Source organism: Burkholderia paludis, from assembly GCF_000732615.1.
GTDB classification, from domain to species: Bacteria; Pseudomonadota; Gammaproteobacteria; order Burkholderiales; family Burkholderiaceae; genus Burkholderia; species Burkholderia paludis.
The window spans coordinates 1-45,110 of record NZ_JPGL01000077.1 but is presented as its reverse complement, the minus strand read 5'-3'; the positions used below and the strand labels follow the sequence as shown (position 1 = coordinate 45,110).

Below are 45,110 nucleotides of genomic sequence, written 5' to 3'. Positions count from 1 at the left end.
GCCCGGCCCCCAGCCCGACACGCCGCCCCCCGCACCGGCCGCTGACGACGCCGAAGCGAAGAAACGCGCGATCATCGCCGCCGCGCTCGAACGGGCGCGCAAGAAGAAGGAAGAACTGGCCGGGCAAGACGCCGGGCCGAAGAACACCGAAGGCGTGAGCGCCGCCGTCCAGGCACAGATCGATGCGGCCGAGGCCCGCCGCAAGCGGCTCGCCGAACAGCAGGCGCTGCGCGACGCCGAAGCCGCGACGCCAGGCGACGAGCACGACGCCGGCAACGACGACCCCGGCGGCCGGTCCGCGCCGCCCGACCAGAACGCTCCATGAACGCCAGCAAACGACGCGCGATCTACGAAACGCTGCAGAGCCTCAATCCGCATCCGACCACCGAGCTCGAATACACGACGCCGTTCGAGCTGCTGATCGCCGTGATGCTGTCCGCGCAAGCAACCGACGTATCGGTCAACAAGGCGATGCGGAAGATGTTTCCGGTCGCGAACACCCCGCGACAAATCGTCGCGCTCGGCGAGGAAGGCGTCGCCGGGTACATCAAGACCATCGGCCTCTACCGGACCAAGGCGAAGAACGTGGTCGCGACGTGCCACATCCTGCTCGATCGCTACGACGGCGAGGTGCCGTCCGATCGCGAGGCGCTCGAAAGCCTGCCGGGCGTCGGCCGCAAGACGGCGAACGTCGTGCTGAACACCGCGTTCGGCCAGCCGACGATCGCGGTCGACACGCATATCTTTCGTGTCGCGAACCGCACGGGGCTCGCGCCGGGCAAGGACGTGCGCGCCGTCGAGGCGGCGCTCGAGAAGTTCACGCCGAAGGAATTCCTGCAGGATGCGCATCACTGGCTGATCCTGCACGGACGCTACGTGTGCAAGGCCCGCAAGCCCGAATGCTGGCACTGCGCGATCGAGCCGCTGTGCGAGTTCAGGCCGAAGACGCCGCCGCCCAACGAGTAAACGCCGGGCACGACAGCGGCGCACCGTGCCGGCCGCTCGATTCGTTCCGGCGCAACCGGCCCCGCGGGCGCCATCGCGACGCCCGCTCCCCCTTCCCCTTCCCGGCTACGCGCTGGATGTCGCGGTCGCATCGTCGGCGGCCGCACCGCCCGCCCGGACCAGCGCCAGCACGGCCGCGAGGATCGCGACGCCGCCCGCCCACTGCAGCGGCGACAGTGCTTCGCCGAACAATAGCGCCGCGAGCGCCACCGTCACGACCGGCTCGAGCGTCGACAGCATCGACGTACGCGCAGCCCCCAGCCGCTCGAGCCCGGCGAAGAACGCGAGCATCGCCGCGACCGTCGAGACGAGCGCGATCGCCAGCATCGACGCCCAGCCGTCGGCCGTCGCGGGCCAGCGCGGCGGTGCGCCGAACGCCACGGTCCGCACGACGGCGATCGCCGCGAGCGTCACGGTCGACGACAGGCAGATGATCGCGGTGGTCGCGAGCGGATCGACGCCGCGCGTCGCCTTCGTGCCGCCGACGATGTACAGCGAATAGATCACCGCGGAGGCCAGCGCGAGCGCGATCCCGAGCGGTTCGCCATGCCCGCCGCCGACCATCAGCGCCGAACCCGCGACGCACAGCACGAGCGCGAAGGCTTTCGCGCGCGTGAGGCGCTCGCCGAGCCACCATGCGGCCAGCAGCGTGACGAAGGCCGGATACAGGTACAGCAGCAGCGCGACGAGACTCGCCTGCGCATGCTGCAGCGCGCTGAAGTAACAGAACGACTGGCCGACGTAGCCGAGCGCGCCCATCGCCACGATGGGCGCGAGCGCACGCCCGCGCGGCCACGCAACGCGGCGGTGCCGCGCGATCGCGGCGAGCACCGCGCCGCCGATCGCGAAGCGCACGATCAGCAGTCCGAGCACGTCGACGCCGGCCGCATACGCATAGCGCCCGAAAATCGCCATCGCGCCGAATGCGGCGGCGGACAGCGCGACGTAGAACGTGCCCTGCAGGGCGGCGGACGAAGGACGGGCGGCGGCGGTCATGACGGGACGGGTGCGATCGACTTGGCGGCGGGAAAATCGATCGAGTGTAACGGCGCGGCGGTGGCGAGCCAAGCGCGCCGCCCCGGCGGCGAGCCGGCGCCGCGCACCGGCACCGCGCGGGCGACCTCTGCGACCTCTGCGACCTCTGCGACCTCTGCGACCTCCGCGACCTCCGCGACCTCTGCCACAGCTGCCACAGCTGCCACCGCCACCGCCACCGCCGCCGCGCGGCCGCTCCCGCCGGCCGCCAGCGCCGTCCGCCGACCCGGCGTACAATGCCCGACGCGGCACGACGCCGTCCGAATCACGACGTTTCCCCACCATGTTCAATCCAAGCCGCGACGAAGTGCGTCGCTTTTTCACCGAGACCTGGCGCAAGCAGCGCGCCGGCGAGATCCTGACGCCGCTGGAAGCGATGGCGGCCGACTGGATCGTCGAGCATCCCGAATACCACGACGAACTCGCCGACGCCGGCGGGGCCGCCGCGCGCGAGTACACGCCCGAGGAAGGTCGCACGAACCCGTTCCTGCACCTGTCGATGCACCTCGCGATCAGCGAGCAACTGTCGATCGACCAGCCGCCCGGCATCCGCGCCGCGCACGACAAGCTCGCGGCGAAGCTCGACTCGACCCACGACGCGCAGCACGCGATCATGGAATGCCTCGGCGAGACGATCTGGGAAGCCCAGCGCACGAACACGCCGCCCGATACCGACGCGTACCTGCAGCGCATCCTGCGCCGCGCGTCGCGCGACTGAGCAGCGCGGCCCGGGCGCCGGGCCGCGGACAAAAAAATACCCCGACGAGGCGGGGTACGCTTTCCTGCCGCGCGAGCCGTTCGGGCCCGCCGCGCTTACTTCTTGAATACGAGATCGGTTTCTTTCAGCGACTCGATGTAGGCCGCGATGTCCTTCATGTCGCTGACCGACAGGCTCTGCACCTGCGCCTGCATGATCGCGTTGTTGCGGCCGAGCAGCGGATTCGTCAGGCCCATCTGGTACTGGCGCATCGCCCACACCAGATAGTCGGCGTGCTGGCCGGCGAGGCGCGGGTATTCCGCGTTGATCGGCTTGTTCATCTGCGCGCCGTGGCAGGCCGCGCAGTTGTGCGACTCGACCAGTTCCTTGCCCTTCACGGTATCTGCCGCATGCGCGGACCCGATCGCGAGGCCGGCCACCAGTGCAGCCGCCGCCGTCTTGAATGCGTTGTTCATGAATGCTCCTGTCCCGCCGGAGAGATCGGCGGCGCGCGCTTACTTGTAGGGGTTGTCCTTCGAGTCGGCCTTCTGGGCGGCGTAGTAGGCCGCCAGATCCGCGATGTCCTGATCCGTCAGCGAGCCGGCGATCGCATTCATCGACGGGAAGTGACGATCCTTCTTGCGGTAGGCCTTCAGCGCGTTCTCGAGGTATTGCTGGTTCTGGCCGCCGAGGACAGGCACCCGGTAGACCTCCGGGTACGCCGCGCGGTAGTCCTGGATGCCGTGGCAACCGATGCACATGGCGGCCTTGCTCGCCCCGTCCTTCGGGTTGCCGACCACACCGGCCGCCTGCGCGCTGCCCGCGAGCGCCACGAGCGCTGCGACAACGACGTGTTTGCCGACGAATTTGTTCATAGCTCTTGTAACCTAGCTTGAGGGGAAACTGGCGCCATAGCGGCAACGGCCCGCGCCGTTTTGCTTGTCAGGTCGCCACGCAGGCCAAAAAAAACGGCCAGATTGTACCGCGCCGACGGGGAACGCGTCCATAAGGCACCCCCGCTCGCCCCGCCACAGCCCTGCAACGATACGCGGGCGCGGCCCAACCGGACAGCCCTTCTGACTTATACTGGGTTTTTTTCCCCGATTGAGAAGAGCGCCGCCATGCGTTTCGAAGGGTCCTCGCACTACGTCGCCACCGACGATCTGAAGCTCGCGGTCAATGCCGCGCTGACGCTGCAACGCCCGCTGCTGATCAAGGGCGAGCCCGGCACCGGCAAGACCATGCTCGCCGAGGAAGTCGCCGCCGCGCTCGACATGCCGCTGCTGCAGTGGCACATCAAGTCGACGACGAAGGCGCAGCAGGGCCTGTACGAATACGACGCCGTCTCGCGGCTGCGCGATTCGCAGCTCGGCGACGAACGCGTGAAGGATATCTCGAACTACATCGTGAAGGGCGTGCTGTGGCAGGCGTTCGACGCCGAGCACCCGAGCGTGCTGCTGATCGACGAGATCGACAAGGCCGACATCGAATTCCCGAACGACCTGCTGCGCGAGCTCGACCGGATGGAATTCCACGTGTACGAGACGCGCGAAACGGTTCGCGCGAAGCACCGCCCGCTCGTCATCATCACGTCGAACAACGAGAAGGAGCTGCCCGACGCATTCCTGCGCCGCTGCTTCTTCCACTACATCCAGTTTCCCGATCCGTCGACGATGCAGAAGATCGTCGCGGTTCACTTCCCGGACATCCGCGAGGAACTGCTGCGCGCGGCGCTCGAGAGTTTCTTCGAATTGCGCGGCGTGTCGGGCCTGAAGAAGAAGCCGTCGACGTCCGAACTGCTCGACTGGCTGAAGCTGCTGCTCGCCGAGAACATCCCGGCCGACGCGCTGCGCGGCGCGGACGCGAAGCAGATCGTGCCGCCGCTCGCGGGCGCGCTGCTGAAGAACGAGCAGGACCTGAGCCTGCTCGAGCGCCTCGTCTACATGAACCGGCACAACCGGTAACCCCCTCAACCCGCGAAGGCCCGGCCATGCTGCTCAATTTCTTCTACGCGCTGCGCGCAGCCAAGCTGCCCGTCTCGGTGAAGGAATACCTGACGCTGCTCGAATCGCTGAAGGCCGGGCTGATTTCGCCGTCGATCGATGCGTTCTACTTCCTCGCCCGGATGACGCTCGTCAAGGACGAGCAGTACTTCGACAAGTTCGACCAGGCGTTCGGCGCGTATTTCCACGGCGTATCCACGCTGCCCTCCGAGGCGTTCGACATCCCGCTCGACTGGCTCGAGAAGCGCCTCGAACGCGAACTGTCGCCGGAGGAAAAGGCGCAGATCGAAGCGATGGGCGGCCTCGACAAGCTGATGGAGCGCCTGAAGCAACTGCTCGACGAGCAGAAGGAACGCCACGAGGGCGGCAACAAGTGGATCGGCACCGGCGGCACGTCGCCGTTCGGGCACGGCGGCTTCAACCCGGAAGGCGTGCGCATCGGCGGCCCGTCGAACGGCAACCGCACCGCGGTGAAGGTGTGGGAAGCGCGCGCGTACCGCGACTACGACGATTCCGTCGAGATCGGCACGCGCAACATCAAGGTCGCGCTGCGGCGGCTGCGCCGCTTCGCGCGCGAAGGCGCGGCCGAGGAACTCGACCTGCCCGGCACGATCCGCAGCACGGCCGCGAACGCGGGCTGGCTCGATCTCCGGATGGTGCCCGAGCGCCACAACAACGTGAAGGTGCTGATGCTGCTCGACGTGGGCGGCTCGATGGACGACCACATCAAGCGCACCGAGGAGCTGTTCTCGGCCGCGAAGGCCGAATTCAAGCACCTGGAATTCTTCTACTTCCACAACTGCGTGTACGACCACCTGTGGAAGAACAACCGCCGCCGCCACTCGGAGCGCACCGCGACGTGGGACGTGCTGCACAAGTTCACGCCCGACTACAAGCTGATCTTCGTCGGCGACGCGACGATGAGCCCGTACGAGGTGCTGCAGCCCGGCGGCTCGGTCGAATACAACAACCCCGAAGCCGGCGCGGTGTGGCTGCGCCGGCTCGCCGACCAGTTCCCGCATCATGCATGGCTGAATCCCGAGCCCGAGCGGCTATGGGAATACCGGCAGTCGGTCGCGGTGATCCGCGACCTGCTCGGCCATCGCATGTACCCGCTCACGCTCGCGGGCCTCGAAACCGCGATGCGCGCCCTCAGCAAGTAACGCCCCACCACCAAGACACGAAGGCCGCGTCCGAGCGGCCTCCCCCGGAGACAGCATGAACCCCTCGCCCACCGCGAGCGCCAGCCGTGCCGGCGGCCGCCGCTTTTTCGCCGACACCTCCGTCTCGGCACTCGTCGCCGGCTTCGTCGCGATGATGACGGGCTACACGAGCTCGCTCGTGCTGATGTTCCAGGCCGGCCGCGCCGCCCACCTCACCGATGCGCAGATCTCGTCATGGATCTGGGCGCTGTCGATCGGCATGGCGCTGACGACGATCGGCCTGTCGCTGCGCTTTCGCGCGCCCGTCGTCGTTGCGTGGTCGACGCCCGGCGCCGCGCTCCTGATCGCATCGCTGCCCGGCGTGCCCTACCCCGAGGCGATCGGTGCGTTCGTCGTCTGTGCGGTGCTGCTGACGGCCATCGGTGTGAGCGGGCTGTTCGACACGCTGATGCGCAAGATTCCGGCCGGCATCGCCGCCGCGCTGCTCGCGGGCATCCTGTTCGAGATCGGCATCGAGATCTTCCGCGCCGCGCAGTTCCAGACCGCGCTCGTGCTCGCGATGTTCTTCACGTACCTGATCGTCAAGCGGCTCGCGCCGCGCTATGCGATCGTGACGACGCTGGTCGTCGGCACGGCGGTGGCCGGCGGCCTCGGCCTGCTCGACTTCAGCGGCTTTCGCATCGCGCTCGCGAAGCCCGTGTTCACGATGCCCGCGTTCTCGTTCGCGTCGATCGTCAGCATCGGGATTCCGCTGTTCGTCGTCGCGATGGCGTCGCAGAACGTGCCGGGCATCGCCGTGCTGCGCGCGGACGGCTATCAGACGCCGTCGTCGCCGCTGATCGCGACCACCGGCCTCGCGTCGCTGCTGCTCGCGCCGTTCGGCTCGCACGGCGTGAACCTCGCGGCGATCACGGCCGCGATCTGCACCGGCCCGGAAGCGCACGAGGATCGCGCGAAGCGCTATACGGCCGCCGTGTGGTGCGGCACGTTCTACCTGATCGCGGGGATCTTCGGCGCGACGATCGCCGCGCTGTTCGCCGCGTTGCCGAAGGCGCTCGTCGTCTCCGTCGCCGCGCTCGCGCTGTTCGGCTCGATCATGAGCGGGCTCGCGAACGCGATGCAGGACGTGAAGCAGCGCGAAGCCGCGCTCGTCACGTTCATGGTCACCGCGTCGGGCCTCACGCTGCTGTCGATCGGCTCGGCATTCTGGGGACTCGTCGCGGGGATCGTCACGCAGGTGATCCTGAACGCGCGCCGCCCCGCGTGACGCGGCGCGGCGCCCGGCGCCGCGGCCAACGGACACGCCAGAACGTGTCCGACACGAATCGGGCCTAGAATAGCGGATCGGAGGCGGCGCCCGGCGCCGCTTCGCTTCGCCGCCGCGCTCGCGCGGCCCGTGAGAACCCGGCGCCTTGCGCCCTTCTTCCGAATCGCCATGACTACCGCACTCGACCAGCTGAAGCAGTACACGACCGTCGTCGCCGACACGGGCGATTTCCAGCAGCTCGCGCAATACCAGCCGCGGGACGCGACCACGAACCCGTCGCTGATCCTCAAGGCCGTCCAGAAGGATGCGTACAAGCCGATCCTCGAGAAGACCGTCCGCGATCACCGCACCGAAAGCACCGATTTCATCATCGACCGCCTGCTGATCGCATTCGGCACCGAGATCCTGAAGCTGATCCCGGGCCGCGTGTCGACCGAGGTCGATGCGCGCCTGTCGTTCGACACGCAACGCTCGATCGACAAGGGCCGCGAGCTCATCAAGCTGTACGAAGCAGCCGGCATCGGCCGCGAACGCATCCTGATCAAGCTCGCGTCGACCTGGGAAGGCATCCGCGCGGCCGAAGTGCTGCAGAAGGACGGGATCAAGTGCAACATGACCCTGCTTTTCTCGCTCGTGCAGGCCGCCGCGTGCGCGGAAGCCGGCGCGCAACTGATCTCGCCGTTCGTCGGCCGCATCTACGACTGGTACAAGAAGCAGGCCGGCGCAGCGTGGAATGAAGAGAAGGACGGCGGCGCGAACGATCCGGGCGTGCAATCGGTGCGCCGTATCTACACGTACTACAAGACGTTCGGCTACAACACCGAAGTGATGGGCGCGAGCTTCCGCACGACCAGCCAGATCACCGAGCTGGCCGGCTGCGACCTGCTGACGATCAGTCCCGACTTGCTGCAGAAGCTGCAGGACAGCAACGAGACCGTCACGCGCAAGCTGTCGCCGGAAGCGCTGCAGGACCAGCCCGCCGCGCGCGTCGCGATCGACGAGGCAGCGTTCCGCTTCCAGTTGAACGACGACGCGATGGCAACCGAAAAGCTCGCGGAAGGCATCCGCGTATTCGCCGCCGATGCGGTGAAGCTCGAGAAGCTGATCGACTCGCTGCGCTGAGCCGCGATAAGCGTCGCCGGCTGTCGGCAACGCTGACAACAGCCGTCGGCAAGCACGGCGCACACGGCCGCGAACGTCAGGTTCGCGGCCGTTTTTATTTTTCATTCCATCGTCAAGCACGCGCACTACAATCCACGTCACGGGTGCGACGGCCGCTTCCCGATGCGCCCTTCCCCAGTCAGTCTTGCACGATGCCGCACCCGCGCGGATGCGCGGGCCGGCCCATCACAGGAGACAACGATGCAAGTTCAACCGTACCTGACGTTCTACGGTCGTGCCGACGAAGCCCTTCAGTTCTACGAAAAGGCGCTCGGTGCGAAGACGATGTTCAAGATGCACTTCAAGGACGCGCCGCCGAACCCCGACTACCCGATGACGCCGGAGATGGCCGACAAGGTGATGCACGCGAGCTTCACGATCGGCGACTCGATGATCATGTGCTCGGACGGTGATTGCAGCCAGCCCGGCGGCGGCATGCACGCCGGCTATTCGCTGTCGCTGAACCCGGCGACGGTCGAGGAAGCCCGGAAGCTGTTCAACGCGCTCGCCGACGGCGGCGAAGTGACGATGCCGTTCTGCAAGACGTTCTGGGCGCTCGGCTTCGGGATGGCAAAGGATCGTTTCGGCGTGCACTGGATGGTCAACGTCGAGGATCTGTCGCAGCGCGACGACCTCGCGAAACGCGCGGGCCAGTAACGCACGCGTCGGCCGCCCGGACCGCGCGCAACCGCGGCGTCCGGGCGAGCTCGTCACTTGCGCAACACCTCCGCCAGCGCCTGCTCGAGCGTGCCGTTCGAGCGGCACGCGACACGCGCGCCCTTCTGCTTGCCGGCCGCTACCACGCCGGCCATGCCCGCGACGTCGATCGACACGGTTACGCCTTGCGTCGCTTCGTCGATGCGCGTGACGACCTTCAGCGTGTGCGTCACGTTCGACGTCTGCTTCAGCCCGGAACAATCCAGAAAGTTGTCCGCGTTCGGATAATCTGCATACGCGGCGGCGACGAGCCCCGCATCGCGATCGCTGACGCGCACCGCCAGCTTGTGGTCCGCGTAGAACTGCGCAACCGTCGCCCACACTTCGTCATACTTGCGATTGCCGATCACGATGCGCGATGCGGCGTCACTGCCGGACGAGTCGGCCGCACCGTCGGCCTCGCCGTGTTTTTCAGCCGGCGCATCGCGCGCCGCGTAGCGCTGCCCGGGGCCGTACACCGAAATGCAGCCGGCAAGCGCCGCACACAGCATGGCGGCCGACAATATCGTTTTCATCGCGGCCCGCCGTCAACGGTAGTACATGTTCGCGCAACCGGCGAGCAGGATCGGCGCGACGAGCGCCCACATCAGCAGGACTCTCATGGCGCGCCTCACCGGTAGTACGCGTTGACGCAGCCGGCCAGCGCCACGCAGCACATGCCCAATACCAGAACCCAAATCTTCGTCATTGCGTCCCTCATATAGTCGGATCGTGTGGAGATCGAATCACCCGGTTCAGCCGGGCGGGACGCATTATTGGCAAGCGGGCCACGCGCCTCCCAATCGGTCTTGCACCGATTTTCGCCACGGCTCGGACGCCCTAGAATCGCTTGGAGATCGGCGCAAAAGGATGCACGGCCACACGGGGCATTCGCAGCGCCCCATGCAAAACGCCCGCGACTTGCGTCGCGGGCGTCGTGTCGAAACTGCAACAGCAGGTGGGGGAATCAGCCCTCGACGACGTCGAGATAATCCTCCGGCCGCGTGCGATCCTCCGCATGCGCCATGCCCATCGCACGCACCAGCACGCTCACCACCACCGACACCACCAGGTTCACGATCAGCGACCACACGGCCGCATAGCCGGGAATCGCGAGGCCGAACAGGTGGATCGTGAAGATCGAGCTCGCGAGCTTCAGCGAGACCGCCATCCACGTTCCGCACACGATGCCTGCCGCCCAGCCGGCCAGCAGGCCGCGGTGATCAAGCATGCGCGTATACAGGCCGAGCACGATCGCCGGCAGCGTCTGGATGATCCAGATGCCGCCGAGCAGCTGCAGCTGGATCGCGTAGGTCAGCGGCAGCCCGAGGATGAACGCGACCGCGCCGACCTTCACGATCAGCGACACGAGCTTCGCGACGTGCGTTTCCTGTTCGTGCGACATGTCGCGGTTCACGAACTCGCGGTGGATGTTGCGCGTGTACAGGTTCGCGGCCGCGATCGACATGATGGCCGCCGGCACCAGCGCGCCGATGCCGATCGCCGCGAACGCGACGCCGACGAACCATGACGGGAAATACTCGAGGAACAGCGCGGGCACCGCGAAGTTCGGGCCGAACGCCTTGAAGTACGGCGCGTACTGCGGCATGTCCTTCACGCCCGATGCGAGCGCCATGTAGCCGAGCAGCGCGAGCAGGCCGAGCACGAACGAGTACGCGGGCAGCATCGCCATGTTGCGGCGGATCGAGTTGCCCGACGACGACGACAGGATCGCCGTGACCGAGTGCGGATACAGGAACAGCGCGAGCGCCGAACCGATCGCGAGCGTCGCGTACGCGCTGTAGCCGTTCAGGCTCGCCGCATCCGGCGCCTTCAGCAGCAGCTTCGCGGGCGGCACGCTCGCGAAGATGTGTCCGAAACCGCCGAGCTTCGCGGGAATCACGATGACTGCCGCGGCGATCGTGACGTAGATCAGGATGTCCTTCACGATCGCGATCATCGCGGGCGCGCGCAGCCCCGACGTATACGTGTAGGCGGCGAGGATCGCGAACGCGATGATCAGCGGCAGATCGCCGACGAAGCCGGTCGTGTCGAAGCCGAGCGCGCCGATCACCACTTCGATGCCGACCAGTTGCAGCGCGATGTACGGCATCGTCGCGACGATGCCCGTCACCGCGATCGCCAGCGCGAGCATCCGGCTGCCGTAGCGTGCATTGACGAAATCGGCGGCCGTCACGTAGCGGTGCCGCTTCGCGATGCTCCACAGTTTCGGGAACACGACGAACGCGAACGGATAGATCAGGATCGTGTACGGCAGCGCGAAGAAGCCCATCGCGCCGGCGCCGAACACGAGCGCGGGCACCGCGACGAACGTGTATGCCGTATAGAGATCGCCGCCGAGCAGGAACCACGTGACGATCGTGCCGAAGCGGCGTCCGCCGAGGCCCCATTCGTCGAGGTGGGCGAGATCGCCGCGCCGCCAGTTCGCGGCCAGGAAACCGATGATGGTGACGCCGATGAAAAGCAGGACGAAGACGAAGGTTGCGCCGAGATTCATCGCGCACCTCCCTGCGGGCCGCTCGCCTTCCACGCATTTCTCGTCTTGAAATAGACGAACGCGGTGATCACCGCGCTAATGAAGACCCAAAGCAGCTGGTACCAGTAGAAAAACGGAAAACCGAACAACTGCGGTTCGATCCTGCTGTACGACGGCACCCAGACCATCGCAATCAGCGGCAGGACCAGCAGCCAGAGCCAGCGCTTCGCGGCCCGGTTGGCGTCGGCATCGTGAGCCATGACGTCTCCTCATCTTTCCCGGTTATCGATCTTGTTGAGCGGGTACGGCGCCGAGAGGAGCGCAAAACGGGTAGGCTGCGGCTCCCCTGGCTTCGCGCCAGTATAGGAGCCGCGAGCACGCGGTCAAGCGGGGGCGAACCCGAGGTGATCCGCCCCTTGTCGCGTGGTTGCACCGGCATGCCGCCGGCGCATGAAGCGTCAGATCGCGAACGAGGCGTCGCGCGCGCCGGTCGTTTCTTTCAAGGCTTTCACCCACTTGCGGGCGGGCAGCTTCAGCGTGTCCTCGATCAGCTTCGCACGCGCATCGAGCTGCGCGAACGGCACGTCGAGCGCGGGGCCCGAGAAGGCGACCGCGATCCGGTTGCCGTCGTGCACTTCCGGCAGCGCGATCACGCGGTGATCGAATGCCGCGTTCAGGTGCTTCATGTTGCGTACGAAGCTCGGGTGATCGCCGAACAGGTTGATCGTCGCGATGCCCGCGTCGGCGAGGCAGCCGCGCACCGCGCGGTAGAACGCGACGCTGTCGAGCACGGGGCCGCGTGCGGTCGCGTCGTACAGGTCGATCTGGATCGCGCCCGTCGTGCCGCGGTTGGCCGGATCGTTGACGAAATCCCATGCGTCGGCTTCGTGCACGGCGAGACGCGCGTCGTCAGGCGGCAGCGCGAACATCGTGCGCGCGGCGACGATCACGGCCGGATTCAGCTCGACGGCCTCGACCTTCGCATTCGGCAGGAAGCGATGCGAGAACTTGGTCAGCGCGCCGGTGCCGAGCCCGAGCTGGACGATCCGCTCGGGCGTTTCGAGGAACAGCAGCCACGCCATCATCTGCTGCGCGTATTCGAGCTCGATATGCAGCGGCTTCGAAATCCGCATCGCGCCCTGCACCCATTCGGTGCCGAAGTGCAGGAAGCGCACGCCGCCCTCTTCCGAGAACGTGACGGGCGCGAAGCGCGGCTTGCGCGGCGCTTCGAGCACCGGCACGTCGTCGTGTTCGTCGATGTCCGGGCGGCGCTTCACGCGCGGCGGCTGGAGTTTTTCGGAGCCGTTGTAGGAGGACGGCTTGCCTTGCTTGAACGCGCGCGCCTCGGCGGACGCGCGCTTGATCAGTCGGGTCATGTGTGAATCTCGCTGGGTGATGCTGGATAAGCGGACGAGAGGATAGCATTGGTGGGGCGTGCGGAACGCCAGGGACAGATCCACCGTCATACGCTGTCGCTCGGTCAGTGCACGAAAACGGTTAGCTCGGTCGACAATGCGTCTCAACCGTGTCGGGGGAAGTTACCTGAAAGCCGTCACCGCTCCATCGATCGACGTCGAGCAAGAACTGCTTCTGCCACCGAGCGTGTCTTGCACGACGGCGAAACGCTCGGGATCGGGATGAGGCTTGCCGATCGCATGGCAGGGCTGGATCGCACCACCGACTACGGTGCGCCGGATCAAGGGCGAGCCGCCCAGATGAAGATGGCGCAAGGACGATCGAGCGTCGGGCGCGATGCCCACCGTTCACGGCACTTTTGCCGACGTCAGCCGCCAATCCCCCGCCACTGCGCGAGCTTCTGCTCGAACGACAGCATCGCATTCGCCGGGCTCGACGAAGGCAGCACGAGCGTGTCGTACCCGGCTCGGCCGATCACGTCGGCGAACCGCCCGGCCGTCTTGCCGTTGAAGCACACGCGCTTCAGCAACGGCGCATGTTCCCTCAACGAATCGAAATCGTTCGGCGCCGCGTTGCGAATCGCCGAATCGAGGCTGCCCTCGCGATGGCACGCGGCGAGCACGTCCCAGATGCCGATGCCGTGCGCGAGCACGCGTGCGAGCCGCGCGTCGTATGCCAGCTCGTGCAACCCGTGCTCGCCGAGCACCGCCCCGAGCAGCCGCCAGAACTGGTTGCGCGGATGCGCGTAATACTGCGCGGCGTCGAGCGACGCCTCGCCCGGAAAACTGCCGAGTATCATCGTGTGCGTATCCGGCCCGACGACCGGCGGAAACCCCTGCAGCATCATGCGTCTCCACGCGGCCCGACGGATCGGGGCCCGTCGCCGTGCGCGTCGAGATGACGCCACAGCGCCGGCAGCATGCATTCGGTCACCATCAGCGGCTTGCCGTGACGCTGGAACACCGAGCGCCGCGCGGCGAATGCATGCGGCGCGCGCACGCCCGCGCCGAGCGCATGGCTCGCCAGCGCATACAGCGGATGCCCGGCAATCACGCGCCGGCTGACGAGCGCCGAGCGCTCGACCTGCGGATCGCTGTACAGCAGCTCCGCGAGCGGCCGCGTGCGCAGCCGCCGCATCGCCTGCCACACGCCCTTGCTGGCGGCAAGCGGCGCGATGCTGTGCGCGGCCACGTACGGCGTGCCGTCAACCGACAGGATCACCTCGCGCACCCACATCGGCGCGCGCGGCGCACAGGCAAGCGCGTCCGGCTCGTCGAACCACGGGCAGTCGACGGCCTCGCGCGTCACCCGCACGTTCACGCGGCCAAGCCGCGCGAGATGCGCGGTCAGCGATCCGCCGCGCGTCAGCCAGTCGCGCTGGTCGAGCGTGCAGCCCGGCCGCGGCGTCTCGCGCCAGCCGGCCTGCCCGCCGTCGAAGCGCATGCGCGCGTTCACGCGGCCCGCGACAGCAGCAGCGCGTTGGTCCGCTTCACGAAGCTCGCCGGATCGTCGAGCGTGCCGCCTTCCGCCAGCAGCGCCTGGTCGAACAGCAGGTGGCACCAGTCGCCGAAATCGGCGCTGTCGGCGTTCAACTGCTTCACGAGCGCGTGTTCCGGATTGATCTCGAGGATCGGCTGCATCGCCGGCGCGTTCTGGCCGGCCGCCTTCAGCATCCGCTGCAGGTAGCCGCTCATGTCGTTGTCGTCCGCGACGAGGCACGACGGCGAATCGGTCAGGCGGAACGTCACGCGCACCTCCTTCACCTTGTCGCCGAGCGCTTCCTTCATCTTCTCGACGACGGGCTTGATCGCCTCGCCCGCCTGTTCCTGCGCCTTCTTTTCCTCGTCATTCAGCTCGCCGAGGTCGAGGTCGCCGCGCGCCACGCTCGCGAGCGGCTTGCCGTCGAATTCCTGCAGGAACGACAGCATCCATTCGTCGACGCGATCGGTCAGCAGCAGCACCTCGACGCCCTTCTTGCGGAACACCTCGAGATGCGGGCTGTTCTTCGCGGCCTGCCATGCATCGGCCGTCACGTAGTAGATCTTGCTCTGCTCGGGCTTCATGCGCGACACGTAGTCGGCGAGCGACACGTCCTGCACGTCGGTATCGCCGTGCGTCGACGCGAAGCGCAGCAGCTTCGCGATACGCTCGCGGTTCGCGTGATCCTCGCCGAGGCCTTCCTTCAGCACCTGGCCGAACGCGCCCCAGAAGGTCTTGTACTTCTCCTTGCCGGCATCCTCTTCCGCGTTCGCGAGTTCCTCGAGCATCGACAGCGCGCGCTTCGTCACGCCTTCGCGGATCGCCTTCACGTCGCGGCTTTCCTGCAGGATTTCACGCGACACGTTCAGCGGCAGGTCCGCCGAATCGACCACGCCCTTCACGAAACGCAGGTATTGCGGCAGCAACTGCTCGGCGTCGTCCATGATGAACACGCGCTTCACGTACAGCTTCAGGCCGCCGCGGTAGTCGCGGTTCCACAGGTCGAACGGCGCGTGCGCCGGCACGAACAGCAGCTGCGTGTACTCGCTGCGACCCTCGACGCGGTTGTGCGTCCACGTCAGCGGATCCTGGTGGTCGTGCGCGATGTGCTGGTAGAACTGGGTGTACTGCTCGTCGGTGACATCGCTCTTCGAACGCGTCCACAGCGCGCTCGCCTGGTTGACCGTCTCGTCCTCGTCCTTCAGGACCATCTCGCCCTTTTCCTGATCCCATTCTTCCTTCTGCATCAGGATCGGCAGCGCGATGTGGTCGGAGTACTTCTGGATGATCGACTTCAGGCGGTGCGACGACAGCAGCTCGTCCTCGCCTTCGCGCAGGTGCAGCGTGATCGTCGTGCCGCGCTGCGTGCGCTCGATCGCGTCGATCGTGAAATCGCCCTCGCCCGCGCTTTCCCAGCGCACGGCCTCGCTCGCCGGCAGGCCCGCGCGGCGCGTCTCGACCGTGATCCGGTCCGCGACGATGAAGCCCGAGTAGAAACCGACGCCGAACTGGCCGATCAGCGCCGCATCCTTCTGCTGGTCGCCGGACAGCTTCGTGAAGAATTCCTTGGTGCCCGAACGCGCGATCGTGCCGAGGTTCGCGATCGCCTCGTCGCGGCTCATGCCGATGCCGTTGTCGTCGATCGTGATCGTGCGCGCAGCCTTGTCGTAGGCGATGCGGATGCGCACGTTCGGATCGTTCTCGTACAGCGCGTTGTCGGCGAGCCCTTCGAAACGCAGCTTGTCGGCCGCGTCGGACGCGTTCGACACCAGTTCGCGCAGGAAGATTTCCTTGTTGCTGTAGAGCGAATGAATCATCAGGTGGAGGAGTTGCTTGACCTCTGCCTGAAAGCTCATCGTTTCGTGTGCCATGGATGCTGTTTCCTCTTACTTGAACTTGAAGGGTGTGGCGCAGGCGCCCGCCGGGCGATGCCGGCCCGGCGAAGGACGACCGCCTGGCGCAAGCGGTTTGCGCGCGTATCTGGGGACCGCGCGCGCGATTTCAAGGGCCGGCGCGCCGCGCCGCGTCACGACGCGCGCCGCATGGCCGAGTCGATATAGCGCGACAGCAGGCCCGGCAGCGCCGGATCGCCGCAATTCGCGACGTTGAAGCGCATCCACGTGGACGGCGATTGCTGCGGCGAGAACAGGCTGCCGGGGGTGAGCAGGAAGCCGGCCTCGTGCGCGACCGCCGCGAGCGCATCCGAATCGACGCCCGTGTCGGCCCACAGGAACATCCCGGCCGCCGGCATCGTGAAGAGCCTGAGCCCCGTGCGCTCGAGCATCCGCGCGGTCTTGTCGCGCACGCCGTCGAGCCGCGCGCGCAGCCGCTCGACGTGGCGCCGGTAATGCCCCTCGGTCAGGATCTTGTAGAGCACGCGCTCGTTGAGCTCGGGCGTCGTCATCCCGACCAGCATCTTCTGGTCGGTGACCGCCTTCGCGATCTCCGGCGCGCACGCGACATAGCCGACCCGCAGGTTGGCGGCCAGCGTCTTCGAATAGCTGCCGAGGTAGATCACGCGCTTCAACTGGTCGAGGCTCGCGAGGCGCGTGGCCGCATAGCTCGGCGGACACAGGTCGCCGTACACGTCGTCCTCGACGACGAGGAAGTCGTATGCCTCGGCGAGCTTCAGGATCCGGAACGCCTGCGCCGCCGACAGCGACGTGCCGGTCGGGTTCTGCAGCACCGAGTTGATCACGAGCATCTTCGGCCGCCACATCTGCACGAGCGTTTCGAGCGCGTCGAGATCGGGGCCGTCCGGCGTGTACGGCATCCCGACGAGTTGCGCGCCCTGCGCGGCAAAGCGGCCGAACATCTGGAACCACGCCGGATCGCCGACGATCACCGCGTCGCCCGGCTGCACGTAGATCCGCGAGATCAGGTCGATCGCCTGCGTGATGCCCGATACCAGCACGATCTGCTCGGGCTTCGCGCCGATCTCGACTTCGGCGAGGCGCGTCTGCAGTTGCTGGCGCAGCGGCAGGAAGCCCTGCGCGGTGCCGAAGCCGAGCATCTGCGCGCCGGCCTGGCGCCCAAGCGCGCGCAGCGCGCCGGTGATCAGTTCGCCATCGAGCCAGCGGCCCGGCAGGTAGCCGAGACCGGGCCCCTTTTCCGGGCTGACGGTATGCAGCATGTTGCGCAGCAGCCAGACGACGTCGATCGTGTTGTGCACGGGCGCGGCCTCGGCCACGCGCGCCACGTTGTCGGTCGGCTGCGGGCCGGCCGTGCGCTCGCGTACGTAGAAACCCGAGCCGCGCCGCGAATCGAGGTAGCCCTGCGCGACGAGGCGCTCGTACGCCTCGACGACGGTGAAGCGCGACACGCTCTTGTCGAGCGCGAGCTTGCGGATCGACGGCATCCGCATGCCGGGACGGAACACGCGTTCGTCGATGCGCCGCCGCGCCCACTGGACGAGCTGGTCGACGAGCGTGAGCGTGGCCGTATCGTGCGGCGCGGGAATCTGGGCGAGTGGGACGGTGGACATGAGCGGCGGCTCCAACACAACTGTACCGAAGGCTATCGCGTCGATTGTACCGTTACTGTGCCGGTATCGACGATTACAGTTGACCGAAATGGCGACCGTGCGGCCGCCGTTCCGGCCCGCCGCATCGGGCGCCGCGTTCGCCCGCCAGGGTCACGGCCGGTACGCCGGCCGGCCCGGCAGCCAACCGGCGCGTCACCCGCCCACCATGACACTTTCGCTTCCCGACCGACGTTCATGCCAGCCCGCTCCCTGACCCTCGACCATCTCGTGATCGCCGCGCGCACGCTCGACGACGGTGTACGCCATGTCGCCGGCGCGCTCGGCATCGAGCCGGCCGGCGGCGGCCGGCATCCGCTGATGCGGACCCACAATGCGCTGTTCGGCATATGGGGCGGGCTCTACCTCGAAGTGATCGCGATCGACCCCGACGCGCCCGCGCCGGACGACGCGCCGCCGCGCGCGCGGCTGTTCGGCCTCGACGATCCTGCGATGCACGCGCGACTCGCGCAGGGCCCGTTTCTCGCGCACTGGGTCGCCCGCGTCGACCGCCCGCGCCAGCTGGCGCTGTGGCAGAGCCAGTATCCGGCCCGCATCCCGCCCATCGTCGCGATGCGGCGCGGCGAGCTGGGCTGGGGCCTGTCGGTGCCCGACGACGGCGCGTTCCCCGCATGGCAGGGAGCCGGCGACGGCCTCGTGCCGTCGCTGATCCAGTGGGACGGCCCGCGCCACCCGGCCGACGCGCTGCCGCACGACGGCGTCGCGCTGAAAACGCTCAAGGGCGCCCATCCGCAGGCGGACCTCGTCCGCGAACAGCTCGACTGGCTCGGCGCCGCCCACCTGCTCGATCTCGAATCCGCCGACGGCCCGCCCGTGCTCGTCGCCGAATTCGACACGCCGCAGGGCGCGCGCACGTTGCGCTGAGCGGCCCGCCGCCCCGACGATAAGAACGGCCAATACGGAGACGCCCACGACATGAATTCACGCGAAACACGCGGCATGCTGCTCGGCCTGATCGGCGTGATGATCTTCAGCCTGACGCTGCCGATGACGCGCATCGTCGTGTCCGAACTCAATCCGCTGCTCAACGGGCTCGGCCGCGCGCTCGCCGCCTCGGTGCCGGCCGCGCTGCTGCTGTGGTGGCGCCGCGAGCGGCCGCCGACCCGCGCGCAACTGAAAAGCCTCGCGATCACGTCGGCCGGCGTGATCATTGCGTATCCCGTCTTCTCCGCCTGGTCGATGAAAACCGTGCCGGCCGCGCACGGCGCGGTCGTCAACGGGCTGCAGCCGCTGTTCGTCGCGCTGTACGCGGCGTGGCTGTCGCACGAGCGGCCATCGAGGGCGTTCTGGATCAGCGCGGTGGCCGGCAGCGCGCTGGTGATCGCGTTCGCGCTGCGCGACGGCGGCGGCACCGTGCAGGCCGGCGACGCGCTGATGCTCGTCGCGGTCGGCATCGGCGCGCTCGGCTATGCGGAAGGCGCCCGCCTCGCGCGCCAGATCGGCGGCTGGCAGGTGATCTGCTGGGCGCTCGTCGTGTCCGCGCCGTTCCTCGTGCTGCCGGTGGGCTGGCTTGCGTGGCAGCAGCACGTCATGCATCCGGGCCCGCTCGCGCCGCGCACGTGGCTCGCGTTCGGCTACGTGACCCTCTTTTCGCAATTCATCGGCTTTTTCGCGTGGTATGCGGGGCTCGCGATGGGCGGCACCGCCCGCGTCGGCCAGGTGCAATTGCTGCAGATTTTCTTCACGATCGCCTTTTCCGCGCTGCTGTTCGGCGAAACGGTCACGTCGTCCACGTGGCTGTTCGCGATCGCCGTGATCGCCACCGTGATGCTCGGGCGCCGCGCGGCAGTCGCCACTGCCGCGCGCCCGGCTCGCGCCGGCTGAACAGGTGCGCCATAATGGCTGCTTTGCCTGAACGGTTTTGCCCACCCGGCCGCGAAGGCTCGACCGCGCTCGCGCTTGCCCACCCGGCAGCGTCGAAGCAGTCCGCCCGAACGACCTTTCTTGACTGACCACGATACCCGAACGAGGAGACTATGAATCCGAGCGACCTGCACCCGCCGCACTGGCAACTTTCCGAACGCGCCCGCAAGCTGACGAGCTCTGCGATCCGCGAGATCCTGAAGGTCACGGAGCGCCCCGAGGTCATCTCGTTCGCCGGCGGCCTGCCCGCCCCCGCGACGTTCCCGGCCGAGCGCATGCGCGCCGCCGCCGACCGCGTGCTGCGCGACGCGCCGGCCGCCGCGCTCCAGTACAGCGCGACCGAAGGCTACCTGCCGCTGCGCGAATGGATCGCCGAGCGCTACAGCGTGCGCGTGTCGCAGGTGCTGATCACGACCGGCTCGCAGCAGGCGCTCGACCTGCTCGGCAAGGCGCTCGTCGATCCGGGCAGCCCGGTCCTCGTCGAGACCCCGACCTACCTCGGCGCGCTGCAATCGTTCTCGCTGTACGAGCCGCGCTACGTGCAGGTGCCGACCGACGAGCAGGGCCTGCTGCCGGACGGCCTCACGCCCGAACTCACGCAAGGCGCGCGCCTGCTGTACGCGCAGCCGAACTTCCAGAACCCGACCGGCCGCCGCCTGCCCGTCGAGCGCCGCCGCGCGCTCGCCGCGTTCGCGCAGTCGAGCCCGTTCCCGGTGCTGGAGGACGATCCGTACGGCGCGCTGAACTACCGCGGCGAGCCGCTGCCGACGATGCTGTCGATGGCGCCCGACCACATCGTGCACCTCGGCACGTTCTCGAAGGTGCTCGCGCCGGGCCTGCGGATCGGCTACATCATCGCGCCCGAGGAACTCCACTTCAAGCTCGTGCAGGCCAAGCAGGCCACCGACCTGCACACGCCGACGCTCACGCAGCGCATCGCGCACGAAGTGATCAAGGACGGCTTCCTCGACGAGCACATCCCGACGATCCGCGAGCTGTACAGCGCGCAGTGCGACGCGATGCTCGGCGCGCTCGAACGCCACATGCCGGAAGGCGTCACCTGGAACCGCCCGGAAGGCGGGATGTTCATCTGGGTGAACCTGCCCGCGCAAATCGACAGCATGAAGCTGCTCGCCGCGGCCGTCGACAACCATGTCGCCTTCGTGCCGGGCGCGCCGTTCTTCGCGGACAACGCCCAGCAGAACACGCTGCGCCTGTCGTTCGTGACGGTGCCGCCCGAGAAGATCGAGGAAGGCGTGGCGCGCCTCGGCAAGCTGCTGCGCGAGCGCCTCTGATCCCCTTTTTCCTGTCACGACTCTCTACGAGGAACCGAATACATGGCTAACGTCTACGACAAGCTGAAGTCGCTCGGCATCGAGCTCCCGACCGCCGGCGCACCGGCCGCCGCCTACGTGATGAGCGCGCAAAGCGGCAACACGGTCTACCTGTCGGGCCACATCGCGAAGAAGGACGGCAAGGTCTGGGCCGGCAAGCTCGGCGCGGATCTGCAGACGGAAGACGGCAAGGCGGCCGCACGCTCGATCGCGATCGACCTGCTCGCGACGCTGCACGCGCATACGGGCGACCTGAACAAGGTCACGCGCATCGTCAAGCTGATGAGCCTCGTCAACTCGACGCTCGACTTCACCGAACAGCACCTCGTGACGAACGGCGCGTCGGAGCTGATCGCGGAAGTGTTCGGCGACGCCGGCAAGCACGCACGCTCGGCATTCGGTGTCGCGCAGATCCCGCTCGGCGCGTGCGTCGAGATCGAGCTGATCGCCGAAGTTGCGTAACGGGCCCTCCGTGATGTCCAGCCGCCTGGTCCGCTTCAAGCAGGTCGACGTGTTTACGTCGGTGCCGTTCAAGGGCAATCCGCTCGCCGTGATATTCGACGCCGATTCGCTCGGCGACGACGAGATGCTCGAGATCGCCCGCTGGACGAACCTGTCGGAAACGACGTTCGTCTGCACGCCGACCGATCCGGAAGCCGACTACCGCGTACGGATCCTCACGCCGGCCGGCGAACTGCCGTTCGCCGGCCACCCGACGCTCGGCACCGCGCATGCGTTCCTCGAAAGCGGCGCGCGGCCGCGCACGCCGGGCCGGCTGATCCAGCAGTGCGGGGTCGGGCTGGTGACGCTGCGCGAGCAGGCCGACGGCTGGGCGTTCGCCACGCCGCCGGCACGCGTCACGCCGCTCGAGCGATCGGACTACGCGGCGCTGGCGGCCGCGTTGCGCAGCGATGCGATCGACTTCGACGCCGAGCCGTGCGCGGTGGACAACGGCGCGCCGTGGCTGGTCGTGCGGCTGAAGTCGGCCGACGCGTGCATCGGCCTGTCGCCTGACCCGGCCGCGCTGGAGGCGATCACGCGCCGCTACGGCATGGACGGCCTCGCGGCCTATGCGCCGCACGCCGAAGGCGGTCCCGCGACGTTCGAAATCCGCTGCCTGATGACGGGCGGCAACTTCGGCTTCGGCGAGGATCCCGTCACCGGCAGCGCGAACGCCGCCGTGGCCGGGCTGCTGACGCGCCAGGGGCGCCGCCCCGGCCAGTCGTATACGGCCCGCCAGGGCACGGCGATCAGCCGCGACGGCCGCATCTTCGTCAGCTACGACGAAGACGGCACGACGTGGATCGGCGGCCAGACCGTCACGGTCGTCGACGGCACGTTCCGGGCGCCTGCCTGACATTTCGCGATGTGCGATGGCGCCGGCCCCGCCGGCGCCCCCCCGATTTGCCCAACTATCGCAAAAGCGCGCCAGCCAGTAATATCGGGCCTAATCCGTTGTTTCGGAGGTCTGTCCATGGTTGCGCGTCCCGCGAACGAACAGACGTCGGGACAACCCCTACCCTAGCAGGCCATCCCGACGGATGGCGCACGCGAGCAGGACGCCGCCCGTTTCAATGAGCTCCGCCCGGTCCAACCACACGCCGCCGCCCCGACCGCTGCGCACGCCGCGCAAGTCGCGCCGGCGTGCGCTATTCGCGATCCCGCTACTCGGGATGCTGGCGCTCGCGCTGCTGTGGGCCGTGATCATCGCGCGCCTGTCGGTGGAAAAGGACAGCGCCTACAAGGAAGCGGCGGCCTCCGCGGCGATCCTGTCGTCCGCGCTCGAGCAGCATACGGTCAAGGCGATCCACCAGGTCGACCAGATCACCCGCTTCGTCAAGTTCGAATTCGAGAAGTCGCCCGCGCACTTCAATCTCGCGGGCGCCGTCGAGAAAGGCGTGGTGCCCAGCGACACGCTGATCCAGGTGTCGCTCGTCAACGCGAAGGGCATCCTGTTCGCGAACACGGCCGAGCTCCATCCGCAGCCGATCAACCTGTCCGATCGCGAGCACTTCAAGGTCCACCTCGCCAACAACGACGACCGGCTTTTCATCAGCAAGCCGGTGCTCGGCCGCGTGTCGAGCCACTGGACGCTGCAGATGACGCGGCGCCTGAACAACCCGGACGGCAGCTTCGCGGGCATCGTCGTCGTGTCGGAAGACCCGAGCTATTTCACGAACGACTTCTACAACAACGCGGCGATCGGCAAGGAAGGCGTGATCGCGGTCGTGTCCGACACCGGCGCCGTGCTCGCGCGGCGCACGGGTTCGCTCAGCAACGCGCCGGGCGCGTTTTCGGCGTCCGGCGTGTACCCGATCGCCGAACGCGTGACGGGCACGATCATCGACCCGATCGACGGCCTCACGCGCATCGTGTCGTACCGCCACCTCGACGGCTACCCGCTCGCGGTGATGGTCGGGCTGTCGCAGACGGAAGAATTTGCGGACTACTACCATACGCGCAACGTCTACCTGCTGATGACGAGCTTCATCACGCTGGCGATGCTCGCGTTCTTCGGCGTCGCGACGGGCCTGATCGGCAAGCTGCTCGGCCGCGAGCGCGAGATGACCCAGCTCGCCGAATACGACCTGCTCACCGGCCTCGCGAACCGCTATGCGACGCTGCGCGGGCTGCGCAACGACGTGTCGATGCCGGCGAGCCTGTCGCGGCTCGGGCTGCTGTTCATCGACCTCGACAACTTCAAGACCGTCAACGACACGCTCGGCCACAACGCCGGCGACATCGTGCTGCAGATGACCGCGTCGCGCCTGTCCGATGCGGTCGGCGACGAAGGCTCGCTCGCGCGCATCGGCGGCGACGAGTTCGTCGTCGTGATGAAGGGCGACGACGTCGAGCGCCGCGCGGTACGGCTCGCCGAAGCGATCATACGGATGTTCGGCGAACCGTTCGACGTGCGCGGCAGCTCGTTCGTCCTGCATGCGAGCATCGGCATCGCGCTGCACACCGTCGCGAACGAAAGCGAGATCGACCTGCTGAAGAAGGCCGACCTCGCGATGTACAGCGCGAAGGACGCCGGCAAGAACTGCTACCAGTTCTATGCGCCGCACCTGTCGCACCGGGCCGACCACCTGATGCGCTGGGAACAGCAATTGCGCGTCGCGCTCGCGGAAGGGCAACTGTTCCTCGCGTACCAGCCGAAGATCGACCTCACGCACCGCACCATCACCGGCTTCGAGGCGCTCGCGCGCTGGGATCACCCCGAGCACGGGATCATCTCCGCGAACGAATTCATTTCGATCGCCGAATCGACCGGCCTGATCGTGCCGATCGGCGATTTCGTGATCCGCACCGCGTGCGAGCAGATCGCACGCTGGCGCGACGAGGGCCACGACGCGCTGACGCTTGCGATCAACATCTCGCCCGTGCAGTTCTGGCGCGGCGACCTGATCGAGACGATCTCGCGCACGCTGCAGGACACCGGCATCGACGCGAGCCGGCTCGAACTCGAGATCACCGAAACCGCGATGATGGAGTACCCGGAGCTCGTGTCCGAGAAAATCGTCGCGCTGAAGAAGCTCGGCATCCGGATCGCGCTCGACGATTTCGGCACCGGCTATTCGTCGCTGTCGTACCTGCACCGCTTCTCCGTCGATACGCTGAAGGTCGACCGCTCGTTCGTGCAGGCGATTCCGAACGATCGCAGCGTGTGCGTGATGGTGTCGTCGATCGTGCATCTCGCGCGCTCGCTCGGGCTGACCGTCGTCGTCGAAGGCACGGAAACCGAGGAACAGATCACGTGGCTCGCCGCGCTCGGAGAGATCGAGGCGCAAGGCTTCCTGTTCTCGCGACCGGTGCCCGCCGACGCGATTCCCGCACTGATCGCGCGCTTCGGCGTACGCGGCGCCCCGCCGAACGTGATCGCGCACCGCGCGACGGGCAGCACCGGCGCGTGAGCGCAACACGTCCGCGGCGGGCGTTGCGCGCCGCCGCAATTGTTTCGTTTTCCGATCCGATCGTTTAGTTCATGACCTAGCGTTTTCGCGCATGGCAGCGCCATGGGGCGCGGTGGACAATCGGGAGGCCCAGGGTGTCGGCGGGCCGCCGGCGCCGCTATCTGCGAGAGATCTGGCCCCGCGCCAACCTCACCATCATGACGACCGCCGAAATCGATGCGACCGCCGAGGTCGAGCAGGCACAGGCGTCCCTGTGGGACCTGTTCAAGGTCGTGGCCAGCATTTCCGCGGTGTCGTGGGGCGGGCTCTCGATGATGGCGCAGCTCGAACGCCACTACGTGGAGCGGCTGCGGCGCATCGAGCCGAGCGTGTTCGGCGATCTCGTCGCGCTCGCCTGGCTCGTGCCGGGCCCCGTGGGCTGCAATGTCGCGATACAGGTCGGACGAATACTGCACGGCCGCGCCGGTGCGTGGGTCGCCGGCATCGCGAGCGTTCTGCCGTTCTCCATACTGATGACGCTGTTCGCGGTCTTCTATCGCACGCCGTTCGTGCGCTCGCTGGCCGCGCCGATGCTGATCAATCACTTCGGGATGGTGCTCGCCGCGCTGATCGGCGTCACGTGGGTCAAGCAGCTGCGCTCGCTCGCGCGCACACGGCTCGAGCAACTGATCGCCGCGCTGTCGACGATTCTGCTCGCTTTCGCGCATAGTCCCGCCGCGTTCGTCGGGATTCTCTTCGCTGCGTTTGCAGCAGGCTGGCTGACGGGGCCGCCGCAACGCGACGCGGTCGATTTCACGCTGTCGCACCGCGACCGCAATCTGCTCGTGCTGCTCGGCGTGCTCGTCACGCTGTTCGCGGTTCCGCTGTCCGGCGATTACCAGGCGGCGCTGCTGTGGCCGCGCCTCGCAGGCGCCGGCATGACGCTGTTCGGCGGCGGCTTTTCCGCGCTGCCCGTGCTGAAGACGCTGTTCGTCTCGCCGGCAACCGGCATCTCCGATCGCGACTTCACCCTCGCATTCGCGCTGTCGCCCGTGGCGCCGGGGCCGCTGCTGAACGTCGTACCGTTCCTCGGCTACCTGACCGACGGCTGGGTCGGCGCGCTGCTCGCGACGGCCGCGCTGTTCATCCCGTCGGGCTGCCTCGTCGTGTTCGCGCAGACCCACCTGTTCCGGCTCAAGCGCCATTCGCGCTTCGAGCACGGGATGCGCCTGCTGCGCGCGGCGACGACCGGCTTTCTCGTCGTCGCCGTCGTGAGGATCCTGCATCGCGAACCGGCCGACGCCGTCTACTGGCTGACGGGCGCCTTCGCGACGCTGTGTTTCGCGCGCTTCAAGGTGCCCGTCTATGCCGTCTACGGCGCGGTCGCGATCGTGTGCGGCGTGTGGCTGTGGGCCGCCGCGCGCTGACCGGCGGCGGCCGCCTCTTCCTCAGCCCGCCTGCATTGCGACCCGGCGCGCGATCCAGCGGGCGCGCAGCGCATCGTACGCAAGGTTGAAGCCGAACGTGTAAGGCAGGAAGAACAGCACGATGCCGAGGTCGAGCAGCAGCGCTTCGACCAGGCTCACGTTCAACCACCACGCGGCAAGCGGCACCACCATCGCGACGAGGCCGAGCTCGAAGACGACCGCATGCGCGATCCGCATGCCCAGCGTGCGCGTCAGCCCCGCACGACGCTCGAAGCGATCGAACAGCGTGTTGAACGCCATGTTCCACGCCATTGCGATCAGCGACACCATCACCGTCAGCACGCCGACGTGCGACACCGGCATGTCGAGCAGCCACGCGCCGATCGGCGCGCAGAGCGCGATCGCGACCAGTTCGAACGTCAGCGCATGCAGCAGCCGTTCCGTCACCGTTTTGTTGACCTGTTTCATGATTCCCTCCGATTCGTGTGCTTCGTTCATGTCGGCCATTTTGATCGGCACAACCGTATGAATCCAGTTTGATATCATCGGTTTTACCGATATTACACTGTCCGGAGCATCGCATGCGCCACGCCCCCGAAGCCCTGCTCGCATTCGCCGAAGCCGCGCTGCTCGGTTCGTTCACAGCCGCCGCGCGCAAGCTCGGCAAGCGTCAGTCGACCGTGTCGGAAGCGATCGCGAACCTCGAGATCGATCTCGGCGTGCAGTTGTTCGACCGCTCGACCCGCGCGCCGACGCTGACCGACGCCGGGCGCGCGCTGCTGCCGCAGGTCCAGCGCGCGCTCGAGGCGGGCGCGGCGATCGACCGCACGGCCGCGCGGCTCGCGCGCGGCGAGGAAGCGCGGCTGACGCTCGTCGTGTCCGACACGTACCAGTCGAAGCATTACGAGGAAACCATGATGGCGCTCGAGCGGCGCTTTCCGGCGCTTGAGCTCGAATGCCAGATTGCCGAACACGAGGACGTGCTCGACCTGATCCAGCAGGGGCGCGCGCAGCTCGGGCTGATGGCCGCGCGGGCGGCCTACCCCGCCGATATCGGCGCGGCGACGATCGCGGAGGAATCGGAGATCGGGCTGTTCGTCGGACGCACGCACGCGCTCGCCGCGTACGGCGACGCCGAAGTGCCGCACGCCGCATTGCGCGACGTGCGCGAACTGCGCCTCAATACGTATGTGAAAACGGAGGGCCGCGGCGCCGGCGACCGGATCGTCGTCGGCACGCAGCGCTGGCTGGCGCCGAGCTACCTGATGCTGCTGGAGATGGCCGTGCTGGGATTCGGCTGGGCCGAGCTGCCGCGCTGGATGGTCGACCACTTCGCGCAAGATCGCCTGTGCGAACTGCGTGCGCGCGGCTGGCCGCGCCGCGTGCGGGTCGATGCGGTATGGTCGCGCAACCGGCCGCTCGGCCCGGCCGGCTCATGGCTGCTCGACGCGATGCTGGCCGCTTAGCGGCCCTTGCCGATGCGACGACGGGCGCCGCCGCCGGGCAATCAGAAGCCGCGCGACAGCACGGCCGCGCCGATCGTGACGACCCCGAGCACGAGGTTGACGACAACGAGCAGGCGCACGGCGTTCACCGCGCGCGCGCCGTCCGGCCACTTCTGCGCCTGCACCGCCCGGCGGATACGCGGGAACAGCGCGAAGCGGATGTGCCCGAAGATCAGCATCATCACGACGCCGAGCCCGGCCATCGCGTGCAGCGACCACGTCGCGTGCGCGCCGCCGAATTCCATCAGCAGGAAGCCGCCCGACAGCAGGATCACGATCACGGCGCCCGATACCCAGTTGAAGAACCGGCCGAACACGCCTTCGATCAACGGCAGCCGAAGCTGCGGCGACAGATCCGACAGCGCCGGACGCAGGCAGAAGTTCGCGAAGACCATCCCGCCCACCCACACGGCAACGGCCAGCAGATGAAGAAACAACGCGACGGCGACAGCATGGGACATGACGACAATCCTGAGATGGGTTGGATACGGCGAACGGCCGCGTCGCACGCGGCATCGAGCGACGTTCGACCGGCCGGCTGCCGCGCGGTTCAGACCCCAGGCGCGATTTCACACTATTTTGCAAGTTTCGCGTGACAGCGCCACGCTTGCTTACCCGAATCTCCCGCCCCGAAGAAACGAAAAGGCCGCACTTCCGCCGAAGCGGGAGTGCGGCCTTCGATCGCGCCGGATGTCAGCCGAGCAGCGGACGCAGTTCGTTGACGACCTTCAGCTTCGTCTCCGGCGTGCGGCCCTTGCGGGCGCGCTTGCCGACGTGCGGCGCAAGCCCCGCATACGACAGCGTCTCGTCCTGCGCCTTGCCGCCTCGGCCAGTGCCGATCAGCACCACGCCCGCCGGATCGATCGCGAGCGCCTGCACGAGCGTCTCCTTGTCGTCGAGCGCCATCAGGATCACACCGCGGCCGCCGCCGGACAGCGTCTTCATCTCGTCCATCCCGAACACCAGCAGCCGGCCGCCGCTCGACAGGCACGCGACCTGCGTCGCGTTCGGCAGCACCGGCATCGGCGCGAGCGGCGACGCACCCGCGTCGATCGTCATGAACGCCTTGCCGGCCTTCACGCGGCTGACCATGTCGCCAACCTTCGCGAGGAAGCCGAAACCGTTGCTCGACGCGAGTAGCAGTTGCTGGTCGGCCGGCGCCGCGTAGTAGTGCATCAGGTGCGAGCCCGATTCGAGCTCGATCAGCGACGTAACCGGCACGCCGTCGCCGCGCCCGCCCGGCAGCACCGACACGTCGACCGAATATACGCGGCCGCTGCTGCCCCAGGCGATCAGGCGGTCCGGCGTGCGGCACTGGAACGCCGCGTACAGGCTGTCGCCGGCCTTGAACGAGAAGCCTGCCGGATCGAGCCCGTGGCCCTTCAGCGCACGCACCCAGCCCTTCTGCGACACGACGACCGTCACCGGCTCGTCAACCACCTTCGCCTCGAAGGTCGCGCGCTTTTCCTGCTGGATCAGCGTGCGGCGATCGTCGCCGTACTGCTTCGCGTCGGCCTCGATCTCCTTGATCATCAGCCGCTTCATCGCGCTTTCGTTCGCGAGCAGGTCCTCGAGCTTCGCCTTCTCGTCGCGCAGCGCTTCGAGTTCCTTCTCGATCTTGATCTTCTCGAGCCGCGCGAGCTGACGCAGCCGGATTTCGAGAATGTCTTCCGCCTGCCGGTCGGTGAGGCCGAACGCGCTCATCAGCGCGGCCTTCGGCTCGTCCGACTCGCGGATGATGCGGATCACCTCGTCGATGTTCAGGAAGACGATCATCCGCCCTTCGAGGATGTGGATGCGGTCGTCGACCTTCGCGAGACGATGGCGGCAACGGCGCGTCATCGTCAGCTGGCGGAACTTCACCCATTCGTCGAGGATCGTCAGCAGGCCCTTCTGGCCCGGCCGGCCGTCGGCGCCGATCATCACGAGGTTCAGCGTCGCGTTCGATTCGAGGCTCGTGTACGCGAGCAGCGTGTTCACGAATTCCGTCTGGTCGATCGTGCGCGACTTCGGCTCGAACACGAGCCGCACCGCCGCTTCCTTGCCCGACTCGTCGCGCACCGCGTCGAGCAGGTCGAGCATCGCCTTCTTCGTGTTGAGCTGCTCGGGCGTCAGCGTCTTCTTGCCGAGCTTGAGCTTCGGGTTCGTCAGTTCCTCGATTTCCTCGAGCACCTTCTGGCCCGACGTGCTCGGCGGCAGCTCGGTGACGACGAGTTGCCACTGGCCGCGCGCGAGATCCTCGATCTTCCAGCGCGCGCGCACCTTCAGGCTGCCGCGGCCCGTTTCGTAGGCCGCCGCGATTTCCGTGTCGCTCGAGATGATCTGGCCGCCGCCCGGGAAATCCGGGCCGGGGATCAGGTTCATCAGCTCCGCGTGCGAAAGCTTCGGATTGCGGATCAGCGAGACCGCCGCAGCCGCGACTTCGCGCAGGTTGTGCGACGGGATTTCGGTGGCGAGGCCGACCGCAATGCCCGACGCGCCGTTCAGCAGCACGAACGGCATGCGGCTCGGCAGCGTCTTCGGCTCCTCGAACGAGCCGTCGTAGTTCGGCATGAAATCGACCGTGCCCTGGTCGATCTCGTCGAGCAGCAGCTTCGCGATCGGCGTGAGGCGCGCTTCGGTGTACCGCATCGCCGCCGCGCCATCGCCGTCGCGCGAGCCGAAGTTGCCCTGCCCGTCGATCAGCGGGTAGCGCAGCGAGAAATCCTGCGCGAGACGCACCAGCGCGTCGTACGCCGACTGGTCGCCGTGCGGGTGGTATTTACCGAGCACGTCGCCGACCACGCGCGCCGACTTCACCGGCTTCGCGTCCGGGCCGAGGCCCATTTCGTTCATCGCGAAGAGAATCCGGCGCTGCACCGGCTTCTGGCCGTCGCACACGTCGGGCAGCGCGCGGCTCTTCACGACGCTGACCGCGTAGCTGAGATACGCCTGCTCCGCGTAGTTGCCGAGCGTCAGCGCGTCGCTCTCGGGCGCGTCGGGGCCCGCAAAGAGATCGGAAGTGTTGTCGTCCATCTGAATTCCGTATTCGTAAGTGGCGTAAGGCCGGGCCGGGCGTCATGCCCGGCCGCGCAGGTGCTCGGCTTAGATGTCCGCTTCGACGTCGTTGCCCTTTTCCTCGAGCCAGCCGCGTCGCGCGGCTGCCTCGCCCTTGCCCATCAGCATCGTCATGCGCGCGACGGTCGCCTCGTAATCGAGCTCGCCGAGCTTCACCGGCATCAGGCGGCGCGTGTCGGGGTTCATCGTCGTGTCCCACAGCTGCTCGGCGCTCATTTCGCCCAGACCCTTGAAGCGGCTGATGCTCCATTGGGTCTCGCGCACGCCGTCCTTGCGCAGCTTGTCGAGGATTGCTTCCAGTTCGCCGTCGTCGAGCGCATAGAGCTTCTGCGCGGCCTTCTTGCCGCGCGCCGGCGCGTCGACGCGAAACAGCGGCGGCCGCGCGACACACACGTGGCCGCGCTCGATCAGTTGCGGGAAATGCTTGAAGAACAGCGTGAGCAGCAGCACCTGGATGTGCGAACCGTCGACGTCCGCGTCCGACAGGATGCAGATCTTGCCGTAGCGGAGGTTCGACAGGTCGACGCTTTCATCGGGGCTGTGCGGATCGACGCCGATCGCCACCGAGATGTCGTGCACCTCGTTGTTCGCGAACAGGCGGTCGCGCTCGGTTTCCCACGTGTTCAGCACCTTGCCGCGCAGCGGCAGGATCGCCTGGTATTCCTTGTCGCGGCCCATCTTCGCGGAGCCGCCCGCCGAATCGCCCTCGACGAGGAACAGTTCGTTGCGCGCGATATCTTCCGTCTCGCAGTCGGTCAGCTTGCCGGGCAGCACCGCGACGCCCGAGCTCTTGCGCTTCTCGACCTTCTGGCCCGCGCGCGTGCGCGCCTGCGCCTGCTTGATCACGAGCTCGGCGAGCTTCTTGCCGTGCTCGACGTGCTGGTTCAGCCACAGCTCGAGCGCGGGCCGCGAGAACGACGACACCAGCTTCACCGCGTCGCGGCTGTTCAGGCGCTCCTTGATCTGCCCCTGGAACTGCGGATCGAGCACCTTCGCGGACAGCACGAACGACACGCGGGCGAACACGTCTTCCGCGAGCAGCTTCACGCCCTTCGGCTGCAGGTTGTGCAGTTCGACGAAGCTCTTCACGGCCTGGTACAGGCCGTCGCGCAGCCCCGACTCGTGCGTGCCGCCGGCGGGCGTCGGGATCAGGTTCACGTACGATTCCCGCACGAGCGAGCCTTCCTCGCTCCATGCGACGACCCACGACGCGCCCTCGCCTTCGGCGAAGGTGTCGTCGCCCGAGCGCGAATCGGCGAAACGCTCGCCTTCGAACAGCGGAATCAGCAGCTCGCTGCCGTTCATTTCGTCGAGCAGGTAGCCGCGCAGGCCGTCTTCGTATTTCCAGGCCTGGCGCTCGCCCGTCTTCTCGTTGACGAGCACGACCTCGACGCCCGGCAGCAGCACGGCCTTCGAGCGCAGCAGGCGCTGCAGCTCGCCGAGCGGCAGGTTCGGCGAATCGAAGTACTTCGGATTCGGCCACACCTGCACGCGCGTACCCGACTTCTTCTCGCCGCGGCCCGCGCCCTGCGTCGCCAGCGGCTTCACGACATCGCCGTCGGCGAAGCCGAGCGCCGCGATCTTGCCGTCGCGCCAGACCGTCACGTCGAGACGCGTCGCGAGTGCGTTCGTCACCGACACGCCGACGCCGTGCAGGCCGCCGGAGAACGTATAGGCGCCGCCGGCGGCCTTGTCGAACTTGCCGCCCGCATGCAGGCGCGTGAACACGATCTCGACCACCGGCACGCCTTCCTCGGGGTGCATGCCGAACGGGATGCCGCGGCCGTCGTCCTCGACCGAGACCGACTGATCTGCATGCAGCGTCACCGTGATCTGCTTGCCGTAGCCGCCGAGCGCCTCGTCGGACGCGTTGTCGATGACTTCCTGGATGATGTGCAGCGGATTCTCGGTACGGGTGTACATGCCGGGCCGCTGCTTGACCGGCTCGAGACCCTTGAGCACCTTGATCGATGCTTCGCTATAGGCCGCGCTGGGTTTCTTCGTTGACATAGGCGCTGAATTTCGTCATTCATCGGGACATTGTCCACACCTCGTGTGGATAACGTCGTGGACAAAACGTTGAGTTCCGTAAAAAAGCGAATCGAAACAACGGTGTGCTTGGACTGCTCCGAAAGCGGGCGCGCAGCATGCGCTGCGCTGCCCGGGACGCGCGGTATTTTACTGGTTCCGCGTGGCGCGCCAATCGCGGGATTGCGCGCCCTGTGCATTACGCCGGCTTACGCTTCGCCTCGAGCGTTTCCCACCGTTCGAGCGCGGCGAGCAATTCGTCGTCGATCGCCGCGAACCGTTCGGTCAGGCGCGTCCCCTCCTGCGGGTCCTTAGCAAAGATCGACCCGTCTTCGAGCCGGGCGTTGATGGTTTTCTGCTCCTCTTCGAGCGCGGCGATCTTCTCCGGCAGCGAATCGAGCTCGCGCTGCTCGTTGAACGACAGCTTCACCGTGCGTTGCGCGTTGCGGCCCGCAGCGCTTTTCGCCGGCTCTTCCTTGACGGGTGCCGCCTCGCTGACCGCGCGCTTCGCGGCTTCCTGCTGTGCGAGCTGATCCGCGCGCGCGCTCTGGATCTGCCAGTCGCTGAAGCCGCCGACATATTCGCGCCACTTGCCGTCGCCCTCGGCGGCGATCACCGACGTCACGACGTTGTCGAGGAACGCGCGATCGTGACTGACGAGCAGCACCGTGCCGTCGTAGTCGGCCAGCAGTTCCTCGAGCAGTTCGAGCGTCTGGATGTCGAGGTCGTTGGTCGGTTCGTCGAGCACCAGCACGTTGGCCGGCCGCGCGAACAGGCGCGCGAGCAGCAGCCGGTTGCGCTCGCCGCCCGACAGCGACTTCACCGGCGAACGCGCGCGTTCCGGCGCGAACAGGAAATCGCCGAGGTAGCTCATCACATGCTTGCGCACGCCGCCGATCTCGACCCATTCGCTGCCGGGGCTGATCGTATCCGCGAGGCTCTTTTCCTGGTCGAGCTGCGCGCGCATCTGGTCGAAATAGGCGACCTGCAGGTTGGTGCCGATGCGCACCGTGCCTTCGTCGGGCTTCAGTTCGCCGAGAATCAGCTTGAGCAGCGTCGTCTTGCCGGCGCCGTTCGGGCCGATGAAGCCGATCTTGTCGCCGCGCATCACCGTCGTCGAGAAGCGATCGACAACCGTGCGGCCGCCGTAGCGCTTCGTCACGTCGGTCAGCTCCGCGACGATCTTGCCGGACTTCTCGCCCTGCGCGACATCCAGCTTCACGTTGCCCAGCGTGTTGCGGCGCTCCGCGCGCTCATTGCGCATCTGCACGAGCCGCGCGATGCGGCCGACGCTGCGCGTGCGGCGCGCTTCGACCCCCTTGCGGATCCACACTTCTTCCTGCGCGAGCAGCTTGTCGAACTTCTCGTTTTCCACGCGCTCGATTTCGAGCTGCTGCGCCTTGCGCGTCTGGTACGCGGAGAAATTGCCCGGGTACGACAGCAGCCGACCGCGATCGAGGTCGACGATGCGCGTCGCGACGCGATCGAGGAACGCGCGATCGTGCGTGATGAACAGCAGGCCCGCGCGCTGCGCAACCAGCAGTTCTTCCAGCCAGCGGATGCCGTCGAAGTCGAGGTGGTTGGTCGGTTCGTCGAGCAGCAGCACGTCGGGCTGCAACACCAGCGCGCGCGCCAGCGCGACACGCTTCTGCATCCCGCCCGACAAGGCATCGACGGGCGCATCGACGTCCGCCAGGCCGATCTGCGCAAGCGTCATCGATACGCGCGTGCGCCAGCTCCACGCGTCGTGCGCGTCGAGCGACGACTGCAGTGTGTTCATCCGCGCGAGCAGCGCATCGTGTTCGGCGCCTTCGGGGATATCCGCGAGACGGTGCGCGATCGAATCGTATTCTTCGAGCAGTTCGCGCGTGTGCGCGAGCCCCGACGCGACTGCATCGAACACCGTCGCGCCCGGCTCGAATTCGGGCTCCTGCGGCACATAGACGGTCACGAGTTCCTGCTGGCGCGTAACCAGCCCGTCGTCGGGCTTCGCGAGCCCGGCGACGATCTTCAGCAGCGACGACTTGCCCGCGCCGTTGCGGCCGATCAGGCCGACGCGCTCGCCGGCTTCCAGCGAGAAATCCGCGTGATCGAGCAACGCGACGTGACCGAACGCGAGTTGCGCGCCGGTGATGGAATAGAGCGACATGGGGAGACGGCGAAGAGAGAAATCGGAAGCGCCCATTGTACCGGGCGCGGACATCGGGACCGGCATGGCTGAACGGCCTAGTGCGGCAAACGGGCCGGATCGCGCCCTGGAGGGCGTGCCGGCGGCGTCCGTCACCGCGTCGGTGCGTGCGAGGGCGCAGCGGATGTACGCGGCTTCGGGCAGCGGTTCCTGCGGCGAAACGGCTGACGCCGGCCGGACGCGCGCGGCCAGCCGACCGGCGATCCCGCGCCGGGCGCCTCGGGCGCCCGCACGCGGCACGCGCGATTGCCGCGTGCGATTACTTCACGTTGATCGTGATCGTCGAGCTCATTTCCGGACCGTACGAACGGTGCGCGCCGTCGCCGAACTGCAGCGTCAGCGTATGCTGGCCCGGCGGCAGCGTCACGTCGGTTTCGGTCTGGGCCTTGCCGAAGTGCAGCGAATGATCGGTGGCCGGGATCACGACGCCCTTCGGCACCGGCTGGCTGTCGATCAGCAGATGATGGTGCCCCGTATCCGGCGTCATGTCGCCGGCCGGCTTGAGTGCCATGCCTTCCAGACCGAACTTCACGTGCACCGGGCTCGAAACCGTCGCGCCGTCCTGCGGTTCGACGAAGAACACGCGCGCTTCGGCGTGCGCCACCGTCGACATGGCCAGCGCCGCGACACAGGCCACACCCGCGATCCACTTTTTGTTGAGCATCGTTTCCTCCTTCAGATTGACAGGCTCACGAAGCATACACTGCATGCCCGCCGGGCGCGATGGCGCTCGTTGTTCGCGATGCGCACGTTTAAAACGACGTTACGTAGGCGTTCGGCGAAATTCCGGTACCATTGCGCCTTTCGTCCGCCGGACAGGCCGCGGGCGGCATCACCGAGTTTCCATCATTCTCCCGAGCGCCACATGAGCGAAGTAACCGAATACCAGAGCTGGGTCTGCCTGATTTGCGGGTGGGTCTACAACGAAGCGGAAGGGCTGCCCGACGAAGGCATCGCGCCCGGCACCCGGTTCGCGGACATTCCCGCCGACTGGCGCTGCCCGCTGTGCGACGTGGGCAAGGAAGATTTCGTCGTCGTCGATTTCTGATTTTCCGATCGCGGCGGACTGCCGTCGATCGCACGATATGCACGGCGGTGCGGATTCCGCCCGCCGATGCGCCACGCGTTTGTTATACTCTGCGCGCTGTCCACATCGCCGTCCGGTTCGCGTTTGTCGCGCGAGCGCCCGGACACGGCTCTCCCCGTAGTTCAATGGATAGAACAAGCGCCTCCTAAGCGCTAGATACAGGTTCGATTCCTGTCGGGGGGACCATCCTGGTTCCCATCCTCTCCCAAGTTTGCCCAAAAAGTCGCGCACATCCTTGTGCTGCCTGGACTTTTGCTGCCATCATTGCCCAAGGTTGCCCAGTACAAGCAACCTAACTTGGGGGCATCTTTTGGGACATGCCTCCATGCCTCCAAACTCGATGCCCCCACGCCATGCCGAAGCGCGCTACCCCGCTGACCGAGATGCAGATCCGCAAGGCCAAGCCGGCCGAGAAGCCGTATCGCCTGGCGGACGGCAAGGGGCTATATCTAGAGGTAATGCCGAATGGGTCGCGCTACTGGCGGATGAAGTATCGATTCGACGGCAAAGAGAAGCGCGCCGCCTTTGGCGTCTATCCAGAGGTGACACTGGCCGAGGCTCGACAAGCCTGCCTCAATGCGCGGAAGCAACTCGCCGCCGGCACCGATCCGACCGAGCAGAAGAGAGAAGTCAAACGCACCCGGGCGATCGAGGCAGCGTCGACGTTTGAGGCTGTCGCGCGCGAGTGGTTTGCGGCCCAGAAGGATGGCTGGACCGAAGTCTACGCTGGCAAGGTGATCAACTCGCTGGAGGTCGATGTTTTCCCCCGAATCGGCCATCGTCCGATCCGAGATATCGAGGCCCCCGACATGCTGGAGATCCTGAGGGCTGTCGAATCCCGCGGCGTGCGCGAGACGGCCAAGCGAATCCTCCAGCGCTCACGGGCAGTGTTCCAGTACGGAATCATGACCGGGAGATGCCCCCGCAATCCGGCTGCGGACATCGACGCCGAGACAGTTCTCAAGAAAGGGGCCGGCGTCCAGCACATGGCACGGGTCAAGTCCGTCGAAATCCCGCAGCTCATGCGAGACATCGCCGCGTACCAGGGCGATCTCGTCACACGGCTGGCGCTCCGCTTCATGGCTCTGACGTTCACTCGGACAACCGAGATGATCAATGCCGAGTGGGACGAGTTTGACGAACGCGCCGCCGAATGGCGGATTCCGCCCGAGCGAATGAAGATGCGTGATCCGCACATCGTCCCGCTATCGCGCCAAGCGCTTGACGCACTGGCCGCGTTGCGCGAGCTCAACGGCAGCCACCGGCACGTCTTCTATAGCGTCCAGGGCCGAAGCCACATCTCGAACAACACAATGCTCTATGCTCTCTATCGCATGGGGTACAAGTCACGAATGACCGGCCACGGGTTCCGCGGTCTGGCTGCGACCGTGCTTCGCGAACTCGGTTATAGCCGTGATGTCGTCGACCGCCAACTCGCGCACGCGGAACGCAATCAAGTAACCGCAGCATACGTGCACGCTGAATTCCTGCCCGAGCGCCGGAAGATGATGCAACATTGGGCGGACCACCTGGATGCCCTTGAGGCCGGCGCAGCCGTGATCCCGATGGGCTTTTCGAGGGGCTAACATCGGCTCCAATCTGCCCCGCGCGGGCGGTGAGGACCAATCCATTAACCGCACTCGGGCCATTGGTCACGCAAATGTCAATTTGGGACTACCACGACTTTTCATGGGACCTCGGCCGCGCCGTGTCGCAATGCTCGACATGCCTCTTTTGCCGATCCCCCCTGCAGCAACTGCCATCGAAATACAGAAACTTCGACGAGGAAAACGTTGAAGTCGCGGTCGCCCCCGCTGTCTGTCTCAGTTGCGGATGGTGGGTGGTCAGTGTCGAGGAACAAGATATCGAGCCGACGATACATTGGGAACCGCACCCCGAAGACATCCTAGATGACGGTGTGCACCGCTTTTCCCAGATTATCGGAATAGCTGGAAGCCTCAGAGAGCTGGATCTGACCAATATCGAGCAACCGCTGCAGGACGTCCGCGACTTTCTCGCACTCAGGTACAAAAAGCGATTCGAACTGCATCCCCGGCTCTTCGAGGAGACTGTTGCGAGCGTCTTTCGCGATCGCGGGTTCCACGCCCGGGTTACTAGCTACTCGGGCGACGGCGGCATTGATGTCATTCTCGAACGCCCCGGGGAGACGGTTGGCGTACAGGTGAAACGATACAAAAACGCCATTTCTGCGGAGCAGATACGGTCGTTGACCGGCGCCCTTTTCATTGGCGGCTTCACCAAGGGCGTGTTTGTCACGACGTCTAGATTCCAACCGGGCGGCACCGAAGTAAGTGCCCTCGCGAGCGCCCGGGGAATGGCAATCGAATTACTGGACGCGCCCAGGTTCTTTGACGAACTCAAAATCGCACAGCGATCAAGATTCGCCGAACAAGACTTCGAGCGATATTACGCCCTTGGATTCTCTCGTTTCGAGTGACTCAGGGCCTGATGCGTTCCGCGTCGATCGTGGGAGCCCGGTTCGCGCACGCCGTGAAAGCCCCGATCGAGCGCATGTACAACCGCACTGCCCATCTCCCCCGCGTTGCAAAATGATGCAGTGGCGGGCCTACTATCCTGACTGGCTCAAAGCGGGCGCGCAGATTATTTCAATAACCGCAGGTTGAACTTCAACAAGACCACCATGGCGCTATCCATAATCCTCGATAAAGGCTTGACCGGGCTCATCACCATCGTCACGTCAGGCATCGGTGCCTTCCTTGCACTGCGGGTCAAGGAAAAATACGACCGGCGCGAGCAGCTACGTACAGCAGATTTAGATGAGTTCAAGAAAATCACCTCTCACCTGTCCCACGCTGTCGTCAACGCCCTCTTGGAACAAGATTTTCTTGCCGGCGTACGCCGCAACGAGTTCTACACACCCTTGTATGAGCTCCGCTACGAGTACCAAGACACGCGCACCTTCGTATTCCACGAAAAGGCTCTGAACACGCAATTTCAGACCGTCCTTGTATTGACCGGGGAATTCATGAATGCCATTGCAGAACTGACCGTCCGGGAGGGTGACGAGCTGACGACTAGACCCAGAGCCGAGAGGGTCTATTACGACGACGATACCCGGCGCAGACATGCAGAAGATGCTAAGACGCTGAACGCAAAGGCCAGGGAGTTAGGCAACAAATGCCGCATGTTTCTTGATGCCGGAAAGCAGCTCTTACGTACCTAGGACTCGCTCCTCGCAGACCGTTGCCCAATGCCCTCCAATATCCCGCCCATCCGGGCGGGATTAGGTTGCAAAATCTGTCACGAGACCGGTGTCGGCCAAATGAGCAGGGCGAGGACTGCAAGCCAGATGGTCCATTTCCAAAGCAAACACATACCAAACGTTCTCCCGTAGGTTTCCGTCGCCGGGCGGGCCGGCGAATCGCATAGCAGGGAGAAATGCACGACGAAAAGTGGAATGGCATGGCGCACCGTGGACCGTCTTCAGCGCTGCCGTCGTGAACATGTCGACTCCATTCGATTTATTGCCGCGACCACGCAGGCTGGCAAGCATCGACACGGGCTGTTCATGTTCAAACCCGATAGCCAACTGGATCCGCCAGCCAGCGGTGCACCTCCTCATTCCGCCAGACGGTGCAGCGCTGGGTCAGCTGAATCGGCTGCGGTGCGCGGCCCTCGAGGTAGCGCTTCCTCCATGTCTCCCGTGATACCCCAACGAACGGGGCAATCTGACTCCATCGTGAGATGCCATTGAGCGGCAACGTGGCCACGTGCTTATGCATGACGTGCCTCCGCACCGGCAAGCGCCTCGCGCCCATAGACGCGCTCCACCCACGTCCCTCGCCCGTCTCCGTGGCCAAGCCATGTTGACACGCCGGCGGCCGCCTCCCGGCGCGATACGCCGGCAGCCTTCTGCCGCTCCAGATGTTCGGTCGCATACGCGTACCGAAGGCTATGCGGCGCGCGCTCATCGGTCATGCCAACCTTGCGCACGACGTAGTGGTAACGCTCCATCGCTCGTTTCAGATCCGGCTTGCGCACCAGCTTTCCGCCGTACTCGTTCGACAGTCCAATGGCTCGCTCCACCAGCTCGGCGGCGCGCTGTCGATCCAATGGCGGGCTCCGACGCGTCTTGCCGCCCTTCGTCCCGTGGATGATGGTCACGAAGCCATCCCCGATCGGGCTCGCAAGCGCGCGCCGCCAATCAGCCAGAGATTTGATGCTTTGAACCGCCTCCCTCGCTCGCAGCCCGAGTTCGAGCTGCAGCTCAAGCACAACCGCAATACCCGGGTCGATCGCAGCAACGGCGGCGCGGTACGGCTCCATCTCGTCTCGCATCATCGGCCGCTTCGTGCCGGCCCGGCTCGCGCCCGACAGACCGAGCGCCGCATTGCTCATCTTGTCGGCAAACGGCCGGCGCCCGATCCCTTCGAGCGCCGTTCGGACGTGCGTCATGTTGTTGACGGCCGTCCGCTTCGAGCACCCTCGCGCCCTCATGTCGTTTGACCAGGCGATCAGATGCTTCTCTTTGAGCTGACCGGTCGTGTGAACCTGAAAGCCCATATCCCACAGGAACCGCGCGAAACGCGCGAGCGACGTCTCCCGACCGCTGGAGGTCGAGTTTGCCTGTTTGCCACGCGCCCCGCGCGCAGCACGGCACAGGTCAGCCGTGAGAGATTTGTGCGACATGCGTACCCCGAATCCATGACGTGAGGCTCGACCCCAGTTGCCTCCCTGTCCGCTGGACGGAGCCGCGAAAACGCAGCTGGGAGACAACAAACGGGGGCACGAGCCTCGGCCTGGTGAGATTGGGAGCGTTCTACGCCAGCAAGCCGGCGCAGCCCGGCGCGCATCAACCCGATGAGGGTCGGCACGCGGCGGGAGGACGCTTCCCCCGTTTGATCCGTGTTTTGGCTTTGCGACCGATCGGGGGCGCCAATGCCCCGACCGCGCGAATTGATGCGTGCCGAGCGAGTCGACACGAGATTCCAGACGCCGAGGCCGAGCGCGCCGCCAGTCGTCACGAGGACGACTGAGACGGACGCAGCAAGACACGGCGTTAGCGCTGGGGAGCGCACGTCACGGATTGATTGCCGCGGGAGCGGCATACGGGGATTGCACATCGCGCCTTTCGCAGGAAGCAAAAGGCGATGGAGGGCTTCACCTATCGGCGAAGCAGTCACGAGCCCATCAGGAAACGATGAACGGATTTTGGGCGTGGGCCCTACTCAGTTAATTCGGTGATCAAGTCACCGTGCCCGCAGAGCGGGCTTTCAAAACAATTGCCGATCAGTTTCGGCGCACTTCGGTCGATGCCTTACCCAGGCGGGGTGTGAAGCAAGATTAGCCACGCTCGTTCTACTTGGCAACAGTTTTTCATCGTCTCCTGTCCTGCGCTGGAGAATGGCGGTCGAGTCTACAGAGTGACGCACGTAGCACTTCAGGATGCGCATCGCTTTGCTCGCCGATTCGCAAAGTGATGTCGCGACCGACGACGAAATTGCGCGTTGTAGTTTCGATACAGCGTGGCGTGAATCAGTTAGCTATGTCGTTCCCCCAGACGCACATAGACGAACGAACCGTCTGAGGCCAACGCTGAACGGACACGAGGACGTACCGAGAAATCGACTAGCCCTCGACAACACGGCATAGATTTGAAGCGCTAGCCTGTGTAACGCTTGGCGCATCGATGGGCATACCTTTGCCAAGTAAAGATCGCTACGAGGACGACCTAATGAACGTTGCAGCAGCCCGATACAGCCTTTCTGCCTCAGGCCGGTCCTGATGGTAGAGCGTGGCGAATGATCGAGCACAATTCGTGTGTGGGGCCTTATCGGATTGATAATCGGCGACAAGGTCTGACGCCAGTGCGTCGCCTGGGTTCCTAGACACTGCTTCGAGTTGGGGCCATAGCGCGGTGATGACCTGCGCACGCTCTCGGAAAAGGTTTTTCCGCTTTATCGGATCTGCGAGGTCGAAGAATTCAATCGTGACTAATGCGCGATGTCGATTATGCCCGTTGGCGTCCACAGGCTGCGGCGACACGCCCTGAAATTTGATTAGAGCTTCGGGATCAGCATCGAAGTCACCGAGAGGATAGATTAGCAGTGGTTGTTCGGATGCGAGCTTCGTCGGATTACTACCAGCGAACTTGTAGGTACCCGCGATGGGAAAGCAATCACTCTTGAGAGTGCTGTTGCAGGGCTTGCAGGAAGCACTGTAGTTGAAAAGATGATAGGGCAATAGGTGGTACCCAGGTGCGCTAGCACCAGGATCGGTGATCGTCACGCCCTCGGCGACGAGCCTTGCCGACAGCTTCCAACGACGCACGCTTCCCTTGGGCCGAAAATGCTCGACGTCCTGTTCGATCAGTCCGTATTCTTCGCTCTCCAGCTTGCGCTCGCAGTAAATGCACTTAGACTCGCCCTGGAGGCGCATATAGACACTCTTCACCTCCGACCAAATACTACTTACCTCGTCGTATTTCCCTGCGGCGCGGAAGTTGGCGGTGCGCTTCTTTGCTCGCGCCACCCATCCCGGCACCTTGGCTTCAATGAGTGTCTCCAAATCCTTATAGGTAATCTTGTAGCCAATCATTCGTCTTGCTCTCCGCCACGAGACATCTCTTCTAGGAGTTGCCTTGCGGCAATCGGGTCACCCTTGCTCGCGCGGAGGCTTAGGGACTTGATCCTTCTCTTCCGTCCCTCTGCCCGAGTCGACTGAAGCCCGAAGAATTCGGTGAGTAGAACCTGGTCGGCGTCTAAGCCGTGTACCGGTTGCGGAATGCGCTTGGCCCGACTTGCTTGGCCAATTGCCGGCTGCATTGTCACGATGTTCATCCACTCAAGCGATCCGACGATTAAGGGACTATGGGAGGTCACGATGAACTGAATCTTCGGCAATGCATTGGCAAGCCTAGGAAGCACATGCATTTGCCACTCCGGGTGCAAATGTAGATCGATCTCGTCGACCATCACGATGCCGCGGTTATCGACCAGCTTCTTGTCCTCCGGACAGGTCGTGACGACGTGATACAACAGATCCCCAACCCAACTCAGAAAGGCCCGATAGCCGTCGGAAAGCGCAGGAAAGGGGACGCGCAAGCCTCGGCGCTCGAATAAATACTCGCCGCCCTCCATCTCGCCGGTGAGCCAGTAGTGCCCCTTGCCGACGAGGTTGTTTAGCAGTTTGACGACTTCCCGGAATCGCCGAGGATCTTTTCTATGCTGGTACTCAGGTAGCCAACTATTCAGCGGAACCAAGGAGTAAGAGTCCTCGAAAAGGCTTTGCACGCGAAGCGCGCGTGCAAACGAGTGTCTCTTGCGACTGCCAGGATCGTACCGCTCCTTCTGTTCGACTCGCCGGGTAGCGCCGTAGCCGACAAAGAAAAGCGCATCGGTTTCCGTGCTGAAAATGGGTTCCCATGCCTCATACTGATCGTGCGACCAGTCCATCTCTTCGAAGTCGCCGAATCGCCTCAACCGCACTTCAGATGCGAGTTGAAACGTTCCCTCAGGTACACGATCCTGATCGTGAGGCGTGAAGGTGGCTTGGATCACTGCCTCCGATACGTCTAAACGCCTGACGCTATGGGAATGTACCGAACTCGCCGACGCGGTCGGCCTGAGTGGCGGACGGTTGCGAGGTTCTTGTCGTACTAGTCGGTAGGGATAGATACCGGACTTCCCTACAGAGGGGCCCAGACATGCCAGCGCAATGGCTTTCAGGAGCGTGGTCTTGCCTGCCCCGTTGTTGCCAAGCAGCAGGTTGACATTCTTGATCCGTGGCTCCGGAAGTTCGAGCTGACCGAAGTCCCGATCGCCATGCAAGAACTGTACGCTTGTTCTTCGAAAGGTACGGAAGTTCTGCAAGTCTATTCGGTTGATGTACATGTGATCCCTGCTTGGAGAGGCGTCGTACTGATGAAATCCTACATAGCTTAGCCTAGTTGCCTCATACCAGAGCGCGCATGGCTGACCAGGACCCGCACTTTCCCTCAGAACGCTCTTTCTCGCATTGCGGGCGATGCGCGGCTCGCTTAACGGACGCCATTTGGGCGCTATAAGAGCCATCTTTACGTGTCAGTCACCGGCGAATGCTCGTTGTACGCAGTCGTCGTGACAAAATCCTCCGCATATGAGGGAGGTGGATTTCCGCGGGCGGCCATCGGTTCGCTGTATTGCGCCAATCAGCGTGGCTGTCCCGCTTCAAGGGTTTCGGATGCAGCATCCGGACCAAACTCCGCGAGCGCAGCAAGAGATGCGACGTCTAGTGCAAATCGTTGCTGCTCCGCATTTTCGGCACCTTCGTTCGCGCGCTCCGCTAGATCCCTCAGGTCAGAAGCAACTATGTGCCTTTGCTCGTCGGTCAGCGCACTGCAAATCGCTTCGAGAACCGCCGACACCAGCAGAAAAGGATCATTGTCCATCGAATAAGATTGTCGGCTCACGACGGCCTCACATCAGAATTGTTTCGGGGGCGTACCGCCCCATCAGGGTCAGTAGGAATTGGTCGAGTTCCGAGAGCGGTACCGTGGTGTGCACCGGAACGCCCGTCGCCGGCTCGATCAAGCAGATCCACACGGCCTTATCGTCCCATTTCTCTCTGAACATGCTCGCGACAATCCCTGGTCCGATCGGGATGTTTGTAGTGGTCTAATGAACCCGGACACTGATTTAGGCGAGAATGCTCGCCATGAAGAGGTGTCTAATGACCAAGCGACGTCGTACGTTTTCCCCGGAGTTCAAACAGCAAGCCGCGTGTCTGGTGCTCGACCAGGGCTATAG

40 protein-coding genes, 1 tRNA gene and 1 pseudogene are annotated in these 45,110 nt (G+C 65.7%); 21 read left to right on the top strand and 21 right to left on the bottom strand.

The annotated features are described in order from the left end of the window. Together GQ56_RS0134275 and nth are read left to right on the top strand one after the other, a co-directional pair. Positions 1-325 (top strand): annotated as a pseudogene (locus GQ56_RS0134275) (electron transport complex subunit RsxB); the annotation flags it as partial. Next, positions 322-966 (top strand): endonuclease III, encoded by a 645-nt coding sequence (gene nth, locus GQ56_RS0134270; RefSeq protein WP_031402944.1) that lies wholly within the window; start codon positions 322-324, stop codon positions 964-966. The pseudogene GQ56_RS0134275 and the gene nth, both read left to right, overlap by 4 nt. Positions 967-1,071: 105 nt before the next feature. Here nth and GQ56_RS0134265 read toward each other — a convergent pair whose 3' ends face one another. Next, a complete protein-coding gene (locus GQ56_RS0134265; RefSeq protein WP_031402943.1) occupies positions 1,072-2,001 on the bottom strand; it encodes a DMT family transporter in 930 nt (309 codons plus the stop codon). Between the two features lie 322 nt (positions 2,002-2,323). Between GQ56_RS0134265 and GQ56_RS0134255 the strand changes: the two genes are divergently transcribed. After that, a complete protein-coding gene (locus GQ56_RS0134255; protein ID WP_031402942.1) occupies positions 2,324-2,758 on the top strand; it encodes a DUF1841 family protein in 435 nt (144 codons plus the stop codon). Between the two features lie 95 nt (positions 2,759-2,853). On the opposite strand, the gene GQ56_RS0134250 is transcribed toward GQ56_RS0134255, so the two are convergent. Further along, entirely contained in the window at positions 2,854-3,213 is a 360-nt protein-coding gene (locus tag GQ56_RS0134250) for a c-type cytochrome (protein ID WP_031402941.1), read from the bottom strand. Between the two features lie 39 nt (positions 3,214-3,252). Next, the gene (locus GQ56_RS0134245; protein WP_006763764.1) at positions 3,253-3,612 is read right to left on the bottom strand and encodes a c-type cytochrome; all 360 of its coding nucleotides are present in this window, start codon (positions 3,610-3,612) and stop codon (positions 3,253-3,255) included. A gap of 246 nt (positions 3,613-3,858) precedes the next feature. On the opposite strand from GQ56_RS0134245, the gene GQ56_RS0134240 reads away from it, so the two are divergent. The 5 genes from GQ56_RS0134240 to GQ56_RS0134220 all read left to right on the top strand — a co-directional run bounded on the left by GQ56_RS0134240 (position 3,859) and on the right by GQ56_RS0134220 (position 8,988). Then, positions 3,859-4,701 (top strand): AAA family ATPase, encoded by an 843-nt coding sequence (locus GQ56_RS0134240; protein WP_021158556.1) that lies wholly within the window; start codon positions 3,859-3,861, stop codon positions 4,699-4,701. 26 nt (positions 4,702-4,727) lie between these two features. After that, positions 4,728-5,903 (top strand): vWA domain-containing protein, encoded by a 1,176-nt coding sequence (locus tag GQ56_RS0134235; RefSeq protein ID WP_031402940.1) that lies wholly within the window; start codon positions 4,728-4,730, stop codon positions 5,901-5,903. Between the two features lie 55 nt (positions 5,904-5,958). Next, a complete protein-coding gene (locus GQ56_RS0134230) occupies positions 5,959-7,170 on the top strand; it encodes a benzoate/H(+) symporter BenE family transporter (protein ID WP_031402939.1) in 1,212 nt (403 codons plus the stop codon). Between the two features lie 168 nt (positions 7,171-7,338). Then, positions 7,339-8,292, top strand: a complete 954-nt coding sequence (gene tal / locus GQ56_RS0134225; RefSeq protein ID WP_031402938.1) for a transaldolase — start codon at positions 7,339-7,341, stop codon at positions 8,290-8,292. Between the two features lie 240 nt (positions 8,293-8,532). After that, positions 8,533-8,988 (top strand): VOC family protein, encoded by a 456-nt coding sequence (locus GQ56_RS0134220; RefSeq protein WP_031402937.1) that lies wholly within the window; start codon positions 8,533-8,535, stop codon positions 8,986-8,988. Between the two features lie 53 nt (positions 8,989-9,041). Here GQ56_RS0134220 and GQ56_RS0134215 read toward each other — a convergent pair whose 3' ends face one another. The 8 genes from GQ56_RS0134215 to GQ56_RS0134175 form a co-directional block, all read right to left on the bottom strand. Beyond that, the gene (locus GQ56_RS0134215) at positions 9,042-9,563 is read right to left on the bottom strand and encodes a hypothetical protein (RefSeq protein WP_152601943.1); all 522 of its coding nucleotides are present in this window, start codon (positions 9,561-9,563) and stop codon (positions 9,042-9,044) included. 431 nt (positions 9,564-9,994) lie between these two features. Beyond that, positions 9,995-11,545 (bottom strand): monocarboxylate uptake permease MctP, encoded by a 1,551-nt coding sequence (mctP, locus tag GQ56_RS0134205; RefSeq protein WP_031402935.1) that lies wholly within the window; start codon positions 11,543-11,545, stop codon positions 9,995-9,997. Further along, complete coding sequence (locus GQ56_RS0134200; protein WP_031402934.1) at positions 11,542-11,784, bottom strand: DUF3311 domain-containing protein; 243 nt, start codon at positions 11,782-11,784, stop codon at positions 11,542-11,544. The genes mctP and GQ56_RS0134200 overlap by 4 nt, the downstream gene beginning before the upstream one ends. 198 nt (positions 11,785-11,982) lie before the next feature. Further along, positions 11,983-12,900 carry a class I SAM-dependent methyltransferase gene (locus tag GQ56_RS0134195; RefSeq protein ID WP_031402933.1) on the bottom strand — a complete coding sequence of 306 codons (918 nt, stop codon included), beginning with the start codon at positions 12,898-12,900 and terminating at the stop codon, positions 11,983-11,985. 407 nt (positions 12,901-13,307) lie between these two features. After that, complete coding sequence (locus GQ56_RS0134190; RefSeq protein ID WP_031402932.1) at positions 13,308-13,784, bottom strand: DNA-deoxyinosine glycosylase; 477 nt, start codon at positions 13,782-13,784, stop codon at positions 13,308-13,310. Then, a complete protein-coding gene (locus tag GQ56_RS0134185; protein ID WP_031402931.1) occupies positions 13,784-14,383 on the bottom strand; it encodes a chorismate--pyruvate lyase family protein in 600 nt (199 codons plus the stop codon). Before GQ56_RS0134185 ends, GQ56_RS0134190 begins: the two co-directional genes overlap by 1 nt. An 8-nt stretch (positions 14,384-14,391) precedes the next feature. Continuing rightward, the gene (gene htpG, locus GQ56_RS0134180) at positions 14,392-16,290 is read right to left on the bottom strand and encodes a molecular chaperone HtpG (protein WP_031402930.1); all 1,899 of its coding nucleotides are present in this window, start codon (positions 16,288-16,290) and stop codon (positions 14,392-14,394) included. A gap of 155 nt (positions 16,291-16,445) precedes the next feature. Beyond that, on the bottom strand, positions 16,446-17,903 hold the full coding sequence (locus GQ56_RS0134175) for an aminotransferase-like domain-containing protein (RefSeq protein ID WP_031402929.1): 1,458 nt from the start codon (positions 17,901-17,903) through the stop codon (positions 16,446-16,448). A gap of 234 nt (positions 17,904-18,137) precedes the next feature. Here GQ56_RS0134175 and GQ56_RS0134170 point away from each other — a divergent pair, with 234 nt between their 5' ends. The 7 genes from GQ56_RS0134170 (at position 18,138) to GQ56_RS0134140 (ending at position 26,477) form a co-directional block, all read left to right on the top strand. Beyond that, positions 18,138-18,824, top strand: a complete 687-nt coding sequence (locus GQ56_RS0134170) for a VOC family protein (RefSeq protein ID WP_031402928.1) — start codon at positions 18,138-18,140, stop codon at positions 18,822-18,824. 51 nt (positions 18,825-18,875) lie between these two features. Then, a complete protein-coding gene (locus GQ56_RS0134165; RefSeq protein ID WP_031402927.1) occupies positions 18,876-19,784 on the top strand; it encodes a DMT family transporter in 909 nt (302 codons plus the stop codon). Positions 19,785-19,936: 152 nt separating this feature from the next. After that, positions 19,937-21,118, top strand: coding sequence for an aminotransferase-like domain-containing protein (locus GQ56_RS0134160; protein WP_031402926.1), 1,182 nt, complete (start codon positions 19,937-19,939; stop codon positions 21,116-21,118). 42 nt (positions 21,119-21,160) lie between these two features. Next, positions 21,161-21,619, top strand: coding sequence for a RidA family protein (locus GQ56_RS0134155; RefSeq protein ID WP_031402925.1), 459 nt, complete (start codon positions 21,161-21,163; stop codon positions 21,617-21,619). A 13-nt stretch (positions 21,620-21,632) separates the two neighbouring features. Further along, positions 21,633-22,514, top strand: a complete 882-nt coding sequence (locus GQ56_RS0134150; protein ID WP_031402924.1) for a PhzF family phenazine biosynthesis protein — start codon at positions 21,633-21,635, stop codon at positions 22,512-22,514. Positions 22,515-22,731: 217 nt separating this feature from the next. Next, positions 22,732-25,071 (top strand): bifunctional diguanylate cyclase/phosphodiesterase, encoded by a 2,340-nt coding sequence (locus GQ56_RS0134145; RefSeq protein WP_031402923.1) that lies wholly within the window; start codon positions 22,732-22,734, stop codon positions 25,069-25,071. Positions 25,072-25,268: 197 nt separating this feature from the next. Continuing rightward, positions 25,269-26,477: a chromate transporter gene (locus GQ56_RS0134140; protein WP_031402922.1), complete on the top strand. Its 1,209-nt coding sequence runs from the start codon at positions 25,269-25,271 to the stop codon at positions 26,475-26,477. A 21-nt stretch (positions 26,478-26,498) separates the two neighbouring features. Here GQ56_RS0134140 and GQ56_RS0134135 read toward each other — a convergent pair whose 3' ends face one another. Further along, positions 26,499-26,945: a multidrug/biocide efflux PACE transporter gene (locus GQ56_RS0134135; protein WP_031402921.1), complete on the bottom strand. Its 447-nt coding sequence runs from the start codon at positions 26,943-26,945 to the stop codon at positions 26,499-26,501. A 113-nt stretch (positions 26,946-27,058) separates the two neighbouring features. Between GQ56_RS0134135 and GQ56_RS0134130 the strand changes: the two genes are divergently transcribed. After that, the gene (locus GQ56_RS0134130) at positions 27,059-27,943 is read left to right on the top strand and encodes a LysR family transcriptional regulator (RefSeq protein ID WP_031402920.1); all 885 of its coding nucleotides are present in this window, start codon (positions 27,059-27,061) and stop codon (positions 27,941-27,943) included. A gap of 41 nt (positions 27,944-27,984) precedes the next feature. On the opposite strand, the gene GQ56_RS0134125 is transcribed toward GQ56_RS0134130, so the two are convergent. The 5 genes from GQ56_RS0134125 to GQ56_RS0134105 all read right to left on the bottom strand — a co-directional run bounded on the left by GQ56_RS0134125 (position 27,985) and on the right by GQ56_RS0134105 (position 35,919). Beyond that, complete coding sequence (locus GQ56_RS0134125; protein ID WP_031402919.1) at positions 27,985-28,443, bottom strand: CopD family protein; 459 nt, start codon at positions 28,441-28,443, stop codon at positions 27,985-27,987. A gap of 232 nt (positions 28,444-28,675) precedes the next feature. Continuing rightward, positions 28,676-30,997, bottom strand: a complete 2,322-nt coding sequence (parC, locus tag GQ56_RS0134120) for a DNA topoisomerase IV subunit A (protein WP_031402918.1) — start codon at positions 30,995-30,997, stop codon at positions 28,676-28,678. A 69-nt stretch (positions 30,998-31,066) separates the two neighbouring features. Next, entirely contained in the window at positions 31,067-33,049 is a 1,983-nt protein-coding gene (locus tag GQ56_RS0134115; protein WP_031402917.1) for a DNA topoisomerase IV subunit B, read from the bottom strand. 217 nt (positions 33,050-33,266) lie between these two features. Then, the gene (locus GQ56_RS0134110) at positions 33,267-35,216 is read right to left on the bottom strand and encodes an ATP-binding cassette domain-containing protein (protein ID WP_031402916.1); all 1,950 of its coding nucleotides are present in this window, start codon (positions 35,214-35,216) and stop codon (positions 33,267-33,269) included. Between the two features lie 298 nt (positions 35,217-35,514). Then, positions 35,515-35,919, bottom strand: a complete 405-nt coding sequence (locus GQ56_RS0134105; protein WP_031402915.1) for a DUF4399 domain-containing protein — start codon at positions 35,917-35,919, stop codon at positions 35,515-35,517. 201 nt (positions 35,920-36,120) lie between these two features. Between GQ56_RS0134105 and GQ56_RS0134100 the strand changes: the two genes are divergently transcribed. The 5 genes from GQ56_RS0134100 (at position 36,121) to GQ56_RS0134080 (ending at position 39,547) form a co-directional block, all read left to right on the top strand. After that, positions 36,121-36,303, top strand: a complete 183-nt coding sequence (locus GQ56_RS0134100) for a rubredoxin (protein ID WP_006398668.1) — start codon at positions 36,121-36,123, stop codon at positions 36,301-36,303. Between the two features lie 150 nt (positions 36,304-36,453). Further along, a tRNA-Arg gene (locus tag GQ56_RS0134095) sits at positions 36,454-36,528 on the top strand. Between the two features lie 167 nt (positions 36,529-36,695). Then, positions 36,696-37,928 (top strand): tyrosine-type recombinase/integrase, encoded by a 1,233-nt coding sequence (locus GQ56_RS0134090; protein WP_031402914.1) that lies wholly within the window; start codon positions 36,696-36,698, stop codon positions 37,926-37,928. Between the two features lie 74 nt (positions 37,929-38,002). Further along, the gene (locus tag GQ56_RS0134085) at positions 38,003-38,800 is read left to right on the top strand and encodes a restriction endonuclease (protein ID WP_031402913.1); all 798 of its coding nucleotides are present in this window, start codon (positions 38,003-38,005) and stop codon (positions 38,798-38,800) included. A gap of 183 nt (positions 38,801-38,983) precedes the next feature. Continuing rightward, a complete protein-coding gene (locus tag GQ56_RS0134080; RefSeq protein ID WP_031402912.1) occupies positions 38,984-39,547 on the top strand; it encodes a hypothetical protein in 564 nt (187 codons plus the stop codon). A gap of 551 nt (positions 39,548-40,098) precedes the next feature. Here the strand turns inward: GQ56_RS0134080 and GQ56_RS0134075 are convergent. From GQ56_RS0134075 to GQ56_RS45040, 4 genes are all read right to left on the bottom strand, one after another. Further along, entirely contained in the window at positions 40,099-41,013 is a 915-nt protein-coding gene (locus GQ56_RS0134075; RefSeq protein WP_031402911.1) for an integrase domain-containing protein, read from the bottom strand. 1,029 nt (positions 41,014-42,042) lie between these two features. Continuing rightward, positions 42,043-42,921: an HNH endonuclease family protein gene (locus tag GQ56_RS0134070; RefSeq protein WP_052007389.1), complete on the bottom strand. Its 879-nt coding sequence runs from the start codon at positions 42,919-42,921 to the stop codon at positions 42,043-42,045. After that, on the bottom strand, positions 42,918-44,216 hold the full coding sequence (locus GQ56_RS0134065; protein ID WP_075123088.1) for an AAA family ATPase: 1,299 nt from the start codon (positions 44,214-44,216) through the stop codon (positions 42,918-42,920). Before GQ56_RS0134065 ends, GQ56_RS0134070 begins: the two co-directional genes overlap by 4 nt. Positions 44,217-44,512: 296 nt before the next feature. Continuing rightward, positions 44,513-44,752: a hypothetical protein gene (locus GQ56_RS45040; RefSeq protein ID WP_075123087.1), complete on the bottom strand. Its 240-nt coding sequence runs from the start codon at positions 44,750-44,752 to the stop codon at positions 44,513-44,515. Between the last annotated feature and the right edge of the window lie 358 nt (positions 44,753-45,110).

What these genes read in the sequence shown, in the direction of transcription:
- nth (WP_031402944.1), top strand. Translation starts at nt 322, where the DNA reads ATGAACGCCAGCAAACGACGCGCGATCTACGAAACGCTGCAGAGCCTC.
- GQ56_RS0134265 (WP_031402943.1), bottom strand. Translation starts at nt 2,001, where the DNA reads ATGACCGCCGCCGCCCGTCCTTCGTCCGCCGCCCTGCAGGGCACGTTC.
- GQ56_RS0134255 (WP_031402942.1), top strand. Translation starts at nt 2,324, where the DNA reads ATGTTCAATCCAAGCCGCGACGAAGTGCGTCGCTTTTTCACCGAGACC.
- GQ56_RS0134250 (WP_031402941.1), bottom strand. Translation starts at nt 3,213, where the DNA reads ATGAACAACGCATTCAAGACGGCGGCGGCTGCACTGGTGGCCGGCCTC.
- GQ56_RS0134245 (WP_006763764.1), bottom strand. Translation starts at nt 3,612, where the DNA reads ATGAACAAATTCGTCGGCAAACACGTCGTTGTCGCAGCGCTCGTGGCG.
- GQ56_RS0134240 (WP_021158556.1), top strand. Translation starts at nt 3,859, where the DNA reads ATGCGTTTCGAAGGGTCCTCGCACTACGTCGCCACCGACGATCTGAAG.
- GQ56_RS0134235 (WP_031402940.1), top strand. Translation starts at nt 4,728, where the DNA reads ATGCTGCTCAATTTCTTCTACGCGCTGCGCGCAGCCAAGCTGCCCGTC.
- GQ56_RS0134230 (WP_031402939.1), top strand. Translation starts at nt 5,959, where the DNA reads ATGAACCCCTCGCCCACCGCGAGCGCCAGCCGTGCCGGCGGCCGCCGC.
- tal (WP_031402938.1), top strand. Translation starts at nt 7,339, where the DNA reads ATGACTACCGCACTCGACCAGCTGAAGCAGTACACGACCGTCGTCGCC.
- GQ56_RS0134220 (WP_031402937.1), top strand. Translation starts at nt 8,533, where the DNA reads ATGCAAGTTCAACCGTACCTGACGTTCTACGGTCGTGCCGACGAAGCC.
- GQ56_RS0134215 (WP_152601943.1), bottom strand. Translation starts at nt 9,563, where the DNA reads ATGAAAACGATATTGTCGGCCGCCATGCTGTGTGCGGCGCTTGCCGGC.
- mctP (WP_031402935.1), bottom strand. Translation starts at nt 11,545, where the DNA reads ATGAATCTCGGCGCAACCTTCGTCTTCGTCCTGCTTTTCATCGGCGTC.
- GQ56_RS0134200 (WP_031402934.1), bottom strand. Translation starts at nt 11,784, where the DNA reads ATGGCTCACGATGCCGACGCCAACCGGGCCGCGAAGCGCTGGCTCTGG.
- GQ56_RS0134195 (WP_031402933.1), bottom strand. Translation starts at nt 12,900, where the DNA reads ATGACCCGACTGATCAAGCGCGCGTCCGCCGAGGCGCGCGCGTTCAAG.
- GQ56_RS0134190 (WP_031402932.1), bottom strand. Translation starts at nt 13,784, where the DNA reads ATGCTGCAGGGGTTTCCGCCGGTCGTCGGGCCGGATACGCACACGATG.
- GQ56_RS0134185 (WP_031402931.1), bottom strand. Translation starts at nt 14,383, where the DNA reads ATGCGCTTCGACGGCGGGCAGGCCGGCTGGCGCGAGACGCCGCGGCCG.
- htpG (WP_031402930.1), bottom strand. Translation starts at nt 16,290, where the DNA reads ATGGCACACGAAACGATGAGCTTTCAGGCAGAGGTCAAGCAACTCCTC.
- GQ56_RS0134175 (WP_031402929.1), bottom strand. Translation starts at nt 17,903, where the DNA reads ATGTCCACCGTCCCACTCGCCCAGATTCCCGCGCCGCACGATACGGCC.
- GQ56_RS0134170 (WP_031402928.1), top strand. Translation starts at nt 18,138, where the DNA reads ATGCCAGCCCGCTCCCTGACCCTCGACCATCTCGTGATCGCCGCGCGC.
- GQ56_RS0134165 (WP_031402927.1), top strand. Translation starts at nt 18,876, where the DNA reads ATGAATTCACGCGAAACACGCGGCATGCTGCTCGGCCTGATCGGCGTG.
- GQ56_RS0134160 (WP_031402926.1), top strand. Translation starts at nt 19,937, where the DNA reads ATGAATCCGAGCGACCTGCACCCGCCGCACTGGCAACTTTCCGAACGC.
- GQ56_RS0134155 (WP_031402925.1), top strand. Translation starts at nt 21,161, where the DNA reads ATGGCTAACGTCTACGACAAGCTGAAGTCGCTCGGCATCGAGCTCCCG.
- GQ56_RS0134150 (WP_031402924.1), top strand. Translation starts at nt 21,633, where the DNA reads ATGTCCAGCCGCCTGGTCCGCTTCAAGCAGGTCGACGTGTTTACGTCG.
- GQ56_RS0134145 (WP_031402923.1), top strand. Translation starts at nt 22,732, where the DNA reads ATGAGCTCCGCCCGGTCCAACCACACGCCGCCGCCCCGACCGCTGCGC.
- GQ56_RS0134140 (WP_031402922.1), top strand. Translation starts at nt 25,269, where the DNA reads ATGACGACCGCCGAAATCGATGCGACCGCCGAGGTCGAGCAGGCACAG.
- GQ56_RS0134135 (WP_031402921.1), bottom strand. Translation starts at nt 26,945, where the DNA reads ATGAAACAGGTCAACAAAACGGTGACGGAACGGCTGCTGCATGCGCTG.
- GQ56_RS0134130 (WP_031402920.1), top strand. Translation starts at nt 27,059, where the DNA reads ATGCGCCACGCCCCCGAAGCCCTGCTCGCATTCGCCGAAGCCGCGCTG.
- GQ56_RS0134125 (WP_031402919.1), bottom strand. Translation starts at nt 28,443, where the DNA reads ATGTCCCATGCTGTCGCCGTCGCGTTGTTTCTTCATCTGCTGGCCGTT.
- parC (WP_031402918.1), bottom strand. Translation starts at nt 30,997, where the DNA reads ATGGACGACAACACTTCCGATCTCTTTGCGGGCCCCGACGCGCCCGAG.
- GQ56_RS0134115 (WP_031402917.1), bottom strand. Translation starts at nt 33,049, where the DNA reads ATGTCAACGAAGAAACCCAGCGCGGCCTATAGCGAAGCATCGATCAAG.
- GQ56_RS0134110 (WP_031402916.1), bottom strand. Translation starts at nt 35,216, where the DNA reads ATGTCGCTCTATTCCATCACCGGCGCGCAACTCGCGTTCGGTCACGTC.
- GQ56_RS0134105 (WP_031402915.1), bottom strand. Translation starts at nt 35,919, where the DNA reads ATGCTCAACAAAAAGTGGATCGCGGGTGTGGCCTGTGTCGCGGCGCTG.
- GQ56_RS0134100 (WP_006398668.1), top strand. Translation starts at nt 36,121, where the DNA reads ATGAGCGAAGTAACCGAATACCAGAGCTGGGTCTGCCTGATTTGCGGG.
- GQ56_RS0134090 (WP_031402914.1), top strand. Translation starts at nt 36,696, where the DNA reads ATGCCGAAGCGCGCTACCCCGCTGACCGAGATGCAGATCCGCAAGGCC.
- GQ56_RS0134085 (WP_031402913.1), top strand. Translation starts at nt 38,003, where the DNA reads ATGTCAATTTGGGACTACCACGACTTTTCATGGGACCTCGGCCGCGCC.
- GQ56_RS0134075 (WP_031402911.1), bottom strand. Translation starts at nt 41,013, where the DNA reads ATGTCGCACAAATCTCTCACGGCTGACCTGTGCCGTGCTGCGCGCGGG.
- GQ56_RS0134070 (WP_052007389.1), bottom strand. Translation starts at nt 42,921, where the DNA reads ATGATTGGCTACAAGATTACCTATAAGGATTTGGAGACACTCATTGAA.
- GQ56_RS0134065 (WP_075123088.1), bottom strand. Translation starts at nt 44,216, where the DNA reads ATGTACATCAACCGAATAGACTTGCAGAACTTCCGTACCTTTCGAAGA.
- GQ56_RS45040 (WP_075123087.1), bottom strand. Translation starts at nt 44,752, where the DNA reads ATGGACAATGATCCTTTTCTGCTGGTGTCGGCGGTTCTCGAAGCGATT.